Origin of the sequence: Streptomyces sp. YIM 130001 (assembly GCF_003574445.1) — a bacterium.
Lineage (GTDB): Bacteria > Actinomycetota > Actinomycetes > Streptomycetales > Streptomycetaceae > Streptomyces.
Genome location: NZ_KZ984557.1, coordinates 1 through 55,801 on the forward strand (window position 1 = coordinate 1; position 55,801 = coordinate 55,801).

The following is a 55,801-nucleotide window of genomic DNA, read 5'->3' on the forward strand; positions in this document are numbered from 1 at the left end:
GTGACCGGCGGGGCCCACGATCGGCCGTGCCGGAGCCTAGGATCGGCCGTATGGCGACTCGACTTGTGCAGATTCATCTCAAGGCCCGCGACGACGCGGCGCTCGGCCGGTTCTGGGCCGAGGCGCTCGGCTGGGGTGTCTCCAGCGAGGGGCCCGGGGTGACGAATCTCGAGCCCGAGGGCTTCGTCTACCCGTCCCCCGACGCCGTCGTCATCGACGTCGTCGCCGACCCGCAGCCCAAGACGGCGAAGAACCGTGTGCACCTCGACCTCGCCACGACCTCCGCCGCCCATCAGTCGGAGCTGGTGGCGCGCCTGCGGAAGCTCGGTGCGACACCAGCCGACGTGGGCCAGGGCGACGTCCCGTGGACGGTCCTCGCCGATCCGGAGGGCAACGAGTTCTGCGTACTGGAACCCCGGGAGATGTACCGGGACACGGGGCCGGTCGCCGCGGTGGTGGTCGACTGCGCCGACCCCTCGGGCGCGGGCCGGTTCTGGGGCGGGGCGACGGACTGGACGCTGCACGAGGGGACCGGCGAGCACGCCCGATTCCGCTCCGCGCGCGGCGTCGGACCGTACCTCGAGTTCCTCCGTACCCCCGGCCTGACGACGGGCTGGAGCCGGGCGGACCGGCCGCGCATCCACCTCGACCTCCGCCCGTACCCCGGTGACGACCAGGAGGGCGAGGCGGCCCGGCTGCGGTCGCTCGGCGCCACCGACATCGACTTCGGCCAGGGCGACGAGGTCCCGTGGACGTGCCTCGCCGACCCGGAGGGCAACGAGTTCTGCATCCTCACCCCGGCCTGAACCCGGCACCTCCTACGGGTCCTCGCGCGCGGTACCCGCCGTTCCGTCGTCCTTCGCCCCGGCGAGCTTGCTGGGCCACCAGGCCTTCGGTCCGATGTCGACGACCAGGGCGGGGACCAGGAGGGAGCGGACGACCAAGGTGTCCAGGAGGACGCCGAAGGCGACGATGAAGGCGACCTGGACCAGGAACGCCAGCGGGATCACCATCAGCGCCGCGAACGTGGCGGCCAGCACCACCCCCGCCGAGGTGATCACGCCGCCGGTGGTGGTGAGCCCGCGCAGTACGCCGCGACGGGTGCCGAGCCTCAGGGTCTCCTCCCGTACGCGTGACATCAGGAAGATGTTGTAGTCGACGCCGAGCGCCACCAGGAACACGAATCCGTACAGCGGCACCGAGGCGTCCGTACCGCTGAAGCCCAGCAGATGCTGGAAGACGAGGGACGAAACCCCGATCGTGGCAAGGAAGTTGAGCCCGACCGTGGCCACCAGGAGCACGGGTACGAGCAGGGAGCGCAGCAGCAGGACGAGGATCAGCAGGATGATGCCGAGCACCACGGGGACGATGACCGTGCGGTCGTGGGCGGCCGTCCGCTGGGTGTCGTACTGCTGCGCCGTGTAGCCGCCGACCAGGGCGTTCGCGTCGGGCACCGAGTGCAGCCGGGCGCGCAGCCGTTGGACGGTGTCCTTCGCTGTGTCGCTGTCGGCGCCTGCGGCGAGGGTGGCGTCGATGCGGACCCGGCCGTCCACGACGAGAGGTTCGCCCGCTCCGGGGCGGCCGGAGGCGGAGACCGTGCCGGCCGATGCGACGCCTTCGGTGCCTCGGGCGGCTTCGACGACCCGGCCGGCCCGGCCGGCGTCCGCGATGATGACCGCCGGGTTGCCGGAGCCGCCGGGGAAGTGCCGGCCGAGGGTCTCCTGCGCGGACACCGAGGGCGCTTCGTTGACGAAGATCTCGTCCAGTGGCACGCCCTTGGCGGACAGGCCGGGCGCGAAGGCGGCAAGCGCGGTGAGGACCAGCGCGGTCGTCACCCACACCTTGCGGGGCGCGCGGTCCACCGTCGCGGCGATACGGCGCCAGACGCCGCGGCCCTCGGGCGCCTCCGCGCGCGGGGTGGCGGGCCAGTACGCGGATCGGCCGAGCAGCGCGAGCGCGGCCGGCAGGAACGTCAGCGTGGACAGCACCGCGCAGACGATGCCGATGGCGCCGACCGGGCCGAGCGCGCGGTTGTTCGTCAGGTCGCTGGCGAGCAGTGCGAGCAGGCCGAGTGCGACGGTGGCCGCGCTGGCGGTGATCGCACCGAAGGAGCGCCGCACCGCGGCCCTGGCCGCGGCGAACCGGTCGCCGCCGACGGCCAGTTCCTCACGGAAGCGGGCCGCGAGGAGCAGTGCGTAGTCGGTGGCCGCGCCGATCACCAGGATGGAGAGGATGCCCTGCACCTGGCCGTCCACGCGCACCAGATCGCGGTCCGCGAGGACGTACAGCACCGCGCAGGCCAGGCCGAGGGCGAACACCGACCCCAGGATGATCAGCAGCGGCAGCAGCACGCTGCGGTACACGAGCAGCAGGATGAGCAGGACGGCCGCGAGCGCCACACCGAGCAGCAGACCGTCGATCCCCGCGAACGCGTCGGAGAGGTCCGCCTGGCTCGCCGCGGGGCCGGCGATCTGCGCCTCGGTCCCGGGGACCGAACCGGCCGCCTTCGTCAACTTCTCCAGTACTACGGGGAGTTCGTCCCCGAGGTCCGGTTCGAGCTGGACCACGGACTGCAGGGCCTCGCCGTCCTCGGAGGGCAGCGCCGGGGACGGGTCCCCGACGATCCCGGGGTGTCCGGCCAGGCCGGCGACGGCCCGGGTCGCGGTGCGCTGCTGGTCCTCGGTGACCTGCTTGCCGCCCTCGCCGCCGTCCGCCGTCCAGACGACGATCGCCGGCACGGTCTCGGACTGGTCGAAGGCCTCGCGCGCGTCGAGCACGCGGGTGGACTCGGCGTCCCGCGGCAGGAAGGCCGCCTGGTCGTTGGTGGCGACCTCGCCGAGCTTGCCCGCGAACGGGCCGAGCGTGCCGCCCACGCCCAGCCAGACGATCAACAGGACGAGCGGTACGAGCCACCGTGCCCAGCGCGGCGTTCTTCTCATGGGATCCCTCTGCGGTGCGTGCTTACTGTGCGCGTGGTCGTGCTTCGTGTGTACGTGGGGGTCGTGCCCGGGTTGTGCTCGGCGCGATCCGGCTTATGTCGACCATAAAGTATCTCAACGATCGAGAGACCTTATCCTTGGGGGATGCGCAGCACCGAAGGCACCCCGACCCCGCAGTCCTCGCGTCGTCTCGGCGATCCGACCGGCCTGCAGCAGTTCGCCGTCCTGTTGCGCCGGATGAACAGCGAGTTCAACCGCATCTCGCACGAGTTCGCCCAGGCCCAGGGCCTGCACCTCACCGACGTACAGGCCCTGATCGCGATCCTGGACGCGCACGGCGGCGGGGACGGGGACGGGGACGAGCCCATGACTCCCGGCCGCCTCCGGACTCAGCTCAACCTCACCTCGGGAGCCATGACCGCCTGTCTCGACCGCCTCGAGCGGGCCGGCCACATCCGCCGCGTCCGCGCCGCCGACGACCGCAGGGTGGTGCACCTGCACTACGCGGACGCGGCGAAGGGCGTCGCCCGCGACTACTTCAAACCCCTCGCGGACGGTACGGCCGCCACCCGCTCACGCTTCAGCCCCGACGAACTCACCACCGTCGTCCGCTTCTTGTCCGATCTGAACCACGAGCTGGGGCAGCTGCGCCGATGAGCCCCGGACCCGGCCCGCACAGGACTGCGGGAACCATCCGACCCCGTGGCCGGGTCGTACCCCGTATGCGGCTACGACCCCGGGCGCTCGCCCCCTGCCTCGCCCTCCTCCTTGGGCTCACGGTCTCCGGTGCGCCGGAGGCCGTCGCGGCGGCGGAGCCCGGCGCACAGCTGCGGGCTCCCGGGGCCGTACGGCCGGGTGGTGACGAGGCGGCCGTACGGCCGGGTGGCGAGGAGGCGGAGGCGAAGCCCCGCTTCGAGGTGAGCCTGCGCAAGGAGCCGGGCAGCGTGCAGCCGGGCGGCACCGCCAAGATCGAGCTGAGCGTACGCAACGTCGGCACCGTGGAAGCCCCGGACGGAGTCGGCGTCACCGTCGAGGCCGGTGACGGCGTCACCCTCGATCCGCTGCGGAGCAACTGCGGCCGGGCCGACGGAGTCCCGTCCGTCGCCCACTGCCGCTTCGACCGGGCCCCGGACCCGGGCGAGACCGCCACCCTGGACGCACCGCTGCTCCTCGACGTCCCCGAGCACCTGCTGCACGTCTGGGTGGAGGCGAAGGCCTGGCCGCGCGGTGCGGGCCTGGACGACAAGCAGGAGGCGTACCGCAAGCGCAGCGAGCGGTACGGGACCTGGCGGACCGCGAAGGACGGCGCCCCGGCGGCGAAGCTCGAACCGGGAAGCCCACCCGACGGCAGCGAGTTCGCCCGGAGCCGCGAAGTCTGGTTCACCGTGGACACCCGCCTCGATGTGAGCGTCATCGGCCGTACGATCACCGGCCGGCAGGGCGGGACCGTCGACTTCCCGATCGGGATCCGGGAGCGCTGGCCGGACGGCAGCGACGAGAGCCCCAACCACGTGAGCTACACCTACCGTTTCACCGCCCCCGAGGGCACAGCGGTCGTGGGCGTACCCGAGGACTCCGGTACGCCGATGTGCAAGCGCAAGGGCTCGCGCACCGTGCTCTGCCCCGACAACCTCCACGGCGAGCGCATACGCCTGCGGATCGACGCGGCCGCCGCTGGTGCGAAGGGCCGAGCCGAGATCGTCCACAGCGGGAAACGCTCGGCCCGCGACCCCGACCGCGGCAACGACCGCGTGGACCTGGCACTGCGCGTGGACGGCGCGACCACCGCATTCCGCATCCGCAGTCTCACCACGGCCGTCGGGCCCTGGCTCCTGGGCGCCGCCGCAGTGGTGGCGGCAGCGGCGGCGGTGTACCGGAGGCGCGGGGCGGCCTGACCCGGCCCGCCGTGGGACGGCCCGACTCCCCGGCCGTAGCAGGCGAGGAGTACGTACGCCGGTACCCTTCCCGCGTGACCCAGCCCTCCGACCCGGACCGACGCCGCCCTCCGAACGACGGGCCCAAGGCCGCCGCCCGCAACAGGGCCGCGCTCATCGCCGCCGCCCGGGAGATCTACGCACAGCAGGGCCTGGACGCCCCGCTGTCCGCGATCGCGCGCCGAGCCGGCGTCGGACAGGGCGTGCTGTACCGGAACTTCCCCGACCGGGCCGCCGTGGCGACCGCGGTCCTGGAGGAGAACGTGCGGCAGATCGAGCAGGCGGCCGCGGTCGAGGGCGCCACGTTCGAGGATGTACTGGGCGTGCTGACCTGGCACTTGACCGAATCGGCGGCGTTCATCGGCCTGTTGCACGCCGAGCGCGCCGGCCCCCGCTCCGGCGACCTGCGCGAGCGTGCCCTCGACCTGTCCGGGCGCGTCGAGCGCGGCCTGCGGGGGCACCTGCCGGAGGGCCATCCACTCGGCGGGGCGGACGATCTCATGCTCGCCGTCGCCATGGTCTCCGCCGCCGCGACCGGCCCCACCCGTGCGGACCGCAGTCGCCGCGCACTCGCCGCCTGGCGCCTGCTCGACGTCGAGGTGGGACCGGTACGACCGCACGAGGGTTGAGCCCCGCGCCCGGCCCCCCCCGGGCGCGGGGCCCACTCGACTCGGCGGAGCAGGCGCCGCCGGACAGCTCTCCGGGCTCGCGGCACGGAGCAGGTGCCGCGTTGTCCGTCCACGCCCCCCACCGCGTCACCGTGTCAGCCGGCGCCGGAGGCAAGCCCGACCCGGTAGGCGAGGACGACCGCCTGGACCCGGTCGCGCAGGCCGAGCTTCGTCAGGATGCGCGACACATACGTCTTGACCGTCTCGGGAGTGATGAACAACTGCGCGGCGATCTCCCCGTTCGACAGGCCCTCGGCGATCGCCTCGAGCACCTCGAGCTCGCGCGGAGTCAGTGCCCGTACGACGTCCTCCCTGGCCGACCGGGTGGTGTCGGCAGGACGCAGATGTTCGGCGAAGTGGCCGATCAGGTGGCGCGTGACGGCGGGCGCCAGCAGGGCCTCGCCCGCGGCGACCGTCCGGATCGCGCTGACCAGGGACGCCGGAGGCGCGTCCTTGAGGAGGAAGCCGCTGGCCCCGGCCCGCAGCGCGTCGTAGACGTAGGCGTCGACGTTGAACGTGGTGACGACCAGTACCTTCGGCGCGGACTCCGCGTCGGGACCGGCCAGTTGCCGGGTCGCCTCGATCCCGTCGAGGAGCGGCATCCGGATGTCCATGACGACCACGTCGGGGCGCAGCCGCCGTGCGGCATCCACCGCCTCGTGCCCGTTCTCGGCCTCCCCGACGACCTCCATGTCGGGCTGCAGGGAGAAGATGGTGACGTAGCCGGTCCGTACCAGTGCCTGGTCGTCGCAGACGAGTACACGGATCGGCGGCGCATCGTTCACGGGGGGCACGCGGGTCACTCCTGAACGGGCTTGGTCGGAAGCGTGGCGCGGACCTCGAACCCGCCCTCGGGCCGGGGGCCGGCCTCCAGTTCACCATCGGCCATCCGCACCCGTGCACGCAGCCCGGCCAACCCTCGTCCGCCCGTCGGGCTCGGCGTCCGCTCGACCGGTCGGGCCGTCGGTGTGTTCCCGGGGCCGTCGGTGGTCACCCCTATCTCGATGTGTTCCTCGCCGTGCCGGAGCAGGACCCTGACCGGCTGCCCTGCCGCGTGCTTCATCGCGTTGGTGAGCGCCTCCTGCACCACGCGGTACGCGGCCAGTTCCACCTTCACAGGCCCCGGGCGCCGCTCGCCCCGCTCACTGAACTCGACCGACTGACCCGCGCTGCGGGCCTGTTCCACCAGGTCTCCCACCTGTCCCAGCGTGGGGGACCGGTCCGCGTGCACCGGGTCGGCGGGTGCGGAATCGCCGGTCGCCTCCAGTACGCCGAGCAGATACCGCAGTTCTGTCAGTGCCCGCCGGCCGGTGTCGCTCACCGCCGACATCCCCTCGCCGGCCCGTTCCGGTGCGGACGGGAGCAGGAACTGCGCCGCGTCCGCCTGGACCACCATCGCCGTCACATGATGGGTGACGACATCGTGCAACTCACGGGCGATCCGGGCCCGTTCGGCGGCCGTGGCCACCTCGGCGGCCAGCCGCCGCCGCTCTGCCTCTTCAGCTCGCCGGGTACGCACCATGCCCCCCATCAGCCAGACCACGGCCAGCACCAGATAGAACGCGAGATAGTCGGGGACGCCCTGCGGTGAGCCGAGAAGGTTCAAGGCGACGGCCAGTCCGGCGTAGCCGGCGCTCGCGACGGCAGCCGAACCGAGGCGGAACCGGACCTGGTGGGCGCCGGCCGAGTACAGGGCGAGATAGAGCCCCAGGCTCCCGAACGTCGTCGCGTAGCCCAGCGCCTGGTGCACGGCGAACGCGCAGGCGACGACGGCCAGAGTGCCCCCGGGCCACCGGCGGCGTGCCGCCAGCGGCAGGGTCTGGGCCAGAGTCAGCCCGATGCCCAGCGCACCGGCCGGACGCTCGGGGAGATCTCCGATCTGCCCTCCGACGTTCGACAGGGTCGGCACGAAGGCGAGGACGGCGAGCACCAGGGCGCAGAGGCCGTCCTTGTGGAAGGCGGCCTGCTGCTGCCACCAGCGCAGCGGCGCCCGGAGAACGACACGCACCCACGGTGCCTGACGCGACGTCACTTTTCGTTTCCTCCAGTCTGCGGCTGTCGGCGCCGGGCGCGCCGCCCGGGTAGCAGGCCGCCGCTCCGTCGGGCGAGCACGACCATCGGGACGGTGATCAGCACGCCGATGAGGACCGGCACGATCGACGCCTCCAGGCCGAAGGTGCCGCCGGTGAGCAGAGCCGAGCCGTGGGCGTCGACGCTGAACAGGCCCTCCGGAGTATGTCCGGAGAGCGGGATGCCGAGCAGTTGCTGGGTGGTGTTCCAGGCGAAGTGCAGCCCCACGACGAACCAGATGCTACGCCGCCACAGGAACGCGACTCCGAGCATCACGCCCGCCTGCAGGGCGATGGCCAACGCGCCCCAGGCGGAGGCTCCCGGGGCGCTCAGGTGGGCGACGCCGAAGAGCAGCCCGGTGATCACGATGGCGGCCCGGCTGCCCCACACCTGTTCCAGTGCCTGCAGGGCGAGACCGCGGAACATCAGCTCCTCCGTGACCGCGGCGCCGATCTGCATCATGACCGCGGACCACACCACCGACAGGAAGCCGTTGCCCGCCCAGGAGAACGAGTAGCCCCCGAGAACGCTGACCAGGAGCACGGAGACGAGCATGAAGCCCAGGCCGACCGCACCGCCGAGCAACGCCTCCCGGCGGGCTCCCGTCCGGGCGATCTCCGGCGCGGAGCGCCGTGCGACGAAACGCATGACCGCCCAGTACACGGCCACTGCGGCGACCGCTCCCAGTACCGGCACCGGGCCGGGGCCCGTAGCCGTCAGGCCGGAGACGAGGCCGACGCCGGCCATGCCCGTCAGCATCCAGCCGAGCGGAGAGCGGACGGCCCGGCCGAGACGGCCGCCTCGGCCGTCCTTGTCCGGGCCCGAGCCCGTGTCGTGTTGTGGTCCGGCAGCAGTGCCCATGGCGGCCTCCCTGTGATGGTGGCCGCACCCGTGGCGACCTGACGGCCACGCTAGGAATCCGCCGCCGTCCACGAATCACCCGCACAGGGACGGCTCCGGTAGCTCTCACGGGGGATGCGCCGCTTGCACCGACTCTCGCGACAGGAACGGGACTTCGTACGGCGCCCCCTCAACTCCCTTCCACTCAGGGCCTAGTGGCGCTCGGAGCGCGCTATCGGTACGCACGCGAGCGCCGCGTACGGCCCGACTGTGCGACCCACTACCGCTGCCCCGAGGCCGACTTCGTCCGGACCGGGCGGCTCAGCCCCCGTTGGACTGCCGGGTTCCCTCCGCGAGCGCGTCGAAGGTGTAGAGGTAGCCGCCGGCCGGACCGCTGACGGTCATGTACGCCTTGGTCCCGCCGGGGGTGATCGCCACGTTCGTCGCCGACTCGAGGCCCTTGGCGCGGCCCGGGATCTCTACCGTTCCCAGGCGCTCACCGTGCTTGTCGTACACGACCATCGCGGGCCGGCCGTGCAGCGCCTGATACAGGTTGCCGCCCCTGTCCACGGCGATCGAGTCGGTCTGGGCGATGCCGGCGTCGACGCGGATCGCGGTGTGCCGGGAGGCCGCACCGCCCTTCTCGTCGAGCTCGAGGTACGAGATCCGGTTCTCGGTGAGTTCGCTGAACCACAGGCCGCGATAGTCCGCGTCGAACGAGATGCCGTTCGTCGCCGCGAGCCCGTCGGCCTGCACGGTGGCCCGCTCGCCGGAACGGTCGATACGTACCACCCGGCCCTGCGCCTTGCCCTCGGACAGCCCGCGTGAATCGCTCACGTAGAGGTGGCCGGACCGGTCGAAGGCGAGGTCGTCGGGGTTCATCGCGGCCCCTTCGACCTCACCGGTGAAGAAGGTCCGCGGGTCCGTGCCGTCCGGCTTCAGGCTCACCACCTCGCCGTGGGCGTAGTCGGTCAGGTAGAGCCGTCCGTCGTACGGGCTGAACTGCGCCGAGGTGTACGCGCCCCGGTCGTCGGTGTGCGCCGCGCAGGACGTCTTCGTGTCCACGTCGACGCGCAGCAGCTTCGGCTCACCTGCGGGGGCGGTGACGTCGACGACGAACAGGCTGCCGTCCTTGCCGAAGGTCGGCCCTTCGAGCAGCGTCATCCCGGTCTGTTCATGGGGCTCGGTCAGATGCATGAACCGGTGGGCGTGGAGGGTGCGGTCGCCGCTCCGGGCGTCGGCGGCGGGGGCGCTGCTGCCGGACGCGGCGGTCTGCGTGCCGCATCCGGTCAGGACGAGGGCGAAGGCGCCGATCGCGGCCAGTGCGGGGAGGGCGGATCGCGCGGGAAAGGGCCTGGGCGGGAGTCGTCGCATGGAGGTCACATTTCTCTGTGGGGCTCGTGGCCGAGCGGTGTGGGCGGCTGAGTCGTGTGGCGCGGCCGGGTGTCGCGGGCCGGACACAGGACGCATCCGGACAACAGTGTCCGGTACTTGTTACCGTAGCGTCCGGCCGGCCACTCACCCCAGGCGGCCGGAGCGACCGGAACGAGGCCCCCACATATGACATCCCCTCAACTCCCTTCTCCCGACGAGCTTGTAGCCCTCAAGGAGCGCTATCGCCTCGAACGCGAACGCCGGGTGCGGCCCGACGGTGCGTCCCAGTACCGCCCCACCGAAGCCGAGTTCGGCTACTACGCCACCGACCCGTACGCGGACCCGGAGGAGACGCGCGAGGCGGTGACCGATGCCGTCGACGTGGTCGTGGTCGGTGGCGGATTCGGCGGCATACTCGCCGGCGCGAGACTCCGGAAGGAGGGCGTGAAGCGCCTCCGCATCATCGACAACGGCGCGGATCTCGGCGGTACTTGGTACTGGAACCGCTACCCGGGCATCCACTGCGACATCGAGTCGCAGGTGTACCTGCCGCTGCTCGACGAGACCGGGTACGTACCCGAGTGGAAGTACGCACCGGGCGACGAGATCCGCCGCCACGCCGTCCGTATCGCCGAGCAGTACCGGCTCTACGACGACGCCCTGCTCTCCACCACCGTCACCTCACTGACCTGGGACGACCCCTCCGGCACCTGGATCGTGACCACCGACCGCGGCGACACCTGCCGCGCCACATATGTCGTCACCGCCACCGGAACCCTCAGCGAACCGAAACTCCCCGGCATACCCGGCATCGAGGACTTCAAGGGCCACACCTTCCACACCTCGCGATGGGACTACGGCTACACCGGCGGCACCCCCGACGGCGGCCTGACCGGCCTCGCCGGCAAGCGCGTCGGCGTGGTCGGCACCGGCGCCACCGGCATCCAGGTCATCCCGATGCTGGCCGAGGACGCCGGGCACGTGTACGTCTTCCAGCGCACCCCCTCCACGGTGGACGTACGCGCCAACTGCCGTACCGGTGCGGACGATGTGGGCGCCGACCGGGAGGGCTGGGCGCGCGCACGCCGCGACAACTTCCTGCGCATCGTCTCCGGTGAGCACGCCGACCACGACCTGGTGGCGGACCGCTGGACCGAGTCGGCGGGCCTGCTCGAAAAACTCCTGCCGAGCTTCCGCCGTCGGGATGCGGCTGGTGCACGCGCCGACGGCGCCGCCTTCGAAGCCGCCTACGAGACGGCCGACGCCGCGAAGATGAACGAACTCCGCGCCCGTGTCGCCCGCACCGTCACCGACCCGGACACGGCCGAGAAGCTCAAGCCCTGGTACCGGTACGCCTGCAAGCGCCCCACGTTCTCGGACAGCTACTACCCGGCGTTCAACCGCGACAACGTCACACTGATCGACACCGCCGACACCCACGGCATCGAGCGCATTACCGAACACGGCGTCATAGCAGGGCACTTGACCATCGAGCTCGACTGCCTGATCTTCGCCACCGGCTTCTCCGTGGGCACCTCGGGCATCCACTCCGGCAAGCTCCCGGTCCACGGCCGGACCGGGACCGAACTGCGCGACGCCCGGGCGCGGCAGGGCCCGCGCACCCTGCACGGCTTCACGAGCAACGGCTTCCCCAACCTCCTCCAGATGGGCTCCCTGCAGAACGCCAGCAGCGTCAACTTCACCCACATCCTGGACGAACAGGCCGTCCACGCCGCCGCGTTGATCGCCGCCGCCGAGTCCGCGGGCGCCGTCATCGAACCCTCCCGCGAGGCCGAGGACGCCTGGCTCACCGTCCTGGCCGAGGACGCCCCCGACCACGAGTGGTTCCACGCCGAGTGCACCCCCGGCTACTACAACCGCGAGGGCCGCGGCCGCCCGAACGGCCCCACCGCCTACCCCCACGGCGCGGTCGCCTTCCACGCCCTCCTGCGCGACTGGCGCGAGACATCCCTCCCGGGCATCCTCCGCCCGAGGACGACGCCCGACCGCCCCTGACCGAGAGCCTGGGCCCCGACATACGTGCGCGATAGGGTCGGGGCCCATTCCTGGTGGGGGGAACGGCCGTCGGAGCGGATGCGTACGTACCCGCGCGCGACGTCAGTTGGGGGAGACGGATGGAACTGTGGTCGCCGCGGCATGTCCAGGCGAAGCTCAATGCGGGGGAGACGCTCGAAGTGGCCTTCCCCGTGCGGTATCCGTGGGGGCGGCTGCCGTTCGGGTTGCTGTTCCGCGGGTGCGTCATCGCCTTGAGCGACCGGAGGGTCGTGGCCTTCGCGTACAACAGGGCCACCAGCCGGCCGGAGCACGCGATCTGGAGCGAACCACGGACCTCGCCCTGTACGGCGACGCTCACGGACAACACGCGTGCCCTGACAGTCGTTTCACCACGCGGCGTGAGGCGGGTTTTCGTCGCGTCGCCGAAGTACGCCTCTGAAATGCGGCAGTTGGTCGACGCGCTGAACTGAACTGATCGGGCGGTGTGAGGGGGCGGGGCATGAGTCACCGTGGGGTGTCGTCCAGACAGTTGCCGGGGTCGGGGCGTGCCGCATTTCAACAAGCTGGTCAGGGAAGGCTGTTGTTCGCCGGTCGGCTGCTACTCGTCGCTGCGGCACTGCTGGCGGGCGCCGCAGGAGGTGGCGCACTGTCCGACGGCGACCGCCTGACGGGCGTGAGTTTCCTCGGGGCCGCGGCAGCGTACGCGGTGCCGGCGTTCCTTCCCGCCCGGCAACTGGTCGGCACGGCTCGCCCGGACCAGAGCGTGAAGACGGTTCGCCGAGTGCGACGGGTCACCTGGGTCTGGACGTCGTTCGCGCTGGTAGTCGTTGCGCTCTCCCTTGCGGGGGGCGGCGTTGTGCGGATGCCCCTGCTCTTGGCTTCCACGGTGGCCGTGGGCCTCTCCGGAAACATGTTCTCCCTCCAGAACGAGCGAAACGCGGCCTCTGGCGCATTCGCCGCACCGGGACACGGCGGGACGGCGAGTCGGCGTGGATAAGGCCCAGTCACGGGTGCGGAGGGCCCTTCGGCGGGGTGTGGCGGACCGGGTGCTGATGCTCCTCGTCCGACTGGTTGTGCTTCCGCTCGTCCTTCTCGCGGTTCATGAGTTGCTGAACCTCGACACCGCTACGGACCCCGTGTTCTTCGGGGTCTGGATGGGCGTTGCGGCGACGATCCACCACAGCGGGCAATCGTGGAAGCGCCGGGCGCGCGTGCAGAGCCTGCTCGAGCCGGGGGACACCGTTCGGGCCGTGGTCCCTGCCCAGCTACCGGGAGCCACAGCGCGTCAGCGAATCGCGCGCGGCTGCTTCGTGGTCCTCACGGACCGGCAGATGCTGGGCTACGAGTACAACCGGTCGCTGGACGTGACCGTCCGCTGCCTCGCGATCGCCGAGCGAGCCGACTGCGCGGCGACGTCGGACCCGGGCGGCGGCACGATCACGGTCCACTCCGAAGCTGGGGAACGGCCGTTCACCGTTTCGGCCCGAGGCTGGCGGGCCCTGCAGCAGTTCCTTGCCGAGCTGAACGGCGTGAAGTAATGGCGCGCGTGCTCATACGGGCTGTTCGGTTGCTCGTTTCGGTCCTGCCCAACTTCGCCTTGTGCTTGCTCGTCGGCCTCCCGTGGAGCCTCGGCTGGAGCACGGGAGCGGCCTTGGTGTGGTCGGGCGTGGTCGTGCTGGTCGTCGCTGCGTCGGCGATCGTGCTGCACCGCGTGTACGACCTGCCGATCCCGCTGCTCCGCACACCCTGGTCGTTCGAGGACATGCAGGAGCAGCTGAGCGCGGGAGAGGTGCCGAAGCTGATGTTCCCGGTCCGCCGCCAGGAGGGCAGGCTGCCCTACGCCCTGCTGGAACCGGGTTTCGTCCTCGCGCTGACGGATCGGCGCGTCCTGGCCTTCCAGTGCGACGGACGCACGCAGCGCATCGAGCGCCGGCTGTGGGCCGGTGACGTACTCGCCCTGACCGTGACGGAGGGCGGCGAACTCGAGCTCATGACCGGCGGCGGTGAATCAGTCCGGCTGAAGGTTCCCTCGGGCTGTCAGGCAGACGTCGAGTACTGGGTGCCCAGGCTGTCACGAGGAGGGAGCTGACCCGTCGTGGAGGCGGTGGTCAGTGTTCCGCCGCGTGCGCGACGAAGGCCGACCAGGCGACGGTCCGTACGGTCAGGCGACCGGTGTCCGGTTGCTTGGAGTCGCGGACGTGGACCGTGTCGGGGGTGTGGGCGACTTCTACGCAGTCGGTGTCGTCCTCGTTGCTGCTGTAGCTGCTCTTGAACCAGTCGTAGGCCACCTCTACGCAGTCGGAGCCGGGCTCGTTGCTGCTGTAGCTGCTCTTGAACCAGTTGAGGTCGGAGTTGCTCAGGTCAGCAGGCTTGATGCTCACGTCTCTCCCAGCAGCTTCTCGATGAACTCGAGCGATTCCCGAGGCCGGAGAGCCTCCGCTCGGATGTTCCCATACTGCATCTCGAGCGATTGGACCTCCTTGGATGTGGAGAAGAGCCGTGTGACGCTTTGCACCTCTGTGTAGCCGAGTGTGGTGCCGTTCTGCAGTTTGAACAGGCGAAACGAACCGCCGAGGCCAGGGTGGCTGGCGATGTCGATGGGCATCACCTGGAGAGTGACGTTGCGCAACTGGCCGATTTCCAAAAGATGTTCCAGCTGCCGACGCTGCACTTGCCGACCGCCGTCGGGCCGCCGGAGGGGAGCCTCCTCCAGGACGAAGCTGAAGACCGGGCCTGGGCGCGCCGCGTCAATGATCTCCCGGCGGGACATTCGTGCGGAGACCTCCCGTTCAACGATCTCCCCGGGCAGGATCGGCCGGCGCATGCCGAAGATCGTGTGCATGTACTCCTCGGTCTGCAGCAAGGCGTGGATCGTATGGGTCGAGTACGCCCCCATCTCCACCGACTCCGCCTCCAACTTCGCCAAGTCCCGGAGATTCTTGGGGTAGCGGGCCTCCTGCACGTCCCGCTTCATAGCCCCGATCTTCCCGCCCGCCCCCAGCAGTTCGTCCGCCTTGTCCAGGAACTCCGGCCTGGGCATGCGGCGGCCGCGTTCCACCGCCGAGACCATCTCCTCGCCGTACCCGATGGCCGCGCCGAACTCCGCCTGGGTCAGGCCCTCCGCCTCGCGCCAGACCTTGATCTGGCGGCCCACCGCCTTGAGCGTGCCGCTCGCGTCGTCGTCGTACTCCACGTGGTCCGCCCGCCTTCTCCCGTACGTCCCGGACAGGCCCGCGGCCCGGCCGGACAGTCACGCTCCGTACGGGCGCCGGTACTGTGCAGCGTAGAGGCGGCCGGACACGCTCGGTGATGTGAATCAGGGAAATCGGACACATCAGGCCACGCCGCAGTTCTCGATCCTGCTGTCCTCGACGCCGCGCGGAGCCCGGCTGGCGAGGCTGCTCGCTGAGCGCCAACTAGCCGAATGGAAACGGGAGTCGAGCGCCGCGCTGCACGTCGTCGCCGAACTCGCGACCAACGCGGTGCGGCACGGACGGGTGCGTGGGCGCGACTTCCGGCTCCGCCTGGCCCTGAGTTCCACGCACACCCTTCGGATCGAGGTGACCGATGCCCGCGGCGACCGCGTGCCGGAAGTCGTTGTCTCGGCAGGGGGCGGCCGGTCGGAAGGCGGGCGGGGCCTGCTGATCGTGCGGGCCCTGGCGGATTGCTGGGGCGTGGACACGGTCGCTGTGGCGCCCTGCAAGACGGTCTGGGCGGAGCTCCGGCTGCGGTCGGAGGGGGAGGCGCGGTGACCCGGCAGCGGCTCGCCCGGAAAAGGCGTCGACAGCCCGGGGCCGTGGGCGGAATCGTGGGCGGGATGCGACAGGACGAGATCTGGGACGTAGCGGCGGCGAAGCGTTATGACACGCCGGGGACCGGGATGTTCGCGCCGGAGGTGCTCGGGCCGACCGTGGCGAAGTTGGCCGAACTGGCCGAGGGCGATCGGGTGTTGGAGTTTGCGGTCGGGACCGGGCGGGTGGCGGTGCCGCTCGTCGAACGGGGCGTCGCGGTGACCGGAATCGAGCTGTCGCAGCCGATGGTCGACGAGTTGCGGACGAAGGCGGACGAGGCGGCGCTGCCCGTCGTCGTCGGCGACATGGCCACCGTGCGCGCGCCGGGGACGTACGGGCTCGTGTATCTCGTCTTCAATACGGTCTCCAACCTGCTCACCCAGGCCGAGCAGGTCGCCTGCTTCCGCAATGCCGCCCGGCACCTCGCACCAGGTGGCCGCTTCGTCATCGAGCTGTGGGTGCCCGAGCTGCGCAAGCTGCCGCCGGGGCAGCAGGGCGTGGTCCCCGAGACCCGCGACGGGTACGTCCTCGTCGACACCTACGACGTGCTGCGGCAGCACGTCGTCTCGCACCACTTCTCGTACGGGGACGACGGGCCCGAGGCGCAGATCTTCCGCAGCCCGCACCGGTACATCTGGCCGTCCGAGCTGGACCTGATGGCCCAACTGGCAGGATTCGGACTGGAGTCCAGGCACGCGGACTGGGAGGGCACGGAGTTCACCGCCGAGTCGCGCGGACACGTGTCCGTGTACCGCCTGCCGACCGGGCCGGACGCAGCGAAGTAGGCGGCCCGGACAGCCCGCGAAGTCACGCTCCGTTCGCACGGGGAAGCGGGTGGCGACCGGGCGTTCGCGGTCGATTACAGTGCCAAGCCAGGCCTCTTGGCGGACGGGTGCGCCGCACAGGGCACGTACGAGCGGGAGGGGCACGGTGGGCACACAGGGCACGGCCGTCTGGGGGCGCGTCGAGCAGCAGGACTTCCGCAGCCGGGTGCGCGGGGCGCTGCTCGGGGCCGCGGCGGGGGACGCGCTCGGGGCGCCGGTCGGGTCGCTGAGCCTGGACGAGATCGTCGAGGAGTACGGCGCGGACGGGCTCGGTGAGTTCGCACCCGCATACGGCAGACGGGGCGCCGTCACCTCCGCGACGCAGCTGACCTTGTTCACCGTGGACGGGTTGATACGGGCGCAGGTGCGCCGCGACACCGGTGCGTGGCATCCGCCCACGGATCTGCACCGCGCGTACCGGCGCTGGGCGGCCACCCAGCGGGACTGGGGCCCTGACGAACGCCGCAAGGACGACGGCTGGCTGGCGCGCGAGGAGTGGCTGTACGCGCGGCGCGACGCCGGGCGGGCGAGCGTGACCGGGCTCGGCGACGAGGTCATGGGCACGCTCGAGGCGCCGAAGAATCCTGCGGAGCGTGGCGCGGGCGCGGTGACGCGTTCCGCGCCTTTTGGGCTTCTGGTGGGCTGGGAACCGGAGTTGGTGCTCCAGTTGGCCGTGGAGTGTGCGGTGCAGACGCACGGCTATCCGTCGGCGTATCTGTCGGCGGGGGCGTTCGCCGTGCTCGTGCACGGGCTTGCGCGCGGTGAGGCGCTGGACGGTGTGGTGCAGCGGGCGCTGTCGATGATCGCGACCAGGGTCGGGCATCAGGCCGTCACGGACGCGCTGCGGCAGGCGTTGGGTGCGGTGCGGCAGGGCATGCCGGCGGCCGACCGGGTGGAGGCGCTCGGCGGCGCGGGCGAGGGCACGGCGGAGGCGGCGCTGGGGGCGGCCGTGTACTGCGCGCTGGGCTGTGAGGACGTACGGCACGGGCTGCGGCTCGCGGTGAACCACGGCGGCGACTCGGCGGCCGTCGGCTCGCTGGCCGGAGCGCTGCTCGGCGCTCAGCACGGCGAGACGGCGCTCCCGCCGTCGCTGCTGGCCGAACTCGAGGGACGCGCAACGGTGTTGGAGCTCGCGGACGACTTCGCGATGGAGATGACCCAGGGCCCGGCCCTGCACGGCCCGGCCGCCTCGGCCCCGGGGTGGCTGGCGCGGTACCCGCGGGCCTGACAGGTCTCGGCGGCCTCGCCGCGCGCCGTTCGGCCGTTAGGCGCGACTGCGCTGAGGGCCGCCGCGTACCGCGCATCAGTAGCCGGGTGGCTGATCGGCAGGAGGGCGCGGCGGCGCCTCCGGCCTCGGGGGCAGGGGCCGGGGTTGCCGATCCGGATCGCCCGTGTCCCAGAGGAGTTCGAGCGCGCGGAACTCACACTGCCAGTACCGCCAGTTGTCCCTGCCGTGGTCGATCATCAGGAATCCGTGGTCGGTTCGGTAGAACTGGGTGCGCAGCCGCTTCTTGGGGTGCTCGGGTACGTAGGCCCGGGCCAGCTCCTCGAGGAGGTCCAAGGCCTGTCGGCGGGCACCGAAGATGGTGCCGAGCAGTTCGCTGTTGCGGACCTGGGCTCCGAGCCCTTCGTGGCGTTCGACGTACAGGTGCCACATCACGGCGCGCTCGCTGGGGCGTGCGTCCTCGTACGGTGTCGTCCGATCGGCGTCCAAGTCCCTGTTCCTCCCGTCGATGTGCACGGGACGGGCGGTCTGTGACCGTCGGTGCGTCCCGCCCGTACGAGGGTCTCAGTCGCTCCGGGGCCTCGCAGGGAGTTCTGCCGGGCCCGGGGCGCGCAGCCCCGGACCCGGCAGGCGACGTGGCCGCCCAGCGTGCCGGTGTCAGTCGTCCCCCCGTGCAGCCGCGGTATCGTCCCCCGCCTTCGCCGGCGCCGGAACAGCCGCCGCGGACGAGTCGTCGTCCGTGTTCAGCTTCTCGATGAGGGCGTCCCGTTCCGGGGTGTCCTCGGGTTTGATCCAGCCGATCACGATGTACAGGATCAGCGAGACCGCGAGCGGGATGGAGACCTGGTACTCGAGCGGTACGCCGCCGTCGATCTGCCAGTGGATCGGGTAGTTGACCAGCCAGAAGGCCAGCAGACCCATGGACCAGCTGGTGAGCGCGGCGGTCGGGCCGCAGCGGCGGAAGGGCCGGAGCAGGCCCAGCATCATCGGGATCGCGATGGGCCCCATCAGGCCGGCCACCCACTTGATGACGACGGTGATGATGTCCTTGAACGCGGGTGAATTGACCTGCGTCGCCACCGCCATCGACAGGGCCAGGAACACCACCGTGGTGAGCCGTGCGATCAGCAGGCCCTTGCTGCCGCTCCACTCGCGTGCCTTGGTGGACAGCGCCGGTGCGACGTCGCGGGTGAAGACGGCCGCGATGGCGTTGGCGTCGGACGAGCACATGGCCATCGTGTGCGAGAAGAAGCCGACGATGACGAGGCCCAACAGGCCGTGCGGCAGGAGCTGTTCGGTCATCAGGGCGTAGGAGTCGGAGCCGTCGGGCTTCTGCGCCTCGACGAGCAGCGGCGACATCCACATGGGGAAGAAGAGGACCAGCGGCCAGACCAGCCACAGCACCGCGGAGAGCCGCGCGGAGCGGGTGGCCTCGCGGGCGTTGGATGTCGCCATGTAGCGCTGGGCCTGGTTGAGCATGCCGCCGTTGTACTCGAAGAGCTTGATGAAGAGGAACGCGAGCAGGAACACCGTCCCGTACGGACCCACCAGCGGCTTCTCGTGTCCTTGCAGAGCCGGCTCGTCCCATACGCCGAAGAATCCGCCGAACGGTCCGAGTTTCGCGATCACGGCCACCAGCATCGCGACACCGGCGAGGAGTTGGATGACGAACTGCCCCAACTCCGTCAGTGCGTCGGCCCACAGGCCGCCGATCGTGCAGTAGATGCCGGTGATGACGCCGGTGATGAGGATGCCCTGGTTGAGGGACATGCCGGTGAAGACGGAGAGGAGCGTGGCGATGGCCGCCCACTTCGCGCCGACGTCCACGATCTTCAGGAGCATCCCGGACCAGGCGAGCGCCTGCTGGGTCTTGAGGTTGTAGCGGTTCTTGAGGTACTCGAGCGGTGAGGCGACGTGCAGACGTGAGCGCAGTCGGTTGATGCGCGGCGCGAACAGCTGGGCGCCGATGGCGATGCCGAGGGCGATGGGGAACGACCAGGTGACGAAGGACGTCACGCCGTAGGTGTAGGCGATGCCCGCGTAGCCGGTGAACATGACGGCGCTGTAGCCGGACATGTGGTGCGAGATGCCGGACAGCCACCACGGCATCCGGCCGCCGGCGGTGAAGAAGTCACTGACGTCGTCGACCCGTTTGTGGGAGTAGACGCCGATCGCGACCATCACGCCGAAGTAGCCGATGAGTACGGCCCAGTCGAGACTGTTCATTCCCCCTCCAAGGGGTCCGCCTTGTGAACTTCCCGTGACTTGCTCGGCGCTTCGCCAGTCGCTCCAAGGGCGGTGTCCCCGTGCGGGAGCGGGGACTTCGGGGATTGAACCGCTCACCGAGGCGGCCGGTCAATACATAGCGCGGTCAGGGATGTGAACGGAGGTCAGTAAGGCGAACGATTTTGCAGTCTCTTGACCTACCGCCCGGTTGTCCGCCCCGCGGCCCCGTAAGGACGATGGGCAAGCACTTCGCCAGACACCGGACACAAGAGACGGCCGCGTGGGATGCGGGTCCCGCGCGGCCGTGACGAGGAGCGTGTTGGTAGCTGAACTACGCAGAGGAACAAGGGAGTTGGGGCGGGACGTCGGGGCGTGACCCTGAGCGGTGGCCGCTACCTCATGATCTCGCCGGCGTTGACGAGCAGTGACTGGCCCGTGATGGCGCGGGCGCGGTCCGAGCTGAGGAACGCGCAGGCGTCGGCGACATCGCCGTCCGTGGCCATCTCCGGCAGGGCCATTCGATCGGTCAGACGGTCCTTCACCTCCGATTCGGGAACGTGCTCGGTGTGCGCGGTGAAACGTACGTACGCCTCGACGGGCGGGCCCCACATCCAGCCGGGCTGCACGGAGTTGACCCGGATGCGCCGCGGCCCGAGCTCACGCGCCAGTGAGTACATGGCCGAGACGAGCGCGCCCTTCGACGCCGCGTACGCCGCCTGGCTCACCTGGGTGGGCGCGGCGACCGAGGACTGGGTGCCGACCAGGACGACGGAGCCGCCCTGTGCGGCGAGCGCGGGCAGGCAGGCCCGGGTCATCCGCAGCGAACCCAGCAGGTTCACGTCGACGACCTGCTGCCAAGTGGCGAAGTCGGCATCCTCGAGACCTCCGAAGTAGCCGTCCATGGCAGCGACTTGGACCAGGGCGTCGATCCGTCCGAACCGTTCGACCGCCAGTGCGGCGAGGGCCCGGCACTGCTCCTCGTCGGTGATGTCCGTAGCGGTGTGGGCGGTGCGCTCGCCGCCGGGGTCGATGGCGGCCGCCGTCTTGGCGAGGTTCTCCGCGGTGCGGGCGCCGAGCACGGCCCGGCCGCCGTCGCGCACCACGGCCGCGGCGACCTCCTGGCCGAGGCCTGCGCCCACACCGGTCACGATCACGGTCTTCCCCTCGAGCAGTGTCACGGGGGCCTCCGGAGCCTGGCGGATTTGCTGACGGTGCGTCAGAGTAGGGGCGTACGGCGCAGGACGGAAGAGCCGTAAGGGGAGTGAGCGCCGATGAGCGACGACACCCGGAGCGAGACCTACGCGGAACTCGCGGCCGTCGGACCCTACGGGGTGCGCCCGGGGCACGCACTGATCACCATGGTGGAGCCGCACCCGGGGCACGAGTACGCGTACAACCGCTGGTACGAGGACGACCACTACTACGCCGGGGCGATGGCGATGCCCTGGATGTTCGCCGGACGGCGCTGGGTCGCCACTCGCGAACTGCAACTCCTGCGCAGGCCCGAGAAGTCGGCGGTCGCCCGGCCGGTGACGGCCGGCTGCTACCTCTCCACGTACTGGATCACCGAGGGCCGCTACGACGAGCACATGCGGTGGACCGTCGGCATCAACAAGCGCCTCAACCGGGACGCCCGGGTCTATCAGGACCGCACCCACGTCTTCACGGCCTTCCAGGACCACGTGGCGACCGTCTACCGCGACGGGGCGGCCGGACCGCGCGACTTCCACGCCCTGGACCACCCTTACGCCGGTCTGGTACTCGAGGTGGTGGACGCCCAAGGAGCCGAGCAGCGCGAGGAGTTGCTCGAGTGGCTGCGTTCGCGCGCGCTGCCGCGCGTGCTCGCGCCGGGTGGCAGCGCGGCCGGTCCGGCGGCGATGGTTGTGGCCTTCCGGCCGACGCCGCTGCCGGGCGACCGGATGTCGTACGTGAAGCAGGTGGAGGGCGTGGACGACCGGCTCACGCTGCTCTGGTTCCTGGACACGGATCCGCGCGAGTGCTGGGAGCAGTACTTCGCGGGACGCGAGGAGGCGGTGGCCGGATCCGGGCTCGGGAAGGTGGAGTTGCTGGCGCCGTTCGTCCCGACCGTGCCGGGGACGGACCGCTACGTCGATCAACTCAGGTGAAGGGGCGCCGTCCTGGGGAGCGGCCGCCCGCGCGTGGGGCAAAGGCCGAGCCCCCTCGGCCGGGACGGCGAACCAGTCGAGAGGGCCCTACGGTCTTGCGCTGTCCGGTTGTGAGGTGCGGTTGTGACGTGCAGTCGTGACGAGTGTCGTGACGTGCGTTTCCGCGGTACGACGCACGGGCCGTACGCGTCGGGTACCCGCCCGTGGGTGCGTACTCGGCTAACGGTCCGGCGGCATCCGCCTCTTCTCTGCTCACGTGCATCAAACGAGGTCGAACGTCCCCCGGCTGACTTGCCCGACGAATACGTTCCATGAGTCGGGGGCGAAGTTGAGTGCCGGCCCCTGCTCGACCTTCGAGTCCCGCACCGCGATAGCTTGCTGCACGGGAGACTTGACCTCTACGCATGCGCCGTTGCCCGTCGAGTACGAAGACTTGGTCCACGTATCCGTCGCGCCCTGATGAATTGCCATGTTCGCTCCGCTTGCCAGTCGTGAGTTGCTCACCAACCGAATGTGTTGGCGTGATCGACGCTACTCGCCGACATCGGCTCGGGAAGCAGTCATTCACTCGACCGGATGGCATATACCAGAGGAGTCTTCCATTCTGGCGGGCGGACCGTGTACCGTGCGCCGGCCAATTCCCCGGACCTTCAGCGTGCGTAGTCCTTGGCGGTATCCGAGATGAATTGCCGGGTTTGATCCACGTTCAACGCCTGTGCCCGGAGATGCTCGTACATGACGCTGTATTTCTGTACGTCATTCGCTTTCTCCAGGTAAAGATCACTCGTGACGCCTTCGATGTAGACCACGCTCGAATCCGCGGCGTCCGGGAACTCAAGGATGGCGTACTGGCCGTTGACTCCCGGATGCGCCCCCATGCTGAAGGGCATCACCTGGATCGTCACATGCGGCAGCTGCGACATCGCCTCCAGGTGCTCCAACTGCTCGATCATCGCCTGCTTTCCGCCGACCGCGCGGCGCAGCGTCGCCTCGTCGAGCACGGCCCACAGACGCAGCGGAGAGTCCTCCGCGTTGATGCGCTCCTGGCGGCGCACTCGCACCTGCACACGCTTTTCGATGTCCGTGGTCGCGGTCTCCGGCAGCGCTCCGGTGATCAATGCCTCGGCGTAGGCGCGGGTCTGGAGAAGGCCCGGGACGACCTGCGGTTCGTACACGCGCAGTGATTCCGCGTCGGTTTCCAGACCGATATAGACGCTGTACGGAATATCGCCGAACGCGTGCCACCAGCCCTGCTGCCGGGAATCCTTCGCCATCTGCATCAGCGAATCGACGATGCGGTGATCCTCGACCTCGTAGACCCCGCAGAGATCACGGACGTCGCGCTGACTGATGCTGCGCCTGCCGTTCTCCAGACGGCTGATCTTCGACTGCGACACGAGGAGTCGCTCGGCGACCTCCTCCGCCGTCATTCCCTTCAACTCGCGGAGCCGGCGCAGTTCCTGGCCGAGACGGCGTCGCCTGACGGTGGGATTGACGTTGGACGCCACGGGACGTGCACCTCCGGCTGCGGGCCTGACGTTGTGCGGGCCTGTCGTTCTGCGTATCGGCTGTTCATGCGTATCGACTGTTCATGCGTATGTGCTGTTCAGCAGATTGCCACCAACTGGTGACGCAGCGCTGGGAAATGGCCCAGGATGTGCGCCCGCGAGGCCAGTTGTGTTCTCCGCGCGACCCGACAGCGCCGTCCGCGCTCCCCTTTGCGACCGGAGGATGCACGGATGTGACCGGAGGATGCGCCGACTGCGTGGTGCACATGCGAACGCGCGGGGTGGCGGGTCCGCGCGTCGTCCCGGACGACGGACCCGCCACCCCGCGCGTTCAGCGGCTCCCGAACCGGATCGTGGGATGCGGTGGGGGTGAAGCTGCGGTGCGGTGGTGCTGTGTGGAGCGGTGGTTCAGTGGACCGCGGCCCGTACTGATCCTCGGTGCGGCTGCATCGGAACCCTCCCGGGCTCCGCCGCACCGGCCGCCTGTGCCGGCTGCCGTCCGCCACCTGGGGCGGGGGCGCGCCGCGGCTGGGCCGCGACACCGTTCTGGACGTCCATCACGGCGTGTGCCACGAGTCCGCCCATGGGGTCGTGCCTGATCAGATCCCGGAGCCTGGAGCGCGATGACCGCCCCTCGTTCCCGGGATAGAGGTGCTTGCCGAGTCCGACCGCATGGGCCAGCGCGGCGAGCGCCGCGGTCCGTGGGTCCGGCGGAACGCCGGTACGGATCGCACTGTCCAGCCGGGCCTTGATCTCCCGGCTGATCGCCGTCTCCGTCGCCTGGTAGCGCGTAGTCGGCAGTACCCCGCACATCTGGCCGTCCACGGCATGAACCATGCCGCATCGCTCCAGATGCGAGAGATACGTCTGGCGCAACCCCAGTCGGGGCCCGCCGATCCAGTGGACTGCACGCACCGGTGCGCCGCGCCTGCGCAGCAACTCCAGTGCACAGTCCAGGGTCGGATCTCCTGTCGGCCGTGGTGCCACCACGGCGATACGATCCCCGTCTGGGGCTATCCGTCCGGCCAGTGCCAGCTCTACTAGCTGTGCACCGGCCAGACCGAGGTCGAGCGACTGCGGCTGCGCTGTGGTACCCGTGGTCGGGTCCAGAGCGAGCAACAGAAGCTCCTCCGGAAGTGTTCTGCGGCTCCTGCCCATCCATGCCTCCCCGCGTGGATGTCTGACAGGGTGACCCCTCTCACAATGGTCTGTCGAGAGTGCGTGACCGGTTCGTTGTGGAACCGGTAGGTATGTCGTTCTCGTCTACCACCGGGGTCAACCCCCCACACAGGACACTGGTACATGCTTCGGACATCGGCTGAGGCCCTCGGGGTTCCCCGAGGGCGCAGGATGTAGCGAACGAGCAGCTTGCGAGCGGGCGCAGTACGGAATCGAGGAGGCATCGGTGGCGGGCGAGACCCCCGACAGGTCGGAGCAGCAGCAGTCTTCGGGGAGCTCTTCGGAGGTCTCTGCCGGGAGCGCTGCCGGGCGTTCGACCGGAACGCCGTCGGCGCCCGCGAACCCGCCCGAACCCGAGTCCGCCGCGCGCCTCGACCCGCGTCTCGTGGTGGCGCGCGGTGGCGGGCTTGGGGGCGGCGCCTCGGGCTCCGCCGGGGGTGCGGGGGCCGCTGATTCCTCCGATACGTCTGAGCCGTCCGACTCTTCCGACTCTTCCGACTCTTCCGGCTCCTCCGGCTCTTCCGGTGCTCCTGGCGTTTCGGAGGCCGCTGCTGCCGGTGGCCCGGACGAGTCGCGCGCTTCGGAGGCTGGAGATTCCGCGGAAGCCGGGAACGCTCCGGACGCGGGAGCAGGGCCGGCGGACTCCTCGGCGACGCCCTCGACGGGTGATGCGAGTGATGCGGGTGAGGCCGGCTCCGGTGCCGAGGAGGGCTCGGAGGACGCGCGTCTGCGGGCGGCCGTCGCGGCCTGGGTCGCCACGTCGGGCTCTGAGGGGGCCGAGGACTCGGCAGAGGGGGCTCTGGCGGACGACGGGGGCTCGGGCGACGCGGAGCAGGCCGGCGCGGCTGAAGCGACCTCTGACGACAGCTCCGCGGACCCGGCGGACGGCGACGAGACCCCCGCGGCGGCGGACGAGGCCCCGGTGGAGGGTGCCGAGGGCGCCGACGGTGGTGGTACGGGCGACTCCTCGGCCACGGCCGAGCGGGACGGTGGCACCGGCGAGAGCGCGGCGCGCGAGACCGGTGAGCGGAAGCCGGCCGACGAGGACTCCCCGGCGGGCGAGGCCCCGGAGCCCGGCGAGGCCCCGGCGGCCGCAGCCGGTGACGCCGAGGCGGGCTCGCAAGTGGATGCGGGTGCCGACCCGACGCCGGACGACGAGGCTTCGGCCGACGACGCCCGGGCGAGCGGGGGCGCGGACGCCTCCGCAGCCGCGGCTGCCGCTTCCGCCGGCGACAAGCCGGTCCCGGAAGCCGACCCGGGTGCCGGCGCGGACGAGGCCGTGGCTTCCGACGAGGCGGTGGCTTCCGGCGCACCCGCAGCCACCGACGAGGCCGCGGCGGACGAGCCTGCGGCCGAGACCGGCGACGAGACGGACGAGGGCGACGCCGCCCAGGCATCCGCGTCCGCCGGCTCCGGCACCCCCGCGAAGGAGTCCGACACCGACGCCCCGGCCGACGCACCCTCCGCAGTCACCCCCGACGAAACGGGTGAGCCGGACAAGGGTGCTGCCGAGCCCGACAGCCCCTCCGAGGACGCTGCAGAAGCAAATTCCGGCGAGGCGGCCCCCGTTGACCAGGCCACCGCGGTCTTCAAGACCGTACGGCCGCCCGTCGACCAGCCGACCGCGGTCTTCAAGACGTTCCAGCCCGACTCGGACCCCAAGGCCAAGCAGGCCGACGAGACCGAAGAAGCCGCGGGCGACGAGCGCGGCAAGGGCGAGTCCCCCTCCGAGCGCACCAGCAAGTTCGTAGCGCTCAAGCCCCTCGACGGGCGGGCCGAGGCCGCCCCCGGTTCCCAGCAGTCCACCGGAACTCCCACCGAACCGCCTGCCGCGAAGCCGCTGCCCCCCGAGAAGCCCGAGCCCGCCGCGCCCCAACAGCCCGCGGAGGCCCCGGCCTCGGTGGGCAACATGGGCCCGGAGCGCACCTCGCAGCAGCCGGTGCCGCCGCTCCCGCCGCTGGACCTGCTGGCCGAGCTGACCAACAAGCCGGCTCCGCCCGAGACCCCGATGCGCACGATCGTGCGCCGGTTCAAGATCTGGACGCCCATCGTCGCGCTGCTGGTGATCGTCTTCGGTGTGGTGCAGACGCTGCGCCCGCTGCCCGAGCCGACGTTGAGTCTGACCGCGAACGACACCGTCTCGTTCGAGGGCGACAAGCCGTCGATGCCGTGGCCCGAGAACGGTCAGGGCGCGATGGACGTCGACGGGCTCGGGACGTTCGGCAGTTCGGGCGACCAGAAGCCCGTGCCGATCGCGAGCGTGGCCAAGGTGATGACCGCGTACATCATCCTGCGCGACCACCCGGGAGGCGCCACGATCCCGATGGACCAGCAGGCCGAGGACGACGCGAAGAAGTCCGAGGAGGGCGAGTCCACGGTCGACGTGACCAAGGGGCAGCGGCTCACCAAGGACGAGGCCATCAAGGCCATCATGATCGCTTCTGCGAACAACATCGCGCGGCAGCTTGCCCGTTGGGACGCCGGTTCCGAGGACGCCTTCGTCAAGAAGATGAACGAGACGGCCGACGAGCTCGGGATGAAGAACACGACGTACACCGACCCGTCGGGCCTGAACAAGTCCACCGTCTCGACCGCCGTCGACCAGGTGAAGCTGGGCAAGAAGGCGATGCAGGACAAGCTCTTCCGGGAGATCGTCAGGCTGCCGGAGTACAAGGACATCAACGACAAGCGCCAGCCCAACTGGAACCAGCTCGTACCCATGAACGGCGTCGTCGGCATCAAGACGGGCACCACCACCGCCGCACTCGGCAACCTGCTCTTCGCCGCCGAGCGGAAGATCGACGGCACCACGCAGACCGTCGTCGGCGCGGTGCTCAGGCAGCCCGCGGCCGGTGAGCCGCCGTCCATCCTCAAGGGCGCGCTCGACGCGGGCGACGTACTGATGAAGGCCGCCCAGGACGCGCTCGAGTCCAAGTCCGTGGTGAAGAAGGGCGATGTCGTCGGCGAGGTGGACGACGGTCTGGGCGGGACGACTCCGGTCGTCGCCACCGAGGACGTCTCCGCGGTCGGCTGGCCGGGCCTCACCGTGAAGCTCGAACTGGCCGACGACGGAAAGGCGATCCCGCACACCGCGAAGGCCGGCACCGAGGTCGGCGTCCTGAACGTCGGCGACGGTACGGGCGACGCCGTGGAGGTCCCGGTCGCGCTCCAGGGCGACCTGACGGAGCCCGGATTCGGCAGCAAGATCACCCGGATCATCTGACACCCGGCACCACCCGGCGGACGACGCCCGGCCGTCCGCCGGTACCGGTCGTTCCGCCCGCACGCGGTACGCGGTGTACGCCCCGGCCCGTACGCCGGGTACGCCCGCCCTGTGCGGAACCCCTGGTGAAGAACCGGCGGGCCACCCGGGTGCGCCGCGTGCTAGCGTCGCCGGAATCGGACGGTACGAGGCGTTGCGTGCCGTCGGAGACGAAGTCGGGGGCGCACGGTCGCGGTTCCGGCGGACGACGTTCCGGCCGGCTGCCGGGACGTACGGACGGCGAGGGACGGCGCACCGGAGACGACCGGGCGCCCGCCCGGAACACACCGGCACAGAACCGGCGGCTGGGACCGGCCGGGGACGACACGGGGAGCAATCAGTGGCGACTGCGGGGCCGACGCGCGCGGATGACGACGCCGACCCGGGCGCGAACACGAGCCGGCCGGAGACCTCGGGCCGGCCGGAGACGGCCACCGGGACCACAGCCGCGGCAGCCGACGAGCCCACGAGCACCGAGGCCACGACCACCGAGCCCACGAGCACCGAGGCCGCGGCACCCCGAGTCCCGGGCCAGCGCAACGCCGAACCGGCCCCCGCGGCCGACTCCGTGCCCGGCCGGCCGGGCCGGCTCGGCCGCGCCCTGCGCCACCCCGTCCTGATCGCCTCGGTCACCGCAGCCGTGCTGCACCTCGTCTGGTTCTTCACCTTCGCGAACAGCGGCGGCGACCTCGCCGCGCAGGACGCCTGGGCGGAGTTCGTCGGACGGCACCCGGACTCCGCGTACAACCTCGCCTGGTACGGCGGTATGCACCCCGTCTCGTACAGCGTCGTGTCCCCGTACCTGATGCATGTGCTCGGGGTGCGGACCACGATGATGCTCGCGGGGACGGCGTCGGCCGGGCTGATCGCGCTGCTGCTGATGCGCAGCCGGGTCGTGCGGAATCCGCTGCCGGCGTCGCTGGCCGGGGTCTTCGCGCTGTTCTGCAACGCGGTGTCGGGGCGGGTCACCTTCGGCCTCGGCACCGCGTTCGGGCTCGCGGCGGTGGCCGCGGTGTTCTGCTGGCCGCACCGCTGGCGCACCCGCCGGTGGGCGAAGGCCGCGGTCGCCGCACCGCTCGCCGGGCTCGCCACCGCGGCCAGCCCCGTCGCGGGCCTGTTCACCGGACTCGTCGCAGCCGCACTCTTCTTCCAGGGCAGGCGGCCGGGTGCGTACGCGCTCGGGCTCGCACCGGTCGCCGTGGTCGGTCTGTCGGCCTGGCTCTTCCCGTTCTCCGGTACGCAGCCGATGAGTATCGGGTCGGCCAGCCTGCCCGTGATCTCCGGTGTTCTGGTCTACGTCCTGGTGCCGCACGACTGGCGCACCGTGCGACTGACCTCCGGCATCTACGTCGTCGGCACCGTCCTCGCGACGGCGGTCGACTCGCAGATCGGGTCCAACATCACGCGCCTGCCCATGCTGGTGGCCGGTGTGGTGCTGCTCGCCGCACTGCCGTTCACCGTGCCGCGCAGCCGCAAGTGGTACGCCGTCGTGCTGTCGGTCGTCGGCATCAACCTGTGGATCGGCATCAAGTCCGCCAACGACGTCGTCCACACCACGCCCGCCGCGTCCTGGACCCGCGAGCTGGCGCCGCTCGTGAACGAGCTGCAGAAGACCGGCGCCGACAAGGGCCGTGTCGAGGTCGTGCCGGCCCGCAGCCACCGCGAGGCCTCCGCGCTCGCCCCGTACGTGAACCTGGCCCGCGGCTGGAACCGGCAGGCCGACATGGAACGCAACCCGCTCTTCTACGACGACACCCTGAATTCGGCCAACTACCGTGAGTGGCTGATGCGCTGGGCCGTGCACTACATCGTCCTGCCCCGCGAGGCGCCCGACGGCGACGGCGGCGAGCGCGAGCGCGAACTCGTGTCGAACGGCCAGCCCTATCTGAAGCAGATCTGGGGCGACAGCAACTGGAAGCTCTTCGAGGTCAGCGAGCCGCAGCCGCTCGCGGACCCGCCGGCCACGGTGCAGCGCGCCGACCAGGGGGAGTGGACCATCGAGGTCAAGTCGCCCGGGCGGGTGCTCGTCCGCGTCCCGTACTCGCCGTGGCTCGGCCTGGTCGACGCCGAGGGCAAGGGCGTGAAACCGCCGCAGGAGACCGAGGCCTCCAAGCAGCGCGACGACGACCGGGCACCCAAGGAGTTCGACAACATCAACGGCTGCCTCACCGAGACCGAGGAGGACGAGGTCGGCGACACCTGGACGGAACTCATCGCCCCGCACTCCGGCACCTACCGCCTCGCCGCGCCCTATCAACTGCCCCGCGGCACCCCCTGCCCGGAGGAACTGCGCCGACCGGCGCCGTAGCCGTCAGCCCTGAACGGTGCGCTCCCTGACCGGGAAGGCGATGTCGCAGGCCGGCTCGTCCGGAGCCGTGGCCGGCCAGTTGGTGAAGTAGATCTCGCGGCACGGGCCGGCGACCTCGAGCCCTTCGCGCGCGATCCACTCCTCCACCGCCTCGAAGGCGGGGCCGATCTGCGGGTACGCCACCTGCGCCTTGGTGATCCTGGTGAACGCGAGGCGCGTCGCCGGCTCCGCCCTGGCCCGTACGCCGCGCCCGTACCCCTCGGCCCAGGCGCGGGCGGCGACCGGGCCGGCGACCGGCACACAGCTCTCCGCCGGACCGTCGCTCTCCTGGCTGACCTCGGCGTGGTACGCCATGAACGGCACCCCCGCGATCCCTCCGCAGTGCTCCTCGGCGGCCCGCTCCAGGCGGCCGAGTGACTCCGGGATGAACGTCGGCAGGTGGTCCGCCAGGATGTGCCGCGATTCCGTGATCACGAACTGCTCCGGCGACTCCGTCGTCTCGACCGTGAACTTCCCGTACATGTCCGAGCTCCTTCCACTCAGTCGTCCACGGAGGTAGTCGGCGAGCGCGCGCTGCCCGGCGAGACGTTCCTCGACCCCCGCCCAGTACGCCGACAGGGCCCCCGCAGCCTCCGGACCCGGCAGCGCGACGACCTCGGCGATCAGCGCGAGCGGCATGTCGAGCTGCCTCAACTGGGCTACGAGACGGGCCCGTTCGGCCTGGCTCGCGCGGTAGTGGCGGTAACCGCTGGGGCCGTCGACGTGCGCCGGCGGCAGCAGGCCGCGCCGGTCGTAGAGCCGCAGGGCCTTGGGTGACAGTCGGGCGCGGGCTGCGAACGCCCCGATGGCCAGCAGCTCAGCGTCGTTCACCGGTTCATCCTCCGTCACCGGGCGGCGGATCCGCCCGGCGGCCAGGACCGTGCGCCTTGACCCTGGGGCAAGGTCAAGGCCGGACGGTGCGGGCCCGCTCGCGCGGGTGTTTCGCCGACAGCAGAGGGCTTCGGGCTGCAGCGGCGGGGCGGGCACTCCTACGCTGAGGAGGTGACCACCCAAGCGCGGAACCACGCCCGAGTCATCCCACTGCGCCCGGCCGAGTCCGGTAGGGCTGCTCCGGCCGCCGAGCCGGCGCCGCCCGTCGCGCCTGCCGCCCGGGAGCCGTTGTGGCGGGACGTCGTGGGGGAGGTGCTGCGGCGCGAGCGACTCGCCCAGGGCCGAACCCTGAAGGACGTGTCCGAGGCGGCCCGCATCTCCATGCCCTACCTCTCCGAACTGGAACGCGGCCGCAAGGAAGCCTCCTCGGAGGTACTGGCCGCGGCGGCCCAGGCGCTGGGCTTCGGCCTGGCGGAACTCCTGACCCGGGTGCGGGACGACTTGGTCACCACGACGGAGGCGACCCGCCCCACCTCCACGGTCTCCCACCTGGCCCCCGCCACCTCCACCACGAGTCGGGGCGCGACTTCGGGACGGGGCGAGGTACGGCTGGCCGCTTGAGGGGTGACGGAACGGTCGAGCCTCTGGAGATCCTACGAGGCGCGACCGTTCAGTCGAACTTCCCTACGCCGCAAGCGCTCTGACGCCGCGTCGGGTGAGGACCTCGTCGGCCAGGCCGTAGGCGACCGCTTCGTGGGCGGTGAAGATTTTGTCGCGGTCCATGTCGGTGCGGAGGGAAGTCACGTCGTGACCGGTGTGGTGGGAGAGGACCTCCTCGATCTGGGAGCGGATGCGGCCCATTTCCTTGGCCTGCACGGTGAGGTCCGAGACCGTGCCCTGTTGGCCGTTGCTCGCCGGCTGGCCGAGGAGTACGCGGGCGTGGTCCAGGATGTAGCGACGGCCCGGGTCGCCGCCCGCGAGCAGTACCGCCGCCGTCGATGCGGCCTGGCCGACGCAGAACGTCGAGATCGGTGCTCGTACGAAGGTCATCGTGTCGTAGATGGCCATCAGTGAAGTGACCGATCCACCAGGGGAGTTGAGGTAGATCGCGATCTCCGTGTCGGGGCTCGCGGACTCGAGGTGGAGGAGCTGGGCGATGACGACGTTCGCCACGCCGTCGTCGATCTCGGTGCCGAGGAAGATGATGCGCTCCGACAGGAGCCGGCTGAACACGTCGTAGGACCGCTCACCCTGCGGAGTGCGCTCGACGACGTTCGGAATCGTGTACTGGCCCATGGCTCAGACCCCCAGTCCGATGCGCTGGCGGGAGGTGGCCGGGCGGATGTCGTCGAGCGACTCCACGACCCGGTCGACCATCCCGTACTCCTTGGCCTGTTCCGCCGTGAACCACCGGTCGCGGTCGCCGTCGCGGGAGATGGTCTCCTCGCTCTGGCCGGTGTGCTCGGCGGTGATGCGCTCGATGGTCTGCTTGGTGAACTCCAGGTTCTCCGCCTGGATCGCGATGTCGGCCGCCGCTCCGCCGATCCCGGAGGACGGCTGGTGCATCATGATGCGCGCGTTCGGCAGCGCGAAGCGCTTGCCCGGTGTGCCGACGGTGACCAGGAACTGGCCCATGCTCGCGGCGAATCCCATGGCGAGTGTGGAGACGTCGTTGGGGATCAGACGCATCGTGTCGTAGATGGCGAGGCCCGCGCTGACGGAGCCGCCGGGGCTGTTGATGTAGAGGGAGATGTCCGTGCGCGGGTCCTCGGCGGAGAGGACGAGCAGCTGCCCGCACACCCGGTTCGCGGAGCTCTCGTTGACCTCGGTGCCGAGCAGCACGATGCGCTGCGCGAGCAGTTGCCCGGCCAGCTGATCGTCGAAGCGGGTGGCAGCTGATTCGCCTGCGGCGCGCGGAGCGGTGTCCGCCGGCCGGTGGGGCCCCGCCGCGGGGGCCGTGTCGTACGTTCCCACTGGTCCTCCCAGTCCTGGTGCGGCGCCGGTCGCCGCCTTCCCTCCCACTGTCGGCCCGCACGGGCCGGACGGTGAGGGTTCTTGGCCGTGGGCAGATTCGCCGTGGGCAGAGGCGGACGGAGAAGGGGCCCCGGGCAGGGCGAACGGTGATCGGACGGCAGGGCCGACGCGTCGTCACACAACCCTGGAACAGGGGCTGTTGGGCATACGGCGAGGGCCGAAGGAGTGAATTCCGTCGGCCGTGCGCCATCAGTACCCCGAGTGTCTGGTGGCGCCGTGCGGAGGTCCGGGACAGTGAAGCGGCCCCCGTCGGTACGGACCGGCGGGCCGACTCCGAGGAGACGCCATGCGCCGCCGCCTTGCTGCCCCGCTCGCCGTGACCGCCGCCGCCCTGTCCGCCGTCGTGGGCCTGTCCGGTACCGCGTCGGCCGCCCCCGCCGACAAGCCGCAGGTGCTCAGTCAGTGGACCCAGACCAGTGCGAGCTCGTACAGCGCCTGGGCCGATGCGAGTGGAAACCAGGGGAGTTGGGCCGCCTACGAGTTCAACTGGACGACGGACTACTGCACTTCGTCGCCCGACAACCCCCTCGGCTTCCCGTTCAGTACCGCCTGCGCGCGGCACGACTTCGGCTACCGCAACTACAAGGCGGCGGGCTCCTTCGACGCGAACAAGCCCCGCCTCGACAACGCCTTCCACGCCGACCTCAAGCGGGTCTGCAACGCCTACTCCGGTGCCAAGTACAGCACTTGCAACGCGACCGCCTGGACGTACTACCAGGCTGTCTCCAACCTCGGCTGAGTGCAGGGGCGTCGGCCCCGCTCGGAGCCGGGCGGGGCGGCTTCGCAGGCTTCGCTCTTCGTTCGTGCTCTTCGTTCGACCTCTTCGTTCACGGGCGGGCGTCGTGCTCATGCCGCTGCGGGTTCCGCGGGTCGGCCGAGGGCGGGGCGCGGTCCTGGCGCCGGGGACAGCTCGGGGTGGCCGTACGGGCCGTGTGCCCCGAGGTGTCCCGTGCGCGCGGTGGCGATCCGGTTGTTCGTCGCGGAGCATGGAAGGACGGGGGAGGCCCGGAACGTACGGGGACGGGCGGGACAGACGCCGCCCGGCGGCCGGAATCAGGGGCCGGACGGGCCGGACACCGTCAGGAGTGCCGCATGAGCGAGAACGCCACGTGGGGCGACGAGGTCTACCAGCCCGACGGCAGCGAGGTGCAGGACGACGCCGGTCTCCTGGACGGCTCCGACACCCTCGACGGACCGTTGGACGGCAGCCCGCTCGACCAGGGATACGTGCCGCCCGACCGCCCGCTGGCCGTCGAGCACACCGGAGTCACCGCGGCCGAACGGTCCCGGGGCGAGACGCTCGACCAGCGTCTCGCCGAGGAGATCCCGGACGTGGCGCCGCTGGACGGCGACGGCATCGGCGACGCCGTGGACACGGACGGTGAACCGCTCGACGACGAGGTGGGCGACCGCCGGGCAGGACGCCTGGTCGCCGATGCGGCCGGTCTGGACGATGAGGACTACCCCGACTTCGCGTCCCGTGACCTGGACGCGCGCGACGTCGGGATCGACGCGGGCGCGGCCAGCGCGGAGGAGGCGGCGGTGCATGTGATCGGGGATGCGTGACGCCGGCGGTGATCCGGAGGCGAGGCCGGCCGTGTGCCGTGTGCCGTGTGCCGTGTGCCGTGTGCCGTGTGCCGGGAGCCGGGAGCCGGGAGCCGGGAGCCGTCAGCCGCCCGAGCGGGCGAGGCGGAAGCCCACGTCGTCGACGCGGAACGTGGGGTGGCTCCGGCGCCGCACGGAGGCGCGGCAACTCCAGTGCTCGTCGAACCAGCCGCCACCGCGCAGCACCCGGTAGTCGCCGTAGACCTCGGGGTCGTAGCGGTCCCAGCACCACTCCCAGACGTTGCCGAGCATGTCGTGCAGGCCCCACGCGTTGGGTGATCTGCTGCCCGCCTCGCGGAGGCGCTCGCCCGAGTTGCCGCGGTGCCAGGCGATGTCGTCGAGCGTCCCGTACCGCGGCCCTTCCGTGCCGGCGCGGCAGGCGTACTCCCACTCGGCCTCGGTCGGCAGCCGGTACCCGTCGGCGGCGGGGTCCTGAGTGACGGTGGCGTCGGAGTCGGCGGCCGCCGCCGTGATCCGGTACGCGGGCCTCAACTCCTCTTGTTCGGAAAGGGAGTTGCAGAACCGGGCCGCGTCCCACCAGGAGACGCTCTCGACGGGGAGCCGGTCACCGTCGGACGTGCTCGGGTGCAGGCCGGTGAGCGCGGCGTAGAGGTCCTGCGTCACCGGGAGCGCGCCGAGCCGGAAGGGTGCGAGGTCGACCGCCCAACTGCGTTGTGTGCGGCGGTCGGACAGGGTCACCCGCCCCGCCGGGACGGCGACGAGGCCGTGGGTGGGGCGGGTGGCGTGCCGGTCGCTCGATTCCATGTCCGGAGGATCTCATCGTCGGGCTGGGCGACCCGCACCGGCGCGGATCGCCCCGAGCCCCCGACGGACACCCCTGACGAGGCTGTGGACACCCCCACCCCAGGACGGGCGAGCACCCCAGTGTGCAGCCGCGGCGCGCACCGCAGGATTGGAGCCTGTCGATCACCCGATGTCGACCCACGAGGGAGCTCCACATCCATGTCCCGCAAGCTGGTTGCCGCCTCCTGCGCCGCCCTGCTCCTGCTCGGAACACCCGTGACGGTGATGGCGGCGAGCGCCGCCACCAGTCCTCGACTCGCCGACGAGCAAAGGCAGTCCGGCGATCCCCGGCACCCCGGCAACCCCCACCACCCCGGCCGAGGCGCACTCGTGTCCGCCGAGCGGCTCTACACCCTGGACGGCCGTACCGAATCCGCCGCCGAACTGAAGAAGGCGGGCTTCGACCCGGCCGTCGCCCGGCACGGAGTGGACGCGTACCGCCTCGTGTACCGGACCGTCGACACCGCCGGACGCCCGACGACCGCCAGCGGCCTGCTCGCCCTGCCTCGCACCCCGCGCGGCCACGGCCCGCTGCACGCCGTGTCGTTCACCCACGGCACCGGCGTCCACCCGAGCGACGCGCCCTCGATGCAGCGCGCGGAATTCGTCAGCGCCGCGCCCGTCAGTTACGCCTCGGCCGGCTTCGCCGCGGTCGCCCCCGACTATCTCGGCATGGGCACCGGCCCCGGAGTCCACCCCTGGATGGACGTCCCGTCGGAGACCTCGGCCTCGCTCGACATGCTGCGTGCGGCCCGCGCCTTCACGCCGCGCACCGGGCACACCCTGGAGCGGGACGTCATGGTCACCGGCTTCTCGCAGGGCGCGTCCGCGGCCCTCGGGCTCGCCCGGGCGCTGCAGGCCGGCGAGGACCGCTGGTTCCGGGCGGGCGCACTCGCACCGGTCAGCGGCGCCTACGACTTCGGCGGCACCCAGCTCCCGGCGACGCTGGACCCCGAACGCGTCGCGCCCAAGTACGCGGTGGTGTACGCGGCCTACATCCTGGTCTCCGTGCAGCGGCTGCACGGCGGCGTGTACGACGATCCCGGCGCGCTGTTCCACGCCAAGTACGCGGGAATCGTCGAGGAGTTGTTCGACGGCAGCCACACCGGCCCGGAGATGATGGACGCCCTGCCCGACACCCCCGGACAACTCCTCACCGCACGCGGCCTCGACCTGATCGAGCACCCCACGGGACGGTTCGCCGACGTCCTGCGCGAGGCCGGCACCGTGTGCACGGACTGGGCCCCGCGGATGCCCACCCGCCTGTACCGGGCCACCGGCGACGAGCAGGCCGTCGTGGAGAACACCGACTGGTGCGGTGCCGGGCTCCGGGCGAACGGCGCCGACGCCCCCGTCGTCGACCTCGGGCCCGTCGACCACGACGGATCCCGCCACCTCGGCTCCAGCCGGGCCGCGACGGCAGCGACCGTCGACTGGTTCCGCGAACTGGCCGGCGCGGGGCGGTGAGGCGGCCCGAGCCGAGCGGGCTACCGCCGACCCGCCACCAGATCCCGCAGCACCACGAGGGCCGTCGCCAGCTGCCCCGCGTCGTGCCGGACCGGCAGCCGCAGGTACGTCGTGAAGCCGTCGTACACCGAGAACGTGGGCCCCGGGGCGAGTTTGATGCCCACGGTGCGGGCTCTGGCGTCCAGTTCCACCGCGTTCAGGCCGGTGTCCACCCACAGGCCCGTACCGCCCTGGGGGTTCTCCCAGCGCCAGTCCGGGAACACCGCCTTCAGCTGCGCGTGGGCCGCGTCGAGGCGCTCGCGCAGCATCGCGTTGCGCAGTGCGCGGGCGCGGTCCAGGTGCCGCATCAGGTCGAGCAGCAGCATCTGGTCGAGCAGGGACGTCGACAGGTCGACCGCCTTCTTGGCCTGGGTGAGCTTCCTGACCAGGGGTTCGGCAGCCCTGATCCAGCCCACCCGGATCCCGCCCCAGAACAGCTTGGACGTCGAGCCGACCGTCACCAGTCGGTCCGGATCGACCAGACCGCCAAGGCCCCGCGCCGGACACGGTCCGCCGGAGAGGACCAGATCGCGCGAGGAGCAGTCCTCCACCGCCAGCAGGCCGAGCTCGTCCACCAGCGCGCCCAGGGCACGGCGGGCCTGCGGGCCCAGGATCCGCCCGGTCGGATTGTGCACGGCCGGCTGGCAGTACAGGGCCGTGTGCCCGCGGCGCCGCAGCGCCCGCAGCTGGTCCGCGTCGATCCCGGCCGACGTCGTACGCACGCCGGTCAGCGCCAGGCCCGCGCCCGTGAACGCCTCCAGGGCGCCCCGGTAGGTCGGGTCCTCCACCGCGATCCGGTCGCCGTGTGACAGCAGGGTGTGCGCGATCAGCCACACCGCCTGCTGTGCGCCCGAGGTGATCAGGAGCTGGCCGGGTTCGGTGGGATGTCCCTCGGCGGTCAGCTGCCGGGCGATCGCCGTACGCAGGGGCGGCAGGCCGGCCGGGAAGTAGCCGTCGGCCGGGAGATAGGGCGCCAGGTCGTGGGCGGTGGTCGCCGCCCAGGCGTCCGCCACCAGATCGCTGGCGGGCAGGGCGCCGCTGGACAGATCGACCTGCGCTTCGCCGCCCGCGGCCAGCGAGAACAGCCGTCCGCCGCCCGGCACCTCGCCCGCGTGCCGCCGGTGCAGCTGGGTGCCCGAGCCCTGCCGGGCCACCGCGTAGTCGGCGGCGACCAGTGCGTCGTACGCCGCGGAGACCGTGCCGCGCGAGACCCCGAGGGTCGTCGCGAGCTGCCGCTGCGGGGGCAGCGTGGTGGCCTCCGGGAGCAGGGCCGCGTCCACCAGATCCCGTACGGCGGCCGCGAGCGCCTCGTCCAGACGGTCGGCCGCGCCGCGCCAGGGCCCCAGCATGCGGGCCAGCTGCTGCGCCGAGATCTGGCGCGCCATCGCGTCACGCTCCCTGCTCGTACGGGCGGCCTGCGGCCGGTGAGGTCCCGCGTGCTGAACGGCCCGCGGGTACGGAACGGTTCCGGGGCCGGCCGACCGTTCCGGCGGAACGAACCGCTACCGCCCGACCTCGTGACAGCCCCGCCCACTGGTCCAATTACGCCATATTGGTCTGGCCAGGGGCCCGGCGCGCGACGAACATCGCTACGTCGGGACAGACCCCGGCACCGCAAGGTCCGCACGGGCGGCGCGCCACGTGCCCCACGAAGGAGGTCCGGGTGACGGCAACGGTGTGTCTCCTCGGCACGTTCGACACCAAGCACGAGGAATACGTCTGGCTCCGCGACCGGCTGCACGAGGCCGGAGTGGACACGGTCCTGGTCGACGTCGGCGGCTACTCCACCAAGGGCATCGCCGACGTCACCGCGGCCGAGGTGGCCACCGCGGCAGGCGCCGACCTGGGCAGACTCCAGGACCGGCACGACCGCGGAGCGATGATGGAGGCGATGGCCGACGGCGCCGCACATGTCGTGCGCCGCCTCTGCGCCCGCGACGTCATCCAGGGATTCCTCGCCGTCGGCGGCTCCAGCGGATCGTCGGTCGCCGCGGCCGCCCTGCAGGCGCTCCCCGTCGGCTTCCCCAAGCTCCTGGTCTCCACCATGGCCAGTGGCGACGTGCGCCCCTACGTGGGCGAGACGGACACCACCCTCATGTACTCGGTGGTCGACATCGCCGGCGTCAACTCGGTATCGGAACAGGTACTGGGCAACGCGGCCGCGGCGGCGGCCGGCATGGCGCAGGCGTACCACCGCAGGAGGGCCGCGGCGGCGCGTACGGGATCAGGGGTCCCGGCACGCGCCGTCGCGGTCACGATGTTCGGCGTCACCACGCCCGCGGCCGACGAGGCCCGCCAGGCGCTCGACGAACTCGGCTACGAGACCCTCGTGTTCCATGCCACCGGCGCGGGCGGCCGGGCGATGGAGAAGCTGGTCTCCTCCGGCCTGATCGCCGGCGTGCTCGACCTGACCACCACCGAACTCGCGGACGAACTCGTCGGCGGAGTCCTCAGCGCAGGCCCCGACCGCCTGACCGCGGCCTCCCGACGGGGCGTACCCCAGGTGGTCAGCGTCGGCGCCCTCGACATGGTCAACTTCGGCCCGCAGGACACCGTTCCGGACCGGTTCGCCGGCCGCGACCTGCTGCCGCACAACCCCACCGTGACCCTGATGCGCACCACCCCCGCCGAGATGGCCGAGCTGGGCCGCCTGCTCGGCGCGAAGGTCACCGCGGGCGGCGGACCGTCCGCCGTCTTTCTGCCGCTGCGCGGGGTGTCCGCGGTCGACGTGGACGGCGGTCCGTTCCGGGACGCGGAGGCCGACGAGGCCCTGTTCCGCGCCGTACGGAACGCGGTCAAGGGCAGCGGCGTCGAGCTCCACGAACTGGACGCGGCGATCAACGACCCAGGATTCGGGCGGGCGGCGGCCGAAGAGCTGCACCGCCTGATCAGCTTCACCGAGGAGGACGACGCGTCATGACGGGCACCACGGGCATGAGCCGGGAGCAGGCCCTGCAGCGACTGCGGGCGACCGTGACCGCCGGGCACCCGGTGATCGGCGGCGGCGCGGGCACCGGCCTGTCCGCGAAGGCGGCCGAGGCGGGCGGCATCGACCTGATCATCATCTACAACTCGGGCCGCTATCGGATGGCCGGCCGCGGCTCCCTCGCCGGTCTCCTGCCGTACGGCGACGCGAACGCGGTCGTGGTCGAGATGGCCGCCGAGGTGCTCCCCGTCGTCAAGGACACCCCGGTCCTCGCGGGCGTCAACGGCACCGATCCGTTCCGCCTGATGGGCCCGTTCCTCGACGACCTGTCGCGGATGGGCTTCACCGGAGTGCAGAACTTCCCGACGGTGGGCCTGTACGACGGCACGTTCCGGCAGAACATCGAGGAGACCGGGATGGGCTACGGCCTCGAGGTCGACATGATCCGCCAGGCGCACGAGCGCGAACTCCTCACTGCTCCCTACGTGTTCGACCCCGACCAGGCCGCCGACATGGCCCGCGCCGGCGCAGACGTGCTCGTCCCGCACGTCGGACTCACCACCAGCGGAACCATCGGCGCCCGGACCGCGCTCACCCTGGACGGGGCCGCAGAGGCGGTGCAGGCGATGCACGACGCCGCGAAGCGGGTCAACCCCGACCTCCTGGTGCTCTGCCACGGCGGCCCCATCGCCGAACCGGCCGACGCCGCCTACGTCCTGGAGCACACCGAGGGCATCGTCGGCTTCTTCGGCGCCTCCTCCATCGAGCGACTCCCCGCAGAACGCGCCATCCGCGAACAGACGGAGGCGTTCAAGGGAGTGCGACTGGGCGGGGGATGATGGGAGCGGGGCCGCGAAGACGGATGACGCCGCCCGAGTCGGCCGGTGACAGGGAGCAGACATGCGCGATGCCGTCGTGACGTCCGAGGGCGACCGGATCCGGTGGGTCGAACTCCCCGGGCAGGAACCGCCCCGCGTGTACGTGCACGGCCTGGGCGCCTCCTCGCCCGCGTACTTCACCGAGGTCGCGGTCGACGCGCGGCTCGCCGGGCGCCGTTCGCTCCTGGTCGATCTCCTCGGGCACGGTCTCAGTGACCGGCCCGAGCACTTCGACTACACCCTCGACTCGCACGCCGACGCCCTCGCCGAGGCGCTGACCGCGGCCGGCGCCTCCGGCGCCGAGCTGGTCGCCCACAGCATGGGCGGTTCGGTGGCCGTCGTCCTGGCCTCCCGGTACCCGCGACTCGTCTCCCGCCTCGTCCTCGTCGACGCCAATCTGGACCCGCTGCCGCCCACGCCGGGCGCAGGCGGCAGCGCCGGTGTCGCCGCGTACTCCGAGCGGGATTTCCTGGCCGGCGGCTGGGCGGAGTTCCGCGAGTCGGCGGGCGAACACTGGTGGGCCACCGCGCGCCTGACGGGCCGTGAGGCGCTGTACCGCAGCGCGGTCCACCTGGCCCGCGGCACGACCCCCACCGTGCGCGAACTCCTCCTGGGCCTGCCGATCCCGCGCACCTACCTGCTGCCGGAGACGGACGGCCCGCTCCCCGGCGCCGACGCCCTCACGGCGGCGGGCGTCCGAGTCGTACCGGTCCCGGACTGCGGCCACAACATCATGCTCGACAACCCGGGTGCGTTCACCGAGGCGACGGCGGCGGCACTCGGCTCGTAGCGGCCGACCGGCCGACCGGCCGACCTCGGCCTCCATGAGCCCGGAGCGATGCGTACCGCGCCCGGGGCAACTCGTACCGCGCACGGATCACCGAGTGCACGAAGAGGAGCGGGAGATGACGGAAGACTCGGCACCGCAGCCCACACCGAGAGCGCGGCACATACTCGCTGCGGCAGCCCGGAAGGCGACGGAGATGGGGCACTCCTACCTGGGTGCGGAACACCTGATGCTCGCCGTCCTGGACGACCCGGACGCCGTCCCGACCCAGGTCATGGCGACCCTCGTCGACCCGGCAGCCGTGTCCGCCGCCCTGCTGGACGTGATGGAGTCGCCGGGCTACAACACACCCACGCACCGGACGGTCGTACGACCCGAGTAGGCGGCGGTCGGCAGCCGGGCGCCGCCCGGGCGGCCAGGAAGCCGAAGACGCGGTGTGGGAAGCGGAGTTCTGCTCCTGACACCGGCCGGATCCCCTCGCCGGGACCTCAGCTCTGCGACCGGGCCACTTCCGCCAGCCACCCGTGGCCCGGATGTACCCGCTCGAGCCACTCAGCGAGGCGGTTGCGCCGCGCGGGTCCGAGGAGCGGCAGCACCCCCTCGAAGTCGGCCCGGTCCTTCGGCCGGGTCGCCTTCGCCTTGAAGAGCAGGACCAACTCCGGTGCCAGGTAGGGGATTCCGTCCCTGGTGTGCTCGATGACCGCGTCGTACGGCAGGCGCAGCGTCTCGTCCCGCCGGCAGATCCACGTACCGCCGTCGTGCGGCTCACGGAAGACATCGAGCAGGTACCCGCCGCCGCCCAGATCCCGGAGCCAGGTCTGATGGGTGGCCGCCAGGGCCTCGGCGTCCGCAGCCTCCCAGATCAGTCCCGAACCGACCGCGTCCCACACGTACTCGGGGAACGCGTCCCGTACCTCCGGGAAGCCGTCCGCGGGCATCGCGATCTCCAGATCCCCGTGCGCACGCGTCTGCTCCCCTCGGAACAGATCCAGCGCCCACCCCGCCGCGACGCACCAGGGCGCCCGCACCTCGGCGAGCCGCGCCGCGACCTGCTGCGGATGCCAGGCACCGCTCCACCGGGCGTCGATCTCCTCCGGGGCGAGCCGCTTCCCGCCGTCCGGCATCGCCTCGTCCATGGGGCGACCGTACGTTCCAACTCCTCGTGCCCGCCGCCGATTTCCGTCCACGTGAGTGTGAGGGGCGCCTCTGCGCAGGAGGGGCGTCACTGTCAGTCCTGGCCCCTAGTCTGTACGTATGCCTTCCACTCCTCCGCCCCCTACTCCCGCACGGTCAGCCGCCGCCCTGAATGAGCAGATCCGCACCCTGATGACCACTTCCGCCGGCCGTCTGAACGACGCGCAGCGCAGGGAGTACCAGGTGCTCGTGGAGGCATGGTCCGCAGCCGTGCGATCCGAACTGGTAAAGGCCGCCTAGCAGTTGGAGTTCGCTGCGGCCGAGGCGCCGCCGGTCAGGGAACCCGGGCCGGCTCCCGCCGCACGCCGGCCCTGTCGAGCAGGCCGCAGGCTCCGACGACCCCCGCCCACACCAGGAGAGGGAAGGCAGCGACCCGCTCCATGCCCCCCATGCCGAGTCCGAGGTAGCTGTGGGACAGGAAGAGGCACAGGGCCGTGAGGGCCACGACGCCCAGGGTGCTGGTCAGTCGGCGCAGCGGCCCCGGTATCCGGCCGGTCAGGCCGAATCCCGCCAGTACCAGGCCGATATTGCCTGCCCCCATGATGAGCAGGGCTCCCAGGAGATGCTGATTCTCATCGACATCGGCGGGAGCCAGCCCGACCAGGACGAAGCCCGCACCTGCGCCCGCCAGCAGCAGCCTCGCCACCGTCGCGGCCGCCCGCTTCCGCCACAGCGCGCCGCCCGTGAGCGCGGCCCCGACGATGAGCAGCGTTCCGAGAAGCCCGAACGAGACGTTCATCAGGGCGTGTTCGGGCGAGCAGATGTACCGGGGCTCAGGATCCGGCTGCAGGGCGCAGTGCGCGTTGCCCAGGTCGCTGACGTTGTTCCGCGCCCAGCTGTACGGCCGCGCCCAGGCCGACTGGACGATCAGGTGGACGACGAAGAACTGCGCCACTCCCACCAGCCATGCCGTGTGACCGATCCGGCTCTTCAACTTCTTGCCACCCCCGCAGTCTGATTTCGTACGGGTCGAGCCAATCAGTCGGCCGTGCCCTACGGCGCTCCGACCAGCCCCCTGACGTGGGGTAGGGCTAACCCGAGGTCCGGTACCGGGCGGCCCCGCTCAGGAGCGGTCCGGTGTGCCGCTGATGTGCCCGCGCCGGGTGGCGGGCCGTAGTCGCCGGCCAACTGCCGCAGAGCGGCGGTCAGTTGAGCCGGAAGGTGTCGGCCAGTAGCCCTGTCTGTACGTCGAGGAGGGCGCCGGACTCATGGCCCATGCCGGCGAACTGGCCCGCGACCTCCAGACTCACCGTGCCGTGCATCTGGGGCCACGCCATCATGGCTCCGGTCAGTGCGACGGCCGCCGCGGGATCGGAAGCGGACCTGTCCGTCCACTCGCCGACCCACGTGGCCACCTCCGGCTCGTCGGCCAGCCACGTCCGCAGCTGCGCGAGCAGCGGTTCCACGGCGGCCGGCGGATGCCCCTCGGCGAAGACGGTCAGGAACGGACCCAGGACCGCCCGCGCCTGCGACAGCGTCTCGGCCGGCGCCGTGAAGCCCGCCACGGGGGTGCCCTGGATGAGCAGGTACAGGTGTGGATGCGCCACGGCCCACGCACGATACGCCCTGGTCAGGGCCTGGAGGGCGGTACGACCCCGCGCCGAGGTGTCCACCGCGTGGACAGCCTGCGCTGCACCCCGGTAGGCATCGAGCACCAGCTCCGCGAGGAGGTCGTCACGGCTGGCGAAGTAGCGGTACAGCGCCGGACCGGACATGCCGATCTCCTTGGCGATCCGCAGGAGCGCCACGCTCTCGACGCCTCCGGCGGCGAGCTGCCGTACGGCTGCCTCCTTGATCTCCGAGCGGGTCTGCGCCCGGTAGCGCTCACGCGGACTGCTCACGCCGGCCCTCACTCCCTGATTCCTGCTGCCGGCTGAGCCGGGCACGGTGCCCGCAGCGGCGGTGTCTCGAATGCGTCACTGTATCGCCGAAGAGATAGGGCGAAGCGATACGCCGAAGCGACAGGCGGAGCCCTCTGCCGGTCGACGCCGGGGGAGGGCAGCCGAACGCCCCGGCAGGGGCAGTCGTCAGCGCTTAGCCGCCTGCGTGGCGAGGAACTCCCGGTACCACTCCAGGGTGTCCTCCAAGGTGGCCTCGATCGCGGTGGGCTCGACGCCGAACCTCTGCTGGAAAGCGGTGGAGTCCATCACCTGCGGCTCCGTGTGCTGGTAGAACAGCTCGGCGTACGAGTTCATGAACGTCTCGTCGAACGGCCCGAAGGCGCGGGGCTCGTCCATCGTGACGATCTTCAACTGCCGGCCCACCAGGTCGCCCAGCAGGCCGAAGATCTCAGCGGTGGTGCGGGCCGGGGCGGTGGGCAAGTGCCAGACCCGGCCGTCGCCTTCGGGATTCTCACCGAGGGTGGCCAGGCCCCGGGCCACGTCACGAATATGGGTGTAGCTGTGCGCGAGGCCGATGTCGCCGAGCGCCAGGACCTCGTCGCCCGTGAGCGCGGCAGGGAAGACGGACCCGCCCAGCGTCGAGTTCAGTACGCGGGGGCCGACGAAGTCCGCGGAACGTCCCAGGACGACCTTGGCGCGACCCTCCCGGTGCGCGGCGAGGTAGTTCTCGTCCAGCGAGGCACGCATCCTGCCCTTGGCCGTGGTCGCCCGCCACGGGGTGTCCTCCGTCATGACCTCGCCGTGCGTCTCCCCATAGGGGTACAGCGTGTCGAGGACGACGAGCCGGGCGCCGGTGCGCTCCACCGCACCCAGGACCGCTTCCTGGATGCCCGGCATCACGTCGACCTGCAAGTGGTAGGCGACGTTGACGCAGTGGTGGACGACGTCCGCGCCCTCGATCGCGGCGAGTGCCCCCGCCACGGTGCCGACGTCTCCGGTGACGCGCTCGATGCCTTCGAGCGGCTCACCGGAGCCGGCCCGGTCGACGAGGCGTACCGCGTGCCCGCGTCGCGCGAGCTCCAGCGCGACGGTGGTTCCCGCGGGGCCTGCCCCCAGAACGGTGTGAAGCGAACCCTGCACTGCACTCATGACGCAGTCCTTTCGAGCCGGGGTGACGTGACGAAGACTGTGACGCGCTGCGTTACTGGCTAACGCTTACGTTATACATCGTAACTATCTCGTCTAGGTGTCGCAACCAGGGTGCATGGCGGGCGGGCGTGGGCTCTTCCCACCGGCCGGACGGCTCCAAGCCGGCACTCGACGCGACGCCTGAGGCGATCTAAAGTTCGCTGTCGCGCCGGGACCGCACCGTCCGCCACCGACCCGCACGGCCTTGACCCAGGGCCTCGACACCCGGACCGGAGACCGACATGAGCGCCACCGCCGAGGGGGCAACCACCACCGCCAGCGCGGCCGGGTGGACGGTCGACTTCTGGCTCGACCCCGTCTGCCCGCTCACCCGCCACACCGCACGCTGGATCGCCCGGATCGCCGAAGACCTGCCGCTACGGGTGCGCCGGCGCGTCATGAGCCTGGCCGTACTCAACGAGCACCGCGACGACGACCCCGAGAACGACCCCCACGGCTACCTCTGGATCCCCGCCCGCGTCGCCGCAGCCGTCCAGACCGAGCACGGACACGACGCACTCGGCGCCTTCTACGACGCGCTCTGGGCCGACCCCGACGGCAGTGAACGAGAGGGGGCCGGTGACATCGCCGAGGCGTTGCGCCGGACCGGCCTCCCCACCGCACTCGCGGAGGCCGGCGCCTCCACCGCCTACGACGCCGAACTCCGCGCCTCCCACCACGCCGGAGTCGACCGCATGGACGCCGAGGTCGGCACGCCTGTGCTGGTCATCACCACGCCCGACGGCGAGCAGCGTGCGATCTTCGGTCCCGTGCTCGGTCAAGTCCCGCCAGAGACAGACCAGTTCCGTCTCTGGGACGCGACGGTCCTGCTGGCCGGCATCCCGTCCTTCCACGAGATCAAGGCGTGACATGTGTCCGGGCGGGACAGATGGCCGGGCGTGACGGGTGTCCGGGCGTGACGGACTGGGTCGCAGCTCGAGGGTCGTCCGTCTACTGGCCATCCTCCGGGGCGAGTCGGCGCGCCGCCGGGCGGTCGGCGAAGGACGCGCGGTAGGAGCGCGGACTGGTCGAGAGGCGGGCCGCGAAGTGCTGGCGCATGGTGACCTCGCTGCCGAAACCGGCTCGGCGCGCGACTTCGGGCATGGGCAGATCGGTGCGTTCGAGCAACTTCTGCGCAGCGGCGATGCGTTGGTCGAGGATCCAGTGCATCGGGGTGGTTCCGGTCGCCGCCGAGAAGTGCCGGGCGAAGGAACGCGGTGACATCCCGGCGCGTGCGGCCAACGCGGCCACGGTGAGCGGTTCGTGGAGGTGGCCGAGTGCGTAGGCGCGGACATCCGCGAGCGTGTCCACATCGCGGTCGGCACGTGGCGTGGGGCGTTCGATGAACTGGGCCTGAGTGCCGTTCCGGAAGGGGGCGGTGACCATGGAGCGAGCGATGGTCGCGGCGGCCTCGGCTCCGTGCCGGATGCGTACGAGGTGCAGGCACAGGTCGATTCCGGCTGCGGTGCCCGCAGCGGTCCAGAGGTTGCCGTCCTCGATGAACAGCGCATCGGGCTCGACCCGAACTCGCGGGTGGCGCGCGGCGAGTTGGCCGACGAGGTCCCAGTGGGTCAGGGCGCGGCGGCCGTCGAGGAGTCCGGCCTGGGCGAGGGTGAACGCGCCGCCGCACAGTGCGGCGATCGTCGTTCCGCGTGCGTGGGCGCGACGCAGTGCGTCAAGTACCGGCGCAGGAGCGGGTGTTGTGCAGTCGTCGAGGCCGGGGACGAGGATCAGTTCGGCGCGGTCCAGTCGGCGAAGGGTCCGGTCGGGGACGAGCGTGAGGCCGCCGCGCATCGGGACCGGGGCAGGGCTCGCGGCTGCCCGGCGCAGGTCGAAGGCGGGCACCTGGCGGTCGGTGCGGTCCACACCCCACACCTCCGAGATCACGGACACGTCGAAGGCGCGGATCCCGGGGAAGGCGAGCATGGCGATGCGATGCGGCGACGGCATGACCGGCAGTAAACCATCGATCGCTGACTTCCGGACGCCTGGGGATCGCCCTTCGCGGGCGGCAGCATGGAGCCACGGCTGCCGGTACGACACCGGCGACGTACGGAGAACGGAGCCCCGGCGACATGACCATCCACACAGGCGACACCGACACCGATACCGACACCGACACCGACACGGGTGGCCACGCGGACATCCACACGGGCGACATGGGCATCGAGCCGAACGCGGCACTGATCGTCGTCGACGTGCAGCAGGGCTTCAGCGAGGAGGCGTTCTGGGGGCCACGCAACAACCCGGCCGCGGACGACAACATCGCCGCGCTCATCGCCGCCTGGCAGGAGACGGACCGCCCGGTCGTCTTCGTACGACACGACGCGTCCAAGCCCGACTCGCCCCTGCGGCCGGGCCACCAGGGCAACGACTTCAAGGACTACGTCGAGGCTCGGCGCGGCCTCGGCGGCGACGTACCGGAACTGCTCGTCACCAAGACTGTGAACTCCGCGTTCTACGGGACCCCCGACCTGCACGCGTGGTTGGGGGAAGCGGGCATCACCCAGTTCGCGGTGGCCGGGATCCAGACCAACATGTGCGTCGAGACCACGGCCCGGATGGGCGGCAACCTCGGCTATCAGGTGCTGCTCCCGCTCGACGCCACCCACACCTTCGACCTCACCGGCCCGTTCGGCTGGCGGCAGTCGGCCGACGAACTGGCCAGGTCGACCGCCACTTCCCTTCACGGCGGCGGCTTCGCCGAGGTCGTCACGACGAAGGACCTGCTCAAGGCCGTGGCCCGGACGCAGGCGTGAGAGCGAACCCGCGCAGACCCGCAACGCCTGCCTGTCCCGCCCGACGCCCAACTGTCGAAGCGAGGCGCGGCTCCGGTACCGTCGCTCACCGGCGGGGGAGGGCGGCTGGATCGGTGGCCGTCGCAGGTGCTCACCCGCATGAGGATGTCCGGCTGCTGACCTGCGCCGGCCGGTACCACGGGGGAGTACGCACCATGCAACGACGCTCGACTGTCCGGCACTGAATCCTGGCGGCGACCGCCGCGGCAGCACTCGCGCTGCTCGCAGGATGCGGTGACTCGGGTGACTCGGAGGCCGTGGATCCCGATTCGGAGATGCGTCCGCCGACAGGGACGCTGTCGGCGGACGAGCTGGAGAAGCTCGCGATCACGTCCCAGGACCTGCCGGGGTACAAGATCAGCAAACTCGCCGAGGCCGACAGGGTCGACACCTCGGGCGTCAGCACCAGTCAGCGCGAGTGCCGGATCCAGGCTCTGGTCGCGGCTGGCGCGGCGCCGGGCAAGCCGGCCGCGGTCGTGCAGCGCAAGGCGGTGGGCAAGCCCACCGAGACCGAAGCCATGGCGAATCACGGACCTCTGACGACCACCGTGACCCTTGCTTCGTACAGCAAGAAGGGCTGGAAGAAGGTCTACTTCGACCTGGGGTACTCCTCGACCGTCTGCCGGATCCCGTTCGACCTGACGCAGCAGGGAGAGACCGCCAAGGCCCAGTCCCTGCCCCAGGACAAGGAGCCACGGGAAAAGGCCTCCCAGGGCGCAGGCGACGGGGACGGCGAGGACGGGAGCCAACCGGACAGCCGGCACGCCGCGGAGGACAACTGGTCCCAGACCCTGACCCGGGGCAAGGGCGCCTCGGGCCGCACCTACAAGACTCAGGTGCAGCGCATGGGCAACACCCTGATCATCACCAGCCGCACCTACCCCGGTGCCATCTCCCCCCAATCAACCTCGAGCGGCCTCTCCTTCCCGACCACCGTCGCGACCCCGCAGCTCAAAAAGTTCGGCTGGGACTGACGGCTGACCACTGGCCGCTGACCACTGGCTACGGCGCCCGAATCTTGCCGGTAACTGCCCCGGTCGGCCACGCCTTTGACCGGCCGGGGCTACTCGCGTAACGGGACACTTCCCGGCGAGGGCACCGCCTCTCCCCGATGCACGCCTGTCCGTCGGAGGGAGGCGTTGCCTTGCTGATCCCGTCAAGAGGTGAGGCCGCTCCCCTCAGCAGGTGCATGGTCACCAGGGATGCGGCACCCCTGTGGCACTCGGCAACGAGAAAGGCCCCCCGTTCCCATGAACGGAGGGCCTTTGTGGTCCCTGACCTGCGCTGCAAGTCGGTGCCCCCGGCAGGATTCGAACCTGCGACACCCGCTTTAGGAGTTCGACCGGGTACCGGCTGAGGGTGCTCTTCCCCGCAGCTTGGGCGTCGGGGTGGTCCCCCAACGACTGTCAGCATCCACCGCCGTTGATGTCAGCGGTGGATGTCAGACGGCATAGTTCGAGCACTGTGCGACGTCGCAGCCTGTGGCGCGGCTCGCCCCCGTGACTACGAGCTTGGGAATCACTGGTGATCTGGGGCTAGTTGCTGCATTGACCTGCGCGAACGGGCGCGGCCGGCCGTTCCTGAGAACCGCGACCGCACCCGTCATTCCCCGCTACTCCCCGCCCCGCCGGGCACGGAACGGGCACGGAGTCGAGGCACTTCGTTGGAGGGGACCGCTCTTAGATCAACGACGCGATGGCGGCGAGGCAGGCACCGATTCCCATGAGAAGGGTTCCGATCCCGACCATCAGGCTTGCGAGGGAAGTGACGCCTCGCTGGGCGGCGGGTACGGTACTAAACGCGCCGCTATCGGCAGGTAAGTAGTTCTCGGAGTTACTGCTCATTTCAGTGCTCCTCTTGCTAGGCGGATTGCAGAGCTGTGCAACCAGCTCTGATCGATTGCGTCTGTCACCCCGCCCTCTGAAATGCACTCGGAGGGCGGGGTGACTTCGTCTCGTGGAACGTACAGCAGGCTTTGGATTCGGCCACTGTTTCGGGCGTGCTTCAAGCCTCACTCTTGTTCTGCGCTCTCCCCGCCGGTATTTTTGATGTACACCATCGATACTGGTCATGAGCTCGAAGGTGTGGATGGCGCCCGCCTCCAACGAAGATCATTAACGGTCGGATAGCTGCTCTAGAACGTGTCTTAAAACCATCCAACATTTCGTCGGTAGGTGCCTGCACGTGGGGTGAATCCGGGACTTTCGGCGCCTCTGTCTGTGCCTCCGCCTGTCGTACGGTGCGTGCGCCGATCTCCATCGTGGGTATACGTGAAAAGGTCGGTGGAGCGGGTTTGGGCTGGAGCTGCTTTGGGGCGAGTGATCATGGCCCCTTAAGCTGGCTGCGCGTCGGGCAGTCTTGTGGACCTGCCCGTTGTAGCTCGACGTCGGGGCCATGATCTTCGAGGCTCGCCCCAAAGTGGCTGCCTAAAGCCGTGGAGCCGACCGCCCCAGCCACGCGGGTATTGTTCTTCTCTCTCCGAGCACGCTGGCGCGTCGACGGGCGCGGCCTGCCGGTGGCGAAGACATGGAGGCGGGCCGCGCCGCAAGGCGGCGCGCCCCGCGCCGTGCGCGGGGTCTTGATGAAGTAGAGAAAGTCTGTCCGCGTCCGTGTCTATTGGAGGCTTCGGCCGTCGTGTGAACGGACGTGAGGGCCTTGGCCGTTGAGGGCATCGAGCACGCGTACCGCGTAGACCTCGCCCATCCGGTCGGCCACTTCTTCGGGGGTCAGCCAGTCCACCGCTGTGGACTCGTCCGACAGGCGCTCTTCGCCGCCCTCGGGGTGGCAGCGGAACACCATGGCCACGATGCCTCGGGCGGTGTTCTTGTAGACGCCGGTGAGCTGGTCGACCTGGACCTTGATGCCGGTCTCTTCGTAGACCTCGCGGCGTACGCCCTCTTCTGGGGTCTCGGCCAGTTCGAGGACTCCGCCCGGGGGCTCCCAAGTGCCGTTGTCCGCCCGCTTGATCGTCAGTACTCGGCCGTCTTCGCGTACGACCGCGCCTGCCACGGATACGGAGTGGAGCGGCGTTGACCTCTCTGCTTGGGCACTGTTACTCATGTACAGGAGCATAGAAGGAAGCGAAGGACTATGACGAGTGCAGTAGGAGCAAAATCCGGCAAGCCGCGGTACCTGCAGATCGCTGACGACATTGAGCAGCAGATCAAGGCCGGTGCGCTCGCTCCTGCCTCTGAGGTGCCGAGTGAAACCAAGCTGATGGACCGCTACGGGGTGTCCGTCGGCACGGTGCGCAAGGCCCTGGGCGTACTGCGCACCAGCGGGCTCGTTGAGACGCATCACGGCAAGGGCTCGTTCGTGAAGTCCCGGCCGCCGGTCACGCGCAAGTCGTCCGATCGCTTCCGGCGCTCGCACCGCAAGGCGGGCAAGGCCGCGTACATCGCCGAGACCGAGCAGGCCGGTGTGACGCCGACGGTTCGCGTGCTCGCCGTAGGCCCGGTGGAAGCGCCGGCCGAAATCGCCGAGCGGCTCGGTGTCGCCGAAGGGGCGAAGGTGCTTGCCCGTCGTCGGCTGTACTTCAGTGACGGTACGGCGACCGAGAAAGCTACCTCGTATCTGCCGTGGGACGTGGCTCGCGACATCCCGGAGCTGTTCGAGGACAACCCCGGCGGTGGCGGCATCTATGCCCGACTCGAGGAGCACGGGCACGAGTTCGCGGAGTACACCGAGACGGTTCGCGCTCGGCTCGCGACGAAGCAGGAGTCAACTGCCCTGAGTCTGAGCCCTGGTTCGCCGGTGATTCATCTGACGCGGAATGCCGTGACTGAGACGGGACGCGTGGTGGAGGTCTGCGACACGATCATGGCCGCTGACCAGTTCGTTCTCGACTACCGAATTCCTGCTACAGACTGACACTCCGTCATCTCTCAGCAAGCCGCCAAGATTTTTTGACTTGGCGGCTTGACTCATGTGTATGAGTGGGTGACTCTTAATCACATCACTCATACACATGAGTGCCTGAGTTTGAGACATCTAGAGGAGTGATCTCCTGTGCGTCAGATCCCTGTAGACACGTCGACCGCCACGGTGATGGTGGCCAAGGCTCCGCAGCCCAAGGTGAAGGACCGTCGGACCGGTGAGATCGCGGTGGACGTCGAGACCGGCGCCCCGTTGGTGACCGTGGACGTCATGTTCTCGGCGAACGATGCGGTCGAGATCCTGTCCGTGACCGTGCCGGAGACCGGCGTCATCGGCGAGATGCAGATGGGCACCCCGGTCGGCATCACCGGCCTGATCGCCCGGCCCTGGGAGAACGAGTTCAACGGGCAGAAGCGGCACGGGATCGCGTTCCGCGCGGTCGCGGTCACCGCTCACGGCAACGCCTCCGCCACGAAGGCTAAGGCGGCCTGATCATGGGCCGGTTAGTGATCGTCGTCGGGTTCGTGGTCGTGGTCGCGGTGGTGCTTCGGTGGCGGCGTCCGGCTTGGTACTGGATGAGCTTCGGGATCACGTTCGCCGGGCTGCGGACGCTGGTTCGCTACCGGTCGGTGATGGATGCCTGTGGGCTGACCGTGCCGCCTGCTCGGTGGCGGCTGACTCTGGCCCGGGCGGCGAACCATGCGATGCCTGGCCCGCGATCCCCGCGCATCCTGCGGCTGCGTCCGACACGGACCGGGCTGGTGCTGCGGATCAAGCTCCGTGTCGGGCAGGACGCGTTCGCTGTGTCCGCTTCGACGGACCGGTTGCGGCACTCGTTCGGGATGTATGGCGTCTCGTCGCGTGAGGTGCGGTCGGGTGTCGTGGAGATCGCGATGACGGGCTACGACGTGCTCAAGCGTGTGCAGATGCCCGTGAAGGCGGAACGGTCTGCGGTGCGGGTGCCGGTCGCGATGCGGGAAGACGGGGGCGTGCACTACCGCGACTACCGCCGTGTTCCCCACGCGTTGACCTTGGGCGCGACGGAGTCCGGCAAGTCGGTGTATCAGCGCAACCTGATCACTGAACTCGCCCCGCACCATGTGGCGTTGGTCGGGATCGACTGCAAGCAAGGGGTCGAGCAGGCCCCGATGGCTCGTCGCTTCACTGCCCTCGCGGATGATCCGGATACGGCGCATGATCTGCTGGCGGCGTTGGTGGGGCACATGCAGGACGTGTACCAACTGATCCGGGCACACCAGCGGATCAGCGCCGACATCCCCGATGCGGAGATCGCCGCGGACATCTGGGACCTGCCCGACGACATCCGCCCGGTCCCGGTGGTGGTGATCGTGGATGAGGTCGCCGAACTCGCCCTCTACGCCTCGCGGGATGAGGAGAAGCGCCGGGACCGGATCATCACCAGCCTGGTCCGGCTGGCTCAGCTCGGCAGGGCGGCGGGGGTGTATCTGGAGATCTGCGGTCAGCGCTTCGGCTCCGAACTCGGTAAGGGCATCACGATGCTGCGGGCCCAGCTCACCGGCCGTACCGCCCACCGCGTGAACGATGAAACGTCGGCGAACATGGCGTTCGGTGACATCGCCCCCGACGCGGTCTTGGCTGCGATCCAGATTGCTACCGAGACGCCGGGGGTGGCTGTGGCGGCGGATATGGCGGGTGGATGGTCTCGTATACGGGCTCCGCACACGACGCTGCGGCAGGCCGTGAACGCCTGCAACCGGCACGCGCACCGCACCCCCGACGTGCCCGCACTCGCCCAGTTCCGGCCCGTGGTGCCGCATCTGGCAACCGTCCCGGGCCCGGCGGTCGAGAAGACCCCGGCCGCTGCCTGAACCCCTTCTTCTGCTTCACCGGTTGGCGTGACCGTTTCGCGCCGGGTCCCTACCCCTGCCATGCCTGAACCCTGGAAAGGACTGCGTGATGTGTGAGGACTGCGCGGACTTCGCCCGCACCGTGGCACTGCTCGCCGACCTGGCTCTCTACAGCGACCGGTTGGACTGCGACGACGCGTTCATCACCACCGTCGCCCCGGCCCTGGCCGCATCCCTGCCCGAGCCCCCGCCCGACAACGGTCCCGACTACCCGGGCGGGTGGTGACCGTGGCCACCGCGAAGAAGCCCCGCACCCGTCGCCCGCAGCCCACACCGTGCCCGACGTGCAAGGGCACCGGAGAGGCATCCCGCCTCATCCGCACCGGCCCCCTCCGGCGCGTCGTCGGTGAGCAGACCGGTATGTGCCTGGCCTGCCTCGGCACCGGCCACGCCCCCGAGTGATCCCACTCGCCGGGACCGGGCGGCCGGACATCGCCCCCCCGCCCCGTCCCGGCCCCCACACCCCGATCAAGGAGGTGACCGTCATGGTCCGCAGGTTCCGTCTCGACGCTGTACTCGTTCAGGCCGTGATTGCCGGTGCCCTCTCCTTCGCCCACCTACAGGAAGTCGCCGCCGCTGCGGGGCAGACCGGATGGAAGGCCTGGGCGTATCCGATCAGCGTTGACCTGCTCCTCGTCGTTGCCTGGCGCCGACTCCGCCACGGCGGTCCGAACCGGCTGGCGTGGTGCTGGTTCGTGATCGCCCTGGTCGCCTCGCTCGGTGCGAACGTCGCGACCGCCGGATTCCTCGACCTCCAGCACCCGCCCGCCTGGCTCCGGTTCGGCGTCGCCGGATGGCCCGCCCTCGCCTTCCTCGGCGGAACCCTCCTCGCCCACACCTCCCCGGAGCCGGTTATGCCGGCCGAATCGACGACGCCCGCCCCTCGTGCCGAGCGTGCCCCCGAGCCCGAGGCAACCACGACGGATGACTCCGCGCCGGCCGTCACCCCGGACTCCGATGCTGCGCCGGAACTGCCCCCGGCCGCCGCGCCGGTCGCGGTCCCGGACGCCTTGGTGACGCACGCCCGCAAGGTCGCCGACGACCACCACACCCGCACCGGCACACGGATCGACACCGACACGCTGCGCGCCCGTCTCGGCGTCCCCGCCCCGATGGCCGACGCCATCGCCGCCCAACTCACCTGACCAGCAAAGGGAGATACCGCCATGCCTGCTCGCGATCACTTCCACTCCGTGATGCGCATCGGACCCGTCCAGATCGGCATCCGTCGCGACCGCCACGGCCACACCAAACACTCCGCCGTCTGCACATCCGACCGCTGCGGTTGGTCCGCCGACTACTCCTCATCGTCCGC

55 protein-coding genes are annotated in these 55,801 nt (G+C 70.8%); 31 read left to right on the forward strand and 24 right to left on the reverse strand.

The window, feature by feature from the left end; all coding sequences use genetic code 11:
* Nucleotides 1–50: 50 nt before the first annotated feature.
* The gene (locus tag DSC45_RS18585; RefSeq protein ID WP_119292383.1) at nt 51–806 is read left to right on the forward strand and encodes a VOC family protein; all 756 of its coding nucleotides are present in this window, start codon (nt 51–53) and stop codon (nt 804–806) included.
* A gap of 12 nt (nt 807–818) precedes the next feature.
* Here DSC45_RS18585 and DSC45_RS18590 read toward each other — a convergent pair whose 3' ends face one another.
* Entirely contained in the window at nt 819–2,939 is a 2,121-nt protein-coding gene (locus DSC45_RS18590) for an MMPL family transporter (RefSeq protein WP_119292385.1), read from the reverse strand.
* A gap of 144 nt (nt 2,940–3,083) precedes the next feature.
* On the opposite strand from DSC45_RS18590, the gene DSC45_RS18595 reads away from it, so the two are divergent.
* The 3 genes from DSC45_RS18595 to DSC45_RS18605 all read left to right on the forward strand — a co-directional run bounded on the left by DSC45_RS18595 (nt 3,084) and on the right by DSC45_RS18605 (nt 5,502).
* Entirely contained in the window at nt 3,084–3,596 is a 513-nt protein-coding gene (locus tag DSC45_RS18595; protein ID WP_119292387.1) for a MarR family winged helix-turn-helix transcriptional regulator, read from the forward strand.
* A 65-nt stretch (nt 3,597–3,661) separates the two neighbouring features.
* A complete protein-coding gene (locus DSC45_RS18600; RefSeq protein WP_119292389.1) occupies nt 3,662–4,834 on the forward strand; it encodes a hypothetical protein in 1,173 nt (390 codons plus the stop codon).
* A gap of 74 nt (nt 4,835–4,908) precedes the next feature.
* A complete protein-coding gene (locus tag DSC45_RS18605; RefSeq protein WP_119292391.1) occupies nt 4,909–5,502 on the forward strand; it encodes a TetR/AcrR family transcriptional regulator in 594 nt (197 codons plus the stop codon).
* 134 nt (nt 5,503–5,636) lie between these two features.
* On the opposite strand, the gene DSC45_RS18610 is transcribed toward DSC45_RS18605, so the two are convergent.
* The 4 genes from DSC45_RS18610 to DSC45_RS18625 all read right to left on the reverse strand — a co-directional run bounded on the left by DSC45_RS18610 (nt 5,637) and on the right by DSC45_RS18625 (nt 9,825).
* Nucleotides 5,637–6,326, reverse strand: coding sequence for a response regulator (locus DSC45_RS18610; RefSeq protein WP_119292393.1), 690 nt, complete (start codon nt 6,324–6,326; stop codon nt 5,637–5,639).
* Nucleotides 6,327–6,340: 14 nt separating this feature from the next.
* A complete protein-coding gene (locus DSC45_RS18615) occupies nt 6,341–7,549 on the reverse strand; it encodes a sensor histidine kinase (protein ID WP_240434721.1) in 1,209 nt (402 codons plus the stop codon).
* 20 nt (nt 7,550–7,569) lie between these two features.
* Nucleotides 7,570–8,472, reverse strand: coding sequence for a CPBP family intramembrane glutamic endopeptidase (locus DSC45_RS18620; protein WP_119292396.1), 903 nt, complete (start codon nt 8,470–8,472; stop codon nt 7,570–7,572).
* Between the two features lie 300 nt (nt 8,473–8,772).
* Nucleotides 8,773–9,825, reverse strand: coding sequence for an SMP-30/gluconolactonase/LRE family protein (locus tag DSC45_RS18625; RefSeq protein ID WP_119292398.1), 1,053 nt, complete (start codon nt 9,823–9,825; stop codon nt 8,773–8,775).
* A gap of 186 nt (nt 9,826–10,011) precedes the next feature.
* Between DSC45_RS18625 and DSC45_RS18630 the strand changes: the two genes are divergently transcribed.
* The 4 genes from DSC45_RS18630 (at nt 10,012) to DSC45_RS18650 (ending at nt 13,930) form a co-directional block, all read left to right on the forward strand.
* A complete protein-coding gene (locus DSC45_RS18630) occupies nt 10,012–11,841 on the forward strand; it encodes a flavin-containing monooxygenase (protein ID WP_119292400.1) in 1,830 nt (609 codons plus the stop codon).
* A gap of 119 nt (nt 11,842–11,960) precedes the next feature.
* Entirely contained in the window at nt 11,961–12,311 is a 351-nt protein-coding gene (locus tag DSC45_RS18635) for a hypothetical protein (protein ID WP_119292402.1), read from the forward strand.
* A 636-nt stretch (nt 12,312–12,947) separates the two neighbouring features.
* Nucleotides 12,948–13,379 (forward strand): hypothetical protein, encoded by a 432-nt coding sequence (locus DSC45_RS18645; protein ID WP_162929271.1) that lies wholly within the window; start codon nt 12,948–12,950, stop codon nt 13,377–13,379.
* 29 nt (nt 13,380–13,408) lie between these two features.
* The gene (locus DSC45_RS18650) at nt 13,409–13,930 is read left to right on the forward strand and encodes a hypothetical protein (protein ID WP_162929273.1); all 522 of its coding nucleotides are present in this window, start codon (nt 13,409–13,411) and stop codon (nt 13,928–13,930) included.
* A gap of 19 nt (nt 13,931–13,949) precedes the next feature.
* Here the strand turns inward: DSC45_RS18650 and DSC45_RS18655 are convergent, their stop codons facing one another.
* A complete protein-coding gene (locus tag DSC45_RS18655) occupies nt 13,950–14,201 on the reverse strand; it encodes a DUF397 domain-containing protein (protein ID WP_119292797.1) in 252 nt (83 codons plus the stop codon).
* 17 nt (nt 14,202–14,218) lie between these two features.
* On the reverse strand, nt 14,219–15,034 hold the full coding sequence (locus tag DSC45_RS18660) for a helix-turn-helix domain-containing protein (RefSeq protein ID WP_119292409.1): 816 nt from the start codon (nt 15,032–15,034) through the stop codon (nt 14,219–14,221).
* Between the two features lie 118 nt (nt 15,035–15,152).
* On the opposite strand from DSC45_RS18660, the gene DSC45_RS18665 reads away from it, so the two are divergent.
* The 3 genes from DSC45_RS18665 to DSC45_RS18675 all read left to right on the forward strand — a co-directional run bounded on the left by DSC45_RS18665 (nt 15,153) and on the right by DSC45_RS18675 (nt 17,684).
* Nucleotides 15,153–15,593 (forward strand): ATP-binding protein, encoded by a 441-nt coding sequence (locus DSC45_RS18665; protein WP_119292410.1) that lies wholly within the window; start codon nt 15,153–15,155, stop codon nt 15,591–15,593.
* 65 nt (nt 15,594–15,658) lie between these two features.
* The gene (locus DSC45_RS18670) at nt 15,659–16,417 is read left to right on the forward strand and encodes a class I SAM-dependent DNA methyltransferase (protein WP_119292412.1); all 759 of its coding nucleotides are present in this window, start codon (nt 15,659–15,661) and stop codon (nt 16,415–16,417) included.
* A gap of 145 nt (nt 16,418–16,562) precedes the next feature.
* Nucleotides 16,563–17,684 carry an ADP-ribosylglycohydrolase family protein gene (locus DSC45_RS18675; protein ID WP_119292414.1) on the forward strand — a complete coding sequence of 374 codons (1,122 nt, stop codon included), beginning with the start codon at nt 16,563–16,565 and terminating at the stop codon, nt 17,682–17,684.
* A 75-nt stretch (nt 17,685–17,759) separates the two neighbouring features.
* On the opposite strand, the gene DSC45_RS18680 is transcribed toward DSC45_RS18675, so the two are convergent.
* From DSC45_RS18680 to DSC45_RS18690, 3 genes are all read right to left on the reverse strand, one after another.
* Nucleotides 17,760–18,170, reverse strand: coding sequence for a hypothetical protein (locus tag DSC45_RS18680; RefSeq protein ID WP_119292416.1), 411 nt, complete (start codon nt 18,168–18,170; stop codon nt 17,760–17,762).
* A gap of 168 nt (nt 18,171–18,338) precedes the next feature.
* The gene (locus DSC45_RS18685) at nt 18,339–19,907 is read right to left on the reverse strand and encodes a sodium:solute symporter family protein (RefSeq protein ID WP_119292418.1); all 1,569 of its coding nucleotides are present in this window, start codon (nt 19,905–19,907) and stop codon (nt 18,339–18,341) included.
* Between the two features lie 392 nt (nt 19,908–20,299).
* Nucleotides 20,300–21,085: an SDR family oxidoreductase gene (locus tag DSC45_RS18690; RefSeq protein ID WP_119292419.1), complete on the reverse strand. Its 786-nt coding sequence runs from the start codon at nt 21,083–21,085 to the stop codon at nt 20,300–20,302.
* A 93-nt stretch (nt 21,086–21,178) separates the two neighbouring features.
* Here DSC45_RS18690 and DSC45_RS18695 point away from each other — a divergent pair, with 93 nt between their 5' ends.
* On the forward strand, nt 21,179–22,033 hold the full coding sequence (locus tag DSC45_RS18695; RefSeq protein WP_119292421.1) for a hypothetical protein: 855 nt from the start codon (nt 21,179–21,181) through the stop codon (nt 22,031–22,033).
* Nucleotides 22,034–22,294: 261 nt separating this feature from the next.
* On the opposite strand, the gene DSC45_RS18700 is transcribed toward DSC45_RS18695, so the two are convergent.
* The 3 genes from DSC45_RS18700 to DSC45_RS18710 form a co-directional block, all read right to left on the reverse strand.
* The gene (locus DSC45_RS18700; RefSeq protein WP_119292423.1) at nt 22,295–22,504 is read right to left on the reverse strand and encodes a DUF397 domain-containing protein; all 210 of its coding nucleotides are present in this window, start codon (nt 22,502–22,504) and stop codon (nt 22,295–22,297) included.
* Nucleotides 22,505–22,683: 179 nt separating this feature from the next.
* A complete protein-coding gene (locus DSC45_RS18705) occupies nt 22,684–23,541 on the reverse strand; it encodes a helix-turn-helix domain-containing protein (protein WP_119292425.1) in 858 nt (285 codons plus the stop codon).
* Between the two features lie 408 nt (nt 23,542–23,949).
* Nucleotides 23,950–24,699, reverse strand: a complete 750-nt coding sequence (locus tag DSC45_RS18710; RefSeq protein WP_119292427.1) for a GOLPH3/VPS74 family protein — start codon at nt 24,697–24,699, stop codon at nt 23,950–23,952.
* Between the two features lie 943 nt (nt 24,700–25,642).
* Here DSC45_RS18710 and DSC45_RS18715 point away from each other — a divergent pair.
* Entirely contained in the window at nt 25,643–27,943 is a 2,301-nt protein-coding gene (locus DSC45_RS18715; RefSeq protein WP_240434722.1) for a D-alanyl-D-alanine carboxypeptidase family protein, read from the forward strand.
* A 379-nt stretch (nt 27,944–28,322) separates the two neighbouring features.
* On the forward strand, nt 28,323–30,290 hold the full coding sequence (locus tag DSC45_RS18720) for a glycosyltransferase family 87 protein (protein WP_119292431.1): 1,968 nt from the start codon (nt 28,323–28,325) through the stop codon (nt 30,288–30,290).
* Nucleotides 30,291–30,293: 3 nt separating this feature from the next.
* On the opposite strand, the gene DSC45_RS18725 is transcribed toward DSC45_RS18720, so the two are convergent.
* Entirely contained in the window at nt 30,294–31,178 is an 885-nt protein-coding gene (locus DSC45_RS18725; RefSeq protein WP_119292433.1) for a MerR family transcriptional regulator, read from the reverse strand.
* A 153-nt stretch (nt 31,179–31,331) separates the two neighbouring features.
* On the opposite strand from DSC45_RS18725, the gene DSC45_RS18730 reads away from it, so the two are divergent.
* Nucleotides 31,332–31,781 carry a helix-turn-helix domain-containing protein gene (locus DSC45_RS18730; RefSeq protein ID WP_119292435.1) on the forward strand — a complete coding sequence of 150 codons (450 nt, stop codon included), beginning with the start codon at nt 31,332–31,334 and terminating at the stop codon, nt 31,779–31,781.
* A 63-nt stretch (nt 31,782–31,844) separates the two neighbouring features.
* Here the strand turns inward: DSC45_RS18730 and DSC45_RS18735 are convergent, their stop codons facing one another.
* Complete coding sequence (locus tag DSC45_RS18735; protein WP_119292437.1) at nt 31,845–32,456, reverse strand: ClpP family protease; 612 nt, start codon at nt 32,454–32,456, stop codon at nt 31,845–31,847.
* 3 nt (nt 32,457–32,459) lie between these two features.
* On the reverse strand, nt 32,460–33,134 hold the full coding sequence (locus DSC45_RS18740) for an ATP-dependent Clp protease proteolytic subunit (protein WP_119292439.1): 675 nt from the start codon (nt 33,132–33,134) through the stop codon (nt 32,460–32,462).
* A gap of 346 nt (nt 33,135–33,480) precedes the next feature.
* On the opposite strand from DSC45_RS18740, the gene DSC45_RS18745 reads away from it, so the two are divergent.
* Entirely contained in the window at nt 33,481–33,933 is a 453-nt protein-coding gene (locus tag DSC45_RS18745; protein ID WP_119292441.1) for a phospholipase, read from the forward strand.
* Nucleotides 33,934–34,286: 353 nt separating this feature from the next.
* Nucleotides 34,287–34,760, forward strand: a complete 474-nt coding sequence (locus DSC45_RS18750; protein WP_119292443.1) for a DUF5709 domain-containing protein — start codon at nt 34,287–34,289, stop codon at nt 34,758–34,760.
* A gap of 102 nt (nt 34,761–34,862) precedes the next feature.
* On the opposite strand, the gene DSC45_RS18755 is transcribed toward DSC45_RS18750, so the two are convergent.
* Nucleotides 34,863–35,564, reverse strand: coding sequence for a formylglycine-generating enzyme family protein (locus tag DSC45_RS18755; protein ID WP_119292444.1), 702 nt, complete (start codon nt 35,562–35,564; stop codon nt 34,863–34,865).
* A 198-nt stretch (nt 35,565–35,762) separates the two neighbouring features.
* Here DSC45_RS18755 and DSC45_RS18760 point away from each other — a divergent pair, with 198 nt between their 5' ends.
* Nucleotides 35,763–37,070, forward strand: a complete 1,308-nt coding sequence (locus DSC45_RS18760; RefSeq protein WP_119292446.1) for an alpha/beta hydrolase family protein — start codon at nt 35,763–35,765, stop codon at nt 37,068–37,070.
* Between the two features lie 20 nt (nt 37,071–37,090).
* Here the strand turns inward: DSC45_RS18760 and DSC45_RS18765 are convergent, their stop codons facing one another.
* The gene (locus DSC45_RS18765) at nt 37,091–38,494 is read right to left on the reverse strand and encodes an aminotransferase-like domain-containing protein (protein ID WP_119292448.1); all 1,404 of its coding nucleotides are present in this window, start codon (nt 38,492–38,494) and stop codon (nt 37,091–37,093) included.
* 278 nt (nt 38,495–38,772) lie between these two features.
* Between DSC45_RS18765 and DSC45_RS18770 the strand changes: the two genes are divergently transcribed.
* The 4 genes from DSC45_RS18770 (at nt 38,773) to DSC45_RS18785 (ending at nt 42,082) form a co-directional block, all read left to right on the forward strand.
* Nucleotides 38,773–40,029 carry a Tm-1-like ATP-binding domain-containing protein gene (locus tag DSC45_RS18770; protein ID WP_119292450.1) on the forward strand — a complete coding sequence of 419 codons (1,257 nt, stop codon included), beginning with the start codon at nt 38,773–38,775 and terminating at the stop codon, nt 40,027–40,029.
* A complete protein-coding gene (locus tag DSC45_RS18775) occupies nt 40,026–40,874 on the forward strand; it encodes a phosphoenolpyruvate hydrolase family protein (protein WP_240434723.1) in 849 nt (282 codons plus the stop codon). The genes DSC45_RS18770 and DSC45_RS18775 overlap by 4 nt, the downstream gene beginning before the upstream one ends.
* A gap of 61 nt (nt 40,875–40,935) precedes the next feature.
* On the forward strand, nt 40,936–41,703 hold the full coding sequence (locus DSC45_RS18780) for an alpha/beta fold hydrolase (protein ID WP_119292452.1): 768 nt from the start codon (nt 40,936–40,938) through the stop codon (nt 41,701–41,703).
* Nucleotides 41,704–41,818: 115 nt separating this feature from the next.
* Nucleotides 41,819–42,082, forward strand: a complete 264-nt coding sequence (locus DSC45_RS18785; protein ID WP_162929275.1) for a Clp protease N-terminal domain-containing protein — start codon at nt 41,819–41,821, stop codon at nt 42,080–42,082.
* Nucleotides 42,083–42,188: 106 nt separating this feature from the next.
* On the opposite strand, the gene DSC45_RS18790 is transcribed toward DSC45_RS18785, so the two are convergent.
* Nucleotides 42,189–42,836, reverse strand: coding sequence for a nucleotidyltransferase domain-containing protein (locus DSC45_RS18790; protein WP_119292457.1), 648 nt, complete (start codon nt 42,834–42,836; stop codon nt 42,189–42,191).
* A gap of 118 nt (nt 42,837–42,954) precedes the next feature.
* On the opposite strand from DSC45_RS18790, the gene DSC45_RS18795 reads away from it, so the two are divergent.
* Complete coding sequence (locus DSC45_RS18795) at nt 42,955–43,134, forward strand: hypothetical protein (RefSeq protein WP_119292460.1); 180 nt, start codon at nt 42,955–42,957, stop codon at nt 43,132–43,134.
* Between the two features lie 34 nt (nt 43,135–43,168).
* On the opposite strand, the gene DSC45_RS18800 is transcribed toward DSC45_RS18795, so the two are convergent.
* The 3 genes from DSC45_RS18800 to DSC45_RS18810 form a co-directional block, all read right to left on the reverse strand.
* Complete coding sequence (locus DSC45_RS18800) at nt 43,169–43,828, reverse strand: DUF998 domain-containing protein (protein ID WP_162929276.1); 660 nt, start codon at nt 43,826–43,828, stop codon at nt 43,169–43,171.
* Nucleotides 43,829–44,039: 211 nt separating this feature from the next.
* A complete protein-coding gene (locus DSC45_RS18805; protein WP_119292463.1) occupies nt 44,040–44,747 on the reverse strand; it encodes a TetR/AcrR family transcriptional regulator in 708 nt (235 codons plus the stop codon).
* A gap of 174 nt (nt 44,748–44,921) precedes the next feature.
* The gene (locus tag DSC45_RS18810; protein WP_119292465.1) at nt 44,922–45,884 is read right to left on the reverse strand and encodes an NAD-dependent epimerase/dehydratase family protein; all 963 of its coding nucleotides are present in this window, start codon (nt 45,882–45,884) and stop codon (nt 44,922–44,924) included.
* Between the two features lie 281 nt (nt 45,885–46,165).
* Here DSC45_RS18810 and DSC45_RS18815 point away from each other — a divergent pair, with 281 nt between their 5' ends.
* The gene (locus DSC45_RS18815; protein ID WP_119292467.1) at nt 46,166–46,792 is read left to right on the forward strand and encodes a mycothiol-dependent nitroreductase Rv2466c family protein; all 627 of its coding nucleotides are present in this window, start codon (nt 46,166–46,168) and stop codon (nt 46,790–46,792) included.
* A gap of 82 nt (nt 46,793–46,874) precedes the next feature.
* Here DSC45_RS18815 and DSC45_RS18820 read toward each other — a convergent pair whose 3' ends face one another.
* Entirely contained in the window at nt 46,875–47,873 is a 999-nt protein-coding gene (locus DSC45_RS18820) for a GlxA family transcriptional regulator (protein ID WP_119292469.1), read from the reverse strand.
* Between the two features lie 209 nt (nt 47,874–48,082).
* Here DSC45_RS18820 and DSC45_RS18825 point away from each other — a divergent pair, with 209 nt between their 5' ends.
* Both DSC45_RS18825 and DSC45_RS18830 read left to right on the forward strand, forming a co-directional pair.
* Nucleotides 48,083–48,682, forward strand: coding sequence for a cysteine hydrolase family protein (locus tag DSC45_RS18825; RefSeq protein ID WP_119292800.1), 600 nt, complete (start codon nt 48,083–48,085; stop codon nt 48,680–48,682).
* Between the two features lie 314 nt (nt 48,683–48,996).
* Nucleotides 48,997–49,695, forward strand: a complete 699-nt coding sequence (locus DSC45_RS18830; protein ID WP_162929277.1) for a hypothetical protein — start codon at nt 48,997–48,999, stop codon at nt 49,693–49,695.
* 1,639 nt (nt 49,696–51,334) lie between these two features.
* Here the strand turns inward: DSC45_RS18830 and DSC45_RS18835 are convergent.
* On the reverse strand, nt 51,335–51,793 hold the full coding sequence (locus tag DSC45_RS18835; RefSeq protein WP_119292473.1) for an NUDIX hydrolase: 459 nt from the start codon (nt 51,791–51,793) through the stop codon (nt 51,335–51,337).
* A gap of 18 nt (nt 51,794–51,811) precedes the next feature.
* Between DSC45_RS18835 and DSC45_RS18840 the strand changes: the two genes are divergently transcribed.
* The 5 genes from DSC45_RS18840 (at nt 51,812) to DSC45_RS18860 (ending at nt 55,631) form a co-directional block, all read left to right on the forward strand.
* Nucleotides 51,812–52,591: a GntR family transcriptional regulator gene (locus DSC45_RS18840; RefSeq protein ID WP_119292475.1), complete on the forward strand. Its 780-nt coding sequence runs from the start codon at nt 51,812–51,814 to the stop codon at nt 52,589–52,591.
* 138 nt (nt 52,592–52,729) lie between these two features.
* Complete coding sequence (locus DSC45_RS18845) at nt 52,730–53,089, forward strand: SCO3933 family regulatory protein (RefSeq protein ID WP_119292476.1); 360 nt, start codon at nt 52,730–52,732, stop codon at nt 53,087–53,089.
* A gap of 2 nt (nt 53,090–53,091) precedes the next feature.
* Nucleotides 53,092–54,447, forward strand: a complete 1,356-nt coding sequence (locus tag DSC45_RS18850; protein ID WP_119292478.1) for an FtsK/SpoIIIE domain-containing protein — start codon at nt 53,092–53,094, stop codon at nt 54,445–54,447.
* 88 nt (nt 54,448–54,535) lie between these two features.
* Nucleotides 54,536–54,712 carry a hypothetical protein gene (locus DSC45_RS35785; protein WP_162929278.1) on the forward strand — a complete coding sequence of 59 codons (177 nt, stop codon included), beginning with the start codon at nt 54,536–54,538 and terminating at the stop codon, nt 54,710–54,712.
* Nucleotides 54,713–54,971: 259 nt separating this feature from the next.
* The gene (locus DSC45_RS18860; protein WP_119292480.1) at nt 54,972–55,631 is read left to right on the forward strand and encodes a DUF2637 domain-containing protein; all 660 of its coding nucleotides are present in this window, start codon (nt 54,972–54,974) and stop codon (nt 55,629–55,631) included.
* The last annotated feature ends 170 nt before the right edge of the window (nt 55,632–55,801 follow it).

What these genes read in the sequence shown, in the direction of transcription:
- DSC45_RS18585 (WP_119292383.1), top strand. Translation starts at nt 51, where the DNA reads ATGGCGACTCGACTTGTGCAGATTCATCTCAAGGCCCGCGACGACGCG.
- DSC45_RS18590 (WP_119292385.1), bottom strand. Translation starts at nt 2,939, where the DNA reads ATGAGAAGAACGCCGCGCTGGGCACGGTGGCTCGTACCGCTCGTCCTG.
- DSC45_RS18595 (WP_119292387.1), top strand. Translation starts at nt 3,084, where the DNA reads ATGCGCAGCACCGAAGGCACCCCGACCCCGCAGTCCTCGCGTCGTCTC.
- DSC45_RS18600 (WP_119292389.1), top strand. Translation starts at nt 3,662, where the DNA reads ATGCGGCTACGACCCCGGGCGCTCGCCCCCTGCCTCGCCCTCCTCCTT.
- DSC45_RS18620 (WP_119292396.1), bottom strand. Translation starts at nt 8,472, where the DNA reads ATGGGCACTGCTGCCGGACCACAACACGACACGGGCTCGGGCCCGGAC.
- DSC45_RS18625 (WP_119292398.1), bottom strand. Translation starts at nt 9,825, where the DNA reads ATGCGACGACTCCCGCCCAGGCCCTTTCCCGCGCGATCCGCCCTCCCC.
- DSC45_RS18630 (WP_119292400.1), top strand. Translation starts at nt 10,012, where the DNA reads ATGACATCCCCTCAACTCCCTTCTCCCGACGAGCTTGTAGCCCTCAAG.
- DSC45_RS18635 (WP_119292402.1), top strand. Translation starts at nt 11,961, where the DNA reads ATGGAACTGTGGTCGCCGCGGCATGTCCAGGCGAAGCTCAATGCGGGG.
- DSC45_RS18670 (WP_119292412.1), top strand. Translation starts at nt 15,659, where the DNA reads ATGCGACAGGACGAGATCTGGGACGTAGCGGCGGCGAAGCGTTATGAC.
- DSC45_RS18685 (WP_119292418.1), bottom strand. Translation starts at nt 19,907, where the DNA reads ATGAACAGTCTCGACTGGGCCGTACTCATCGGCTACTTCGGCGTGATG.
- DSC45_RS18695 (WP_119292421.1), top strand. Translation starts at nt 21,179, where the DNA reads ATGAGCGACGACACCCGGAGCGAGACCTACGCGGAACTCGCGGCCGTC.
- DSC45_RS18700 (WP_119292423.1), bottom strand. Translation starts at nt 22,504, where the DNA reads ATGGCAATTCATCAGGGCGCGACGGATACGTGGACCAAGTCTTCGTAC.
- DSC45_RS18710 (WP_119292427.1), bottom strand. Translation starts at nt 24,699, where the DNA reads ATGGGCAGGAGCCGCAGAACACTTCCGGAGGAGCTTCTGTTGCTCGCT.
- DSC45_RS18735 (WP_119292437.1), bottom strand. Translation starts at nt 32,456, where the DNA reads ATGGGCCAGTACACGATTCCGAACGTCGTCGAGCGCACTCCGCAGGGT.
- DSC45_RS18745 (WP_119292441.1), top strand. Translation starts at nt 33,481, where the DNA reads ATGCGCCGCCGCCTTGCTGCCCCGCTCGCCGTGACCGCCGCCGCCCTG.
- DSC45_RS18750 (WP_119292443.1), top strand. Translation starts at nt 34,287, where the DNA reads ATGAGCGAGAACGCCACGTGGGGCGACGAGGTCTACCAGCCCGACGGC.
- DSC45_RS18755 (WP_119292444.1), bottom strand. Translation starts at nt 35,564, where the DNA reads ATGGAATCGAGCGACCGGCACGCCACCCGCCCCACCCACGGCCTCGTC.
- DSC45_RS18760 (WP_119292446.1), top strand. Translation starts at nt 35,763, where the DNA reads ATGTCCCGCAAGCTGGTTGCCGCCTCCTGCGCCGCCCTGCTCCTGCTC.
- DSC45_RS18765 (WP_119292448.1), bottom strand. Translation starts at nt 38,494, where the DNA reads ATGGCGCGCCAGATCTCGGCGCAGCAGCTGGCCCGCATGCTGGGGCCC.
- DSC45_RS18775 (WP_240434723.1), top strand. Translation starts at nt 40,026, where the DNA reads ATGACGGGCACCACGGGCATGAGCCGGGAGCAGGCCCTGCAGCGACTG.
- DSC45_RS18780 (WP_119292452.1), top strand. Translation starts at nt 40,936, where the DNA reads ATGCGCGATGCCGTCGTGACGTCCGAGGGCGACCGGATCCGGTGGGTC.
- DSC45_RS18785 (WP_162929275.1), top strand. Translation starts at nt 41,819, where the DNA reads ATGACGGAAGACTCGGCACCGCAGCCCACACCGAGAGCGCGGCACATA.
- DSC45_RS18790 (WP_119292457.1), bottom strand. Translation starts at nt 42,836, where the DNA reads ATGGACGAGGCGATGCCGGACGGCGGGAAGCGGCTCGCCCCGGAGGAG.
- DSC45_RS18795 (WP_119292460.1), top strand. Translation starts at nt 42,955, where the DNA reads ATGCCTTCCACTCCTCCGCCCCCTACTCCCGCACGGTCAGCCGCCGCC.
- DSC45_RS18810 (WP_119292465.1), bottom strand. Translation starts at nt 45,884, where the DNA reads ATGAGTGCAGTGCAGGGTTCGCTTCACACCGTTCTGGGGGCAGGCCCC.
- DSC45_RS18815 (WP_119292467.1), top strand. Translation starts at nt 46,166, where the DNA reads ATGAGCGCCACCGCCGAGGGGGCAACCACCACCGCCAGCGCGGCCGGG.
- DSC45_RS18820 (WP_119292469.1), bottom strand. Translation starts at nt 47,873, where the DNA reads ATGCCGTCGCCGCATCGCATCGCCATGCTCGCCTTCCCCGGGATCCGC.
- DSC45_RS18825 (WP_119292800.1), top strand. Translation starts at nt 48,083, where the DNA reads ATGGGCATCGAGCCGAACGCGGCACTGATCGTCGTCGACGTGCAGCAG.
- DSC45_RS18830 (WP_162929277.1), top strand. Translation starts at nt 48,997, where the DNA reads ATGCGTCCGCCGACAGGGACGCTGTCGGCGGACGAGCTGGAGAAGCTC.
- DSC45_RS18835 (WP_119292473.1), bottom strand. Translation starts at nt 51,793, where the DNA reads ATGCTCCTGTACATGAGTAACAGTGCCCAAGCAGAGAGGTCAACGCCG.
- DSC45_RS18840 (WP_119292475.1), top strand. Translation starts at nt 51,812, where the DNA reads ATGACGAGTGCAGTAGGAGCAAAATCCGGCAAGCCGCGGTACCTGCAG.
- DSC45_RS18850 (WP_119292478.1), top strand. Translation starts at nt 53,092, where the DNA reads ATGGGCCGGTTAGTGATCGTCGTCGGGTTCGTGGTCGTGGTCGCGGTG.
- DSC45_RS35785 (WP_162929278.1), top strand. Translation starts at nt 54,536, where the DNA reads ATGTGTGAGGACTGCGCGGACTTCGCCCGCACCGTGGCACTGCTCGCC.
- DSC45_RS18860 (WP_119292480.1), top strand. Translation starts at nt 54,972, where the DNA reads ATGGTCCGCAGGTTCCGTCTCGACGCTGTACTCGTTCAGGCCGTGATT.